Below are 44,150 nucleotides of genomic sequence, written 5' to 3'. Positions count from 1 at the left end.
TACCACAAGGGGAGCATATCAGATCGCTCTAAACTCTTTTATTTTACATATTTTCTCTTATTGTTCTAGAACTAAGAATTTAATTAAGTTGAACTCTTAGTATTAGAATATGTTTGTCCATAACTTATGTTTTTTGTAGCAGAACTCAAAGCATCAACTGCTTGACTGCTAAGTTCAATTGTATCAGTTCCATTTATGTGACAAAAATATTAGGAATACCACTTAATGGCTATTTCCTATATCACACAATTTAGCTTCTTCACTGTTAACTCTGATAATATCTCTAACTTACTAAGCAGGCAATACTCCAATATTATATGCGAGTTTATTTGATTTAGGTTGAAACATATAAAGCACTTAATTCAAAACCAGCTTATTTGCTTATCATAATATCCATTCTTATAAGCAGATACTATATCCTGCATTTTATAAAGTATCCCTAATCTCTCACATTCATTTTTAAATATTGTCCAGAGCCTTTTTGTATTAGGAGAAGAACATTCATACCTATTTCCAAACACTGTATTATATTTTTTAGCCAGGTCATCATTTTGAAATACTTCTGACAACTTATCATAAAAATAATCTCTTTGGTTTTGTCTAAGAGTTAATCCCATACCATAAGCCAAAATAAACTTTGCGCCACATTCAGAAGCTTTTCTTACTATATTTATGATATTCTCTTCATTATCGTTAATGAATGGTAAAATGGGCATAAGTAATATCCCGGTGAATATACCATTATCCGAGAGCTTTTTTATTGCTTTAAATCTTTCAGAGGATACACAAACATTTGGCTCAATTTTTTTACAAAGCTCATCATTATAGGTAGTAATAGTTATCTTAATAAGCACTGGGGAATGCTCCTTAATTTTTTTCAAAATATCAATATCTCTTGTAATAAGATTACTTTTAGTAGCTATTGCTATTCCAAAATTAAAAGCATTTATTTGTTCAAGTGCATTTCTTGTCAGCATTAAATCCTTCTCAAAAGGATTGTAGGGATCGCTCATTGCGCCTGTCCCAACGACTCCAGTTCTTCTCTTACCTTTCAATTCTTTTCTGATAATTTGTGTTGAATTTTCCTTTACCCTTACCTTATCAAAGTTCTCTATACCATAGCATTCGCTTCTGGAATCACAATAAATGCAGCCATGGCAACATCCCTTATAAATATTCATATTGTAATTAATGCCAAACCATGAGTTTTCCTTGGCATACTGTGAGATTATTGTTTTTGCAGGAATATAGTCCATTTATCCTCCTTGCCTACCTATTCTTCCATCTTTTTAGTGTAGGAAGAAATCTTTGTAGATTACTTCTAGCTTCTTGTTCACTCATATGAGGATTTGCGTTTACCATATGTGGTACACAAAACTCAATCATCTGCTCCATTGTCATATCACCTTTAAAGGTGCCATTTTCAAAACAATAAATACAGTACTCCGTGTTCTTGCTTCCATCCTCATTAGTTCCAATTTCCTTTTGATCAATAAGTGGCATTCCACAGCTTTGACAATAAATTCTTTCCATTATAGACACACTCCTTTTTGTTATTTGTATCCATAATATCAAATAATATATGACATCTATATGTCATATTATATATTTATTAAACATATTTTTAAGTCTTTTTTTAACTTCTTGTACTACATATTCAGGCTCAATAACTTCCACGCTATCCCCATAAGATAATATGTGAGAGTATACCCACTCATCATAGGGAAACTCTGCTGTTACTAAATAAGAGCCATCTGGTTCTTGTAAAATTTGATTTTCATTATAATAATCAATAATACGATAAAGCATATTAGAATTGAATCTAAGCTTAAGTATAACCGTATTAAATTTATAATCACTTTTAGTTTTCTTAAAATACTTACTAATTTCTTTTCTTTCAAAATTTTTATCTATAGTCTTTACTTCTCTCATACGTGTAATCTTAAATATTCTGAAACATTCTTTTTCGCAGCAAAAGCCTAATAGATACCAAGCTTGCCCTTTAAAGATAATCTTATACGGCTTTACTACTCGGTCACTTTTAATATTTTTAGAATTTACATATTTAAACTCTAAAATTTTTTGTTTTAATATGGCAGTCTTAATCTCATCAAATCTCCTATCAATGTCGCCATTACTTCCCCAATGTGTAAAATCAACATCTACCCAATCTATAGAGTTATTACTTCCAAATATACTTTTAAGTTTTTCTATAGTATTATCTATCTGCAGTTGCCTCGTTGCCCCTAAGGTCTTAAGTGCAAAAATTATATTTCCTCTTTCCTCCTCTGATAAAATAGTCTTATCTAGAGTATAATTCTCCAAAAGAGAAATCCCTCCACCTTTTCCTTTACTCATATACACTGGTATACCTGCACTAGATAGCTCATCTATATCTCTATAAATTGTACGCTGCGACACGCTAAATCTTTCTGAAAGTTCCTTTGCTGTTACTGTTCCTCTACCAAGAAGTATAATTATTATCTCTATTAATCTATTAATTTTCATATTTATCACCACTACTATTATATCATAGCTCCCCCATGAAATAACAAAAGACTGCACCAGTTCTACCAGTACAGTCATACCCATTCTTTATTTATATAGATACCCAAATTAAAATATCGATTAATACTATAATTTAATTTAGCAATTTTTATGAGGGGAGGACAAAAAAATTGACAATTGACAGAAAAGGAGGAAAACTCACCTTAATCTGTCCTCTGTCAATTGTCCTCTGTCCCCTGAAAATGTTACTAATACTTTTTAGTGTATAAGTCAACTGACCGCCTAGTAACTCTATACTTATTCTACAAATTCGATTAAACCCTCACCTAATTTAGCAATACGTGCTAGTGAATAAACCTCATATCCTTTATCCTCTAGAACCTTGCGTCCAGGTTGAAATGACTTTTCAATAACTATTCCTATTCCTGCAACTTGAGCTCCTGCTTCTTCAACTAAACGGGCCGCACCTAATGCAGCTTCACCATTTGCTAAGAAATCATCAATAATTAGTATTCGATCTTCTGCCGTTATATATTTTTTAGATAAAGTTAGCTCATAATCCATTGCTTTTGTAAATGAATGTACAGTTGTTTGATAAACATCACCATTTAATATTTTTGATGATTGCTTCTTTAATGTCACCATTGGCAAGTTCATTTGCATTGCAGTCATAACTGCTGGAGCAATTCCTGAGCTTTCGATTGTAAATATCTTGGTAATTTCATGCTCTTTAAAATAATTTTTGAAATAAGTGCCCATTTCATACATTAAATTTGGGTCTACTTGATGATTTAAAAAGGAATCAACCTTTAATACAGTTTCAGACAATGCATGTCCATCTTTTAAAATACGATTATGCAGTTCTTTCATTTATATCACCTACTTCATTAGACTTTTCATTTTTTTCTCTTAGTAATACATTTAATACTAATGCTGTAATTGTTCCAGTTGAAATTCCTGATGAAAAAATCATTTTTAAACCTTCTGGCAATTTTGCAATGACATCCGGACGGAATGTAACCCCTAACCCTAAGCCGATTGACGTAGCAATAATTAATAAATTACGATTGTTGAGCTTTACACGACTTAAAGTCTCAATTCCAGCTGCAGCTACCGTTCCAAACATAACAATTCCTACTCCACCAAGCACTGGCTGTGGCATTATGTTAATTAATGCTGCAAACTTAGGAAATAAACCTAAAATAATTAGTAATGCTCCCGCCATCATAGTCACATAACGACTAGCCACCTTTGTCAATGGTATAAGGCCGATATTTTGGCTAAATGACGTATTTGGCATAGCACCAAACACACCAGCTAACATACTTCCTATACCATCAGATAATACTCCAGCACCAATGCGTTTTTCATCAGACTCAATTCCTGAAACTCCATTTATAGCTTTCAAACATCCAACTGTTCCTATAACTGTAACAAAGTATGCAGGTATAAATGGCAACAAAACTTTTAAGTTAAAGTTTATTCCATATCCAAAGGCTTTAGGTAGTGATAGCCAGCTTGCTTGCCCTACAGATGAAAAGTCAATCATTCCAAGTGGAATGCAGAGAATATATCCAACAACCATTCCAATTAAAACTGATGCACTGCTAACTAATCCCTTCCCATAGTGGTTTAATAACAATGTAACTGTCATTATAGCTAAAGCAATGGCAATGTTTTTTAGACTACCATAACTAGCACTTCCTACACCGCCAGCTGCCCAATCTATTGAGACTGGTAGTAAAGTTAATCCAATTAAGGATACCACTGTTCCCGTTACGATTGGTGGAAACAGCTTCATTAAAGGTTTAACAAAAAAGCTTAATGAAATTACTATAAGTGCACCTAAAATTGTTGCTCCAAAAATACCTGGCAATCCAAACTTTGCTCCAACAGCAATAGCTGGTGCAACAAATGTAAAGTCAGTTCCCATAATACAGGCAACTCGTGCTCCAACTGGTCCAACTCCCTTTGATTGAATAAATGTAGCGACCCCTGCCATTAAGATTGCGCTGCTGATTAGTGCTGTTGATGTTTTAGCATCAAAACCTAGTGCTGCGGAAATAACGATTGGAACAACAATAATTCCACCAAAAGCAGCAAAAATATGCTGAAATCCTAATAAAATTTGTGTTAATAATCTTGGTTTGTCCTCAACTCCATAGATTAACTCAATGTCATTTTGATTCTTTTTCATATTTTCCATCTTAATCTCCCTCTATGTTTTTAAAAATACTTGCCTATCATACATAGAGCATCGTAGAACAAACTGCAGCACGGTTTAAAATAATAACATATTCATCCGAACTTATGCATTTTTAATTAAATGTGTAATAAAAAAACACCTCAATATAATTTGAGGTGTTGAGTTTAAAACCAATAGATATAAAATATATCTATGTGTTAAAACACATTACCTCGTAGTCTGCTAATTTACGGCTAGCAGGTAGAAACTTTCGGACCATATTACCGACGATATACGAGCTTTTTGTATGATATATCAGCATTATAACACATTTTTCGATATAAAAATATTTTTTTAATATTATTAATTATTAGTAATTTTCAGTTTGAGTAAAAATTTAATGTATAGCTTTCTTTTTATACTTCTTGCCTGACGCCTCAACACTTCCAATAGTAACTAAAGCATCATCATCAAATCCATTAACAATTGATTTCAGTTTGGCAATCTCAAGCCTTGATACAACAACATATATTACATTTGTCGAACACCCTTTATAGCCGCCTTTTCCTTGAAGTAAAGTGACTCCTCTACCAAGTCTGTCCACAAGCGCTTCGGATATATCTTTGTGCTTTTCTGATATAATAGTAACTGCTTTTGATTCATCTAAACCTTCTACAGTAATATCAATTACTTTAAAGGCAATAAAATATGCTATTAAAGAGTACATCGCTCTGTCCCATCCGAAAATGAATCCAGAAGTACCTAATATAAATAGATTAAAGAACATAACAATTTCTCCAATTGAAAAGCTCGTCCTTCTATCTAATATTATTGCCATAATTTCAGTCCCATCTAAGGACCCGCCGCTTCTAATTACTATTCCAATACCTGCGCCTAAAATAATGCCTCCAAAAACTGAGGCAAGAAAAGTATCATTTGTAATTCCTGAGACAGGGTGAAGAACACTTACCCCTATAGATAAACATATGACCCCAAATAGGGTTGCTAAGGTAAAAGTTTTTCCGATTTGCTTATACCCTATGACAAAAAATGGTATATTTAACAAGAAAATGAATACACCTAGAGGAAATTTCGTTATATGACTTGCCATTATAGATATTCCCGTTATTCCACCATCAATTACATTATTGGGAATTAGAAATATTTCAAGACCGATGGATGCTAGGGTAGCCCCTAACATTATTAATAAAACCCGAAAAATAAATACAAACTTGTTACGATGTTTTTTTATCATCTAACATCCTCCTTTTGATATAATTTAGTATGGTCATGATATTTCTATATTTCTATAAATATAGAAATATCATATAAATATTTAGCTATAAATAGCTTTACAAATTTTAATGAAAAGATATTTATAGCTAAGTTTACTTACAACTAATATAATTATTAATTTAATAGTCAATAACTGCTGGTGCATAGTGCTTTAAAACTTCTTTTTGTATTTGATATATGTGATATACGCCTACTTTTTTCAGCTTAAGCAGGCCGCATTCTGTAAGAAGCTTTAGATGATGCGAAAGTGTTGAGCCAGCAATTAAATTTAAACTTTTAGATATCTCAGCACAGCTAAGCTCATCTTGTTTTGCCATTAATCTTATTATTTTAATGCGCGTAGGCTCACCTAATGCTTTATAAACTTTTGCTATATGATCAATTTCATTATTATATGGCATCATGATACATTTTACCTCTTATATTTTAATATATTTCGATAACCATCGAATTAATTATATCATTAATTAATTATATAGTCAAATATATATAGATCAAGGTTTGTTACTAGTATAAAATTACCGACAAAATAGAGAATATATAATATATCTTTACATTAAAGAAAAGAGGTGGTTAAGCATGCGTAAAAAGTCAAACTTAGTAGTAATGAGCATTTTTTTAACAATACTATTATGCTTATTTAATTTAAATTCCCAACCTACTTTTAATCAAACTACAAGTGCCGATAGTGTACGTCTTGTTGCAGATACTAAAAACATAGAAGGACTGCCAAAACATTTTCGTAAAACTACAGACTCATTAAAAGTTGAGGATGGCAAACCCTTAAATCTAAAAGGACTATCTAACTTAAATGCATCCGGCAGCTCTCAATTCTCACCAAAGAATATTAAACTTCTTAAAGAATCTATAGGAACTAATCTACCTATAGTCGTAGTAGATTTGAGGCAGGAATCCCATGGCTTTATTAATGATACGCCAGTAAGTTGGTTAGGTCCTAAAAACAAAGCAAACTTAGGATTATCAAAGGATCAGGTTTTAAAAGATGAAAAAGTTAAGTTACAAGCTATACAGTTAGGTAAATCAGTAACTATTGGAGATGAATCTATAATCCCTACAAAAGTTCAAGACGAGAATGAATTAGTAAAGAGTGTAGGTATGTCCTATATGCGAATACCAGTTACTGATAATATGAGACCTACTGATGAAATGGTAGATTATTTTATAGAATTTTTTAACTCACTGCCTGATAATACATGGCTTCATTTCCACTGTAAAGCAGGTATTGGGAGAACAACTACTTTTATGACAATGTATGATATAATGAGAAATGCTAAACATGTTAGCCTTGAGGACATCATGAATAGACAGGTTCTATTAGGTGGTAAAAACCTGCTTTATGCTGAAAATAATCTAACAGGTGAATCTGCACAAAGGTCTGAATTTATCAAAAATTTTTATAATTATTCAGTACAAAACAACGATAATTTTAAAACTACTTGGTCAAAGTGGCTTAAAGTTCAGTGAAACTAATATATCTCTCATTTGGAGAAAAAATTTTGGGGTTATTAAATATAACCCCAAATTTACATATGCTTTATTACATCATAAAAAGTATTGAAATCATAGTAAGGTATATTTTGTTCCTCACAGTACTGCTTTAAAAATGACTTAGCAAATATCTTATCTGCATATACACAAGCGCACCTATCAGAATGTCCATCACCGATATAGTATACTTCATAACCTTCATCTTTTAACTTTTCAACTACCTTCTTTTTGCAGTTCCCACAAAGATTACATTCCTTATCTGTATTTAAGAAAGATAGCTTCCAGCCTTTGTTATAAACCGCACTATTACAGGATAGCTCTAAATCTTCTAAGCCATTTTGTTTAAGTATTTCTTTTATATAAATATCATAACCATCTGATGTTATTACTACTTTATACGAATTCTTCTTTATTATATCGATAAATTCTTTAAAACCAGGATTTATTTCAAACTTACTGGCAAAGTCTCTTATTTCTTCGTCATTATATTTGATTAAATCCCACTGTTTTTGGCCGCATTCAGATGTTCCTATTTCTTTCTTAATCCAGCGATCACCTATTTCCTTCCAGCCATCTCCAGCAAATTTTTGTATTATAGAGAAACCTACATCCTTTACTGTTATTGTTCCATCAAAGTCAACCACAAATGCTTTTTTCAAGTTTTTTACCCCCAAAAGTGTAATATTATACTTCTACTATTTTACCACTATAATATATAATTTATCCTATAAGCAGGCATACAAAATCTATGATTTTGATATGATCGGTTAAGTAGCGAACTCAAATCTGTGATTTGGAGTGAGTCACTTACTCAGTGAGTACTCATTCGACATTAGGAGAAGGAGTTTCATATAACAATTATCTTCTATACACTATTTTTCCGTCAATGATTGTATATAAAGTATCTGTATACACATCCATAGGATTTCCGTCATATATTGCTATATCTGCATCTTTTCCTTTTTCTATGCTTCCTACTCTATCACTTATACCAAGTATCTCTGCCGCATTTATAGTTATGGTTTTTAAAGCTTCTTCTATGCTTAATCCTGACTTTACAGCTAATCCAGCACATATTGGCAGATACTCGATTGGAATAACCGGATGGTCTGTCATTATTGCTAACTTAACTCCTGCATCATTTAATAATTTTGCAGTAGTATAATTTCTGTTTTTTGTTTCTACTTTACCTCTAAAGGTCATAATTGGCCCAAAGATTGTAGGAACACCTGAATTTTTAATTTGTTCTATAATAATATGGCCTTCAGTGCAGTGATCGAGAGTAAGTAAAACATTAAACTCTTTAGCTATTCTAACGGCAGTAAGCATATCATCTGTTCTATGAGCATGGGCCTTTAGCGGTATTTTTCTATCTAGGACTGGCATTAATGCTTCCATCCTTATATCTATATCAAAATTATCGCCTTTAGCTAGTGCTGCGTTTTTCCTATTTTTATAGTTTGCTGCTTTTGTTAAGGTTTCTCTAAGAAGTGCAGCGGTTCCCATTCTAGTCATAGGCATTTTATTTTTTCCTTTATAAATCCTTTTTGGATTCTCACCAAAGGCAATTTTTACTGCTGCTGGTTCTAATATTACCATTTCATCAATGGAAACTCCTTTAGTTTTTATAACTGCAAATTGTCCTCCTATTACATTAGCACTTCCTGGACCACTCATAACTGTTGTTATTCCAGCTTTCACAGCTTCATCAAAAGCTGGATCAAAAGGATTTATTCCGTCTATTGCCCTTAATTGTGGAGTTATAGGGTCTGTTGATTCATTTAAATCATTTCCCTCAAATCCTATATCCTCCTCAAGCATTCCTAAGTGGCAGTGTGCATCAATTAGCCCTGGTAAAACCCATTTGTTTTCTGCGTCTATTACCTCTGCGCCCTGCGGCTCATTAATATTTTCACTAATTTCAACAATTTTACCATCCTTAATAAGTATAGATCCCTTTTCATAGTTGACACCTGTCATAGTAACTATTTTACCATTTTTAATTAAAAGCATATTTTTCCTCCTATCTAACTACAATCTTAACTCCTATAAGTATAAGTATTATCCCAAATAGCCTAACAAAATCAATTGGCGATTTTGTAACACCAAATAGTCCAAAGTGACTTAGCACAGCACCAGTAATTACATGTAGAGAAACAAATATTGATAATGCAGATGCTGCTCCTAATATTGGTACAACCTTTATACTTAGAAACACAATTACTATACCAAAGGCTCCTCCTATCCAGTATAACGGAGACACATTTTTGATATTTGCATACTCCTTAAAATTGCCTGAAACTAAAATTATCGTAAGCATGATAATTGTACTTGTAAGAACGCTATGAAAAGCTGCTATCTTTGGTGTAATAGCCTTTCCAAGTACAGCATTGATAGCAGGCTGCGTTCCAAGACAAATCCCCACTATTATAGCCATAATAATACCGTAAGTCTTTTCCATTTTATCCCCCTCTTAAGTATACATGATTCCAATACTGAAAGGTCAATTTACCTTTTTAATTAAATCTTTTGTATTTGAATCACGCACAAAATAATAAAAAATTATCTATACATACAAGATTATACATTATGTACTCTAAAATGTTAAATGTATGCTATAATGTTATAATAATAAACTAGAGGAGGAATTAGAATGAACCGTCAAAGCACTGATGTTGCTAAAGCATCTGTAAAAATGGCAATATCCTCAAGATCTAATGAAGAGAAGCTGACATTAGCCTTTAAAGAAAAAGGCATTCTTACTACTGCTGTAGATATAGGCGGTGACTTTACAAATTCAACAGTTAAAATTATTGAACGAGCATTAGTTGCTTCCCATAGATGTAAAATAATTAAAGAATCCCATGTTCACGATGGAGCTGTAGCTGGTGCTACAAAAGAAGCTCTTGAGCAAATATCACGGAAAGCCACAGGCCTTAACGTTGGAGGGAAAATAGGAATAGCACGAGCTGGAGAACATATTAGCGTATGCATCTTCATGAGCATAGGACTTCTTCATTTAAATGAAGTCGTTATAGGGCTTGGTCATCGTTCAATACCTGACATTTACTAATTGCCAATTAGTAAATGTCATTTTTCTTTCTTCTTATCTTTATAACTGCAAATATTATTCTTTTTTAAATATATACTAGAAAATTAACCGTCAAAATATTGAATTTTACCAATTCTGACTGATATGTTGACTTTATTTGTAATCTATTATATCATTGTTCTCAATAACTTAATTTGGAATTTTAAATAATTGACAAATTTCGAACATCAAAATTAACAGTTTTTCTATAACTTACTGTTGATATTTATAACTTTTACATTATTATTTGACATTTGAGAGTCGTCCAAGCGTAGTATGGTAGATATTAAAAGTAAAAAAATTACTTTTAAATTTTATAACTTAATATTTTTAGGAGGATGGTAGTATGGTAGGAAAAAAATTATTATCTTGTCTATTGGGAGGTCTTGTTTTAGGCACATCTATTTTGACAGGCTGTTCTTCAGCTGCCTCAAGTAGTACTAGCAATTCCAAGAAGGTTTTAAATATTGGAATAAGCCAGCTAGTAGAGCATCCCGCTTTAGATTCAGCTCGTAAGGGATTTGTAGATGCATTGGCATCTAAAGGATTTAAAGATGGTGAAAAAATCAAAATAGATTTTCAAAATGCTCAAGGTGACATCCCAACTGCACAAACAATAGCAAGCAATTTTGTTTCAAACAAAAAGGACTTAATACTTGCTATAGCAACTCCTGCAGCACAGGCTGCATACAACAGCACTAAAGAAATACCTATTTTAATGACAGCAGTAACTGACCCTGTTAAATCTGGACTTGTAAAATCAATGAATAAGCCAGATACAAATGTCACAGGAACTAGTGATGCCCTTCCCTTAGATAAGCAATTTGAGCTTATCAAAAAAATAGTTCCTAACTGCAAAAAGATAGGTATACTTTACAACACTAGTGAAGCAAATTCAGAACTCCAAGTTAAAGCGGCTAAAGAAGAAGCTGCGAAGATGAATTTAGAAGTTATAGCTACAGGTGTTACTAGTTCCAATGATATGCCTCAGGGATTAAATGATCTACTTTCAAAGGTAGATGTTTTATACACACCTACAGATAATCTTGTAGCTTCATCAATGTCTTTAATCAGCTCTAAATGCTTAGAAAAGAAAATACCTGTTATAGGTGCCGAAAAGGCTCATGTTGATTCTGGCGCTTTAGCAACAGAGGGTATAGATTATTACAAACTTGGTTTTCAAACAGGTCTGATGGCAGCTGATATATTAGATGGCAAAAAACCTCAAGATATGCCAGTTCAGACTTTAAAAGAAACAAAACTCATAATAAACGAAGATACTGCTAAGAAACTGAATATCGCCATACCTGACGATTTAAAAGCAAAGGCAGAAATAGTTAAGGGTGGTGCTAAGTAGTGACTGGCTTTTTAATAAATATACTTGAACAGGGTTTAATATTTGGTATAGTATCCATAGGAGTTTATATAACTTATAAAATATTAGATTTTCCAGACTTATCAGTTGATGGTACCTTTGCTCTTGGAGCTGCTGTAACTGCTGCTGCCTTAGTAAAAGGAGTAAATCCATTTTTATCACTAATTATAGCTTTCATAGCTGGTCTTGCAGCTGGAGCAATAACAGGATTGCTGCATGTAAAGCTTAAAATAACTAATCTTCTTTCAGGCATTTTAGTTATGATAGGCCTTTACTCAATTAATCTTAGAATAATGGGAAAAGCAAATGTTCCACTATTCACACAGAAAACTATCTTTTCAAATAGTTTTTTGCCAGTGATCACAATTGCTTTAATAGCATTTTTAATAAAAATACTGCTTGATATGTTTTTAAAAACAAAGTTAGGATTCATACTAAAAACTACTGGAGATAATCCACAAATGGTTACTTCTCTTGGAGTTGATATGGATAAGATGAAAATACTAGGCTTAATGCTATCTAATGCCATTGTAGCTTTGGCTGGTTCAATAATGGCTCAATACCAAAAATTTTCCGATGCAAATATGGGCACAGGAATTATTATCGTTGGTCTTGCAGCGGTTATAATAGGAACCTCTATTTTGAAAAAATCAACATTTATATCAGCAACCACTACAGTAATTTTAGGATCAATACTATATAAAGCAAGCGTATCAGCAGCATTGAAGATGGGTTTCCCTCCTACAGATTTAAAACTTATCACCTGTCTCATAGTTATAATTGTATTAACTTTTAACGGGAATGGATTTAATTTAAATCTAAAAAGAACTAAAGGTTTTAGTCTAGGAGGTGTAAATATTGCTTCAAATAAAGAATCTGCAAAAGGTTTTTAATAAAGATACTGTTAATGAACAAGTTGTATTTAAAGATTTATCACTTAATATAAATAAAGGAGACTTTGTCACCATAATAGGCAGTAACGGCGCTGGAAAGTCAACGATTTTAAATCTAATAAGTGGTTCTTTACCAATAGACAATGGTTCTATAATTTTAGAAGGCAAGGAAATTTCTGCATTACCAGAGTATAAGAGAACAAAATTTATAGGTAGAGTATTTCAAAACCCTACATTAGGGACATCACCTTCTATGACTATATTGGAGAACTTATCTATGGCTTACAACAAAGGAAAAGCTTTTAATCTTACAGCCTGTGTTAATAAGAAAAATATAGGCTTCTTTAAGGAAATGTTATCTGAACTTTCCTTGGACCTTGAAAATGTAATAGATACTAAGGTAGGATTACTATCCGGTGGACAAAGACAGGCTTTATCCTTACTTATGTCAACAATGTCTAATCCTGAGCTGCTTTTACTTGATGAACATACTGCAGCATTAGACCCAAGAACATCTGAGAACATTATAGAAATGACTAAAAAAACTGTAACTGGGAAAAATATAACTACGCTTATGGTTACACACAATTTATCTCACGCAATAAACACAGGAAACAGATTGATAATGCTTCATCGAGGTGAGGCGATTGTAGATGTTTCAGATAAAGAAAAAGCAAATCTAACTATTCCTAAACTTTTAGATTTGTTTAAAAATAAAAATTGTGAAGATTTCATAAGTGATACATTAGCTCTTTCTTAAAACTTTTTATAAAATATTTTCTCTATATTTTAAGAACTACACAAAAGGGCCATAGGTTATGCTTACCTATGGTCCTTTTACTTTTATTATATTTCTCTACTCCAGCAATTCCTTTACATCCTTATATACCAAGCTATTAGATATACCACCATAATACCTTACAATATCGTCAATTACTGTAATAGGAGGTTCAAATCCTCTATTTATTATATCCTTTATTCTTTCAAATTCTCCTTCAAGTTTAGTTTTATCTAGATCTATAAATTCAACTATAGTTTGATTCTTTACATCGCTTTCTTCAATAAATTTTTTTAGTTCATTATATAAATCCCCTACAGTTTTTGAAGCACTTGTTTTGCATCCACCACCGCATCCACTGTGAGAATCTTTCCTACTTGAACAGCCACTGCATGAACTTTTTTTACTAGAGCATCCAGAACAACCATTACCTTTATTACTGCACCCACATCCACTTGCTATAGGCTGCTCCTTAACTCCAAATATTTGTACCTTTATTATATTATTCATTATGTTAAAATTCCTTTCTACATATATAACTACCTTATATTAAGGATTATATCATTTTTATTTGTTAATTCAACAACATACAAATAAAATTAAAGATAACTGATTTATAATATGTTTTATATATTAAAACAAAGTTTGCCTCCACACTTTTTACACTCTGCTTTGATTGTGCTTCCGCATTCTTTTAACTTACATATCAATGCTAAATTGTAATGTACTTCATTATTATAAGGGTTCAATTTTATAACTTTCATATAGTCTTTTATTGCCCTTTCATATTCTCCTTGATAATAAAATGCAACTCCTCTGCCATTATATGCATCTTCATATTCATTATTGACCTCTATAGCATCGCTATAGTCTTTGATTGCTCTATCATAATCTTTCATAATGTAATGTACAATTCCCATATTATAAAAGGCTTCTTCATCAAGAGGATTTAAATCTATTGCTTTACTAAAATCCTTTATCGCCATAGAAAAATTATCCTGCATTTTATAGGATAAAGCTCTGTTAAAATATGCATTTTGATTTAAGGGGTCCAATTTTATGACTTCACTATAGTCTTCTATCGCTTTTTCATAATCATTCATTTCATAATAAACAATGGCTCTGTTATTATATGAATTCTTATCTTCTATATTTAGTTCTATAGCTTTTGTAAGATCCTTTATTGCCATATCATATTGTTTTAAATCCGTATAAACACCTGCTCTGTTAAAATAAGCATCTTGATATTGAGGGTTTAATTTTATAGCCATTGTATAAAATTTAATTTTGTCAGATTGATATGCTTCATAATAGGCTCTATAGAAGAATTCTTCTGCTTTTTCTATTTTACTTTTACTATCAATATTTTTTCTTTTGATTTCATTTAATTTAATTATATTATTAATATTAATCCCCCCCTTATAACAACCTATTTTTTAATATATGATATAATCATGAAAATTGCTTTTAAAAATTTTGTGGAATTTTTGAAAACTTAGGCGAAACTCTATTTGAATATGCAATAATGGTTGTTGTAAATATAATATTTTAATATAGCTGTTTTAGCATTATATATCTAATATAAAAAAATAAAGGGTTCCACCCTTTTATTTGGAACCCTTACTTTTTAAATCTAATTCAATACATTTTTTATAATCTGAACATATGGTATTGCACATATTTTTCTGTTTGCATACAAGTGCCATATTATAATATACTTCTAGATTATTAGGATTTAGCTTAATGACCTTAATATAATCATCAATAGCTTTTTCGTATTTGCCTAGTTGATAAAATACAACTCCCCTATTATTATAGGCACTTTCATATTCATCATTTAATTCTATTGCTTTACTGTAATCTGCTATCGCTCTATCAAAATCATTTAAAGCATAGTATATAATTCCTCTATTATAATATGCTTCCTCATCTTCTGGCTCCAAATTAATTACTTTAGTAAAATCCTTTATTGTATTTTCGTAATCCTTCTGCATTTTATGTGCCAGGCCTCTGTTAAAATAAGCATTTTCATCAACAGGATCTAGCTCTATTATCTTATCATAATCCTGTATTGCCTTATCATATTCTTTTATCTCATAATAAACAACAGCTCTACCATTATGAGCATCTTTATTATTCGGATTTAACTCAATTGCTTTCGTAAAATCCTTTATTGCCATATTATATTGTTTCAATCCCTTAAAAACTATGGCACGATTATAGTAAGCATTTTCATGTTTAGGTTCATTACTTATAGCCATTGTATAGAACTTAATCTTTTCATCCGTATATATTGAATAAAATGCCCTATTGTAGAATTCTTCAGCTAATTCTTTTGTATTTTTTCTTTTATATGTCTTAAGTTCAATTACTTTGCTATTCATTATAATCCCCCCTCTAAATCGCTTACTAATTATTATATGAATATTGCAAAGACATGATTATTATTCATTTATTCCTAAAACATCTTTTACTGTGTATAGACCTGGACCTTTATCCTGTAAATATAAAGCTGCATTACAAGCACCATTTGCAAAGCAGTCCCAATTATGTGCGTGGTGAATGATTTCTAATCTTTCTCCCATAAGTCCAAACATAACGGTATGACTACTGGAAATATCCCCTGCCCTAAGGGAATGATATCCTATACTACCTTCTTTTCTAGCTCCCTTGCCTTCTCTTCCATGTACTGCAACTTCCTTAAGTTTTTTTCCTAAAGCTTCTGCTATTACTTCACCCATTTCTTTTGATGTTCCACTTGGAGCATCCATCTTATACCTGTCATGCATTTCAATTATTTCTATATCAGACATACTGCCTATAGCTTCTGCAGCAGTACTCAAAAGCTTATACATAAGGTTCACCACCATGGAAGTATTTGCTGCAAATAAGACAGGTATAGCCCTTGATATTTCTACAATTCTATTATATTGTTCTTCTGAAAAACCTGTGGTACCGCATACTACAGCTTTATTATGCTTTAATGCGGTTTCTAAAACTTCCATTGAACACTCAGTAGTTGTAAAATCGATTATTGCATCACATTTATCAATTATATCTTCTAAGTTATCTACAACCAATGCCCCAATTTCTTCACCGACTCCTGCAGCTAGTCCTGCATCTTTTCCTATATAATCTCGTCCCTGCGGAGCTACTGCACCAACAATAGTCATATTCTCCATCTCTTTAGCCAATTTAATTATTGTCTTTCCCATCTTACCTTTTGGCCCTATTACTATTATGTTCATATTCCCACTCTCCTAGCCATCAATAAATTAAATATTTAGATAATTATACCACAAATTATGAGAATAGGAGTGTTATAAATTATAGAAAAACTAACTAGAAAGTCAACTTTCTAGTTAGTTTCTCTATATAGATTTCTTAACTATAAAGTTGACTTATTCCTTCATTAGAAGCCTTGTATATCAATGTATTTAATTAAGAATAAGCCAACTTTTAAGCACATTTATCTATATAGATATCCAGCTTTGATAATTGACTTAATTAAGGTATTCATAGGGGTACATCTGACAGTACATTTAATGATTTTATGTTAGCTCTTGGCGAAGCTGCTTTAGAACGTCAATAATCTTAAATACTGTTTGAGCACAGCGAGTTTATTTAAGATTATTGAGGTTCTTAGCAGCAAGCCTTAGAGATAACTAAAATTATTAACAGTACAGAAGAGGTACCCCTATGAATACCGCTAATAAGTCAAGCACTTAGATTGGATATCAATACCAATTTTCATCTATCCAATGCTTTGAGCTATAGCTGCCCCTGGAGGTACAATAGGATATACTTTTTCATCTCTGTTTATTTCACATTCAACTATAACAGGTTCATTTAAGCTAAGTGCGTAACCTAACACCTCTTCAATCTCACTGTTATTTTCTATCTTCATAGTCTTAATCCCATAGGCATACCCTAATTTTATAAAATCAACATCTGGACCTAATTGTGTGTGGCAAAACCTTCCTTGATAGAACATATCCTGCCATTGATGCACCATACCTAAGGCATGATTGTTCAAAACTAACTGTACTACAGGCAGTCTATACTTTGCTATAGTAGCTAACTCCGTAGAATTCATCTTAAAACTACCATCTCCTGCTACATTAATTACTTTTTTATCGGGATTACCTACAGAGGCTCCTATGGCAGCACCAAGGCCGAAACCCATAGTTCCGAGTCCTCCTGAAGATATGAATGTTCTAGGTTTGGTAAATTTGAAATATTGAGCTGTCCAGATTTGATTTTGACCTACTTCTGTAGTTAAAATACAGTTTCCTTCTGTGAGATGAAATAATTTTTCCATGATGAGCTTTGGACTTACATGAAGAGTTGCATTTGATTTTCCAGCACTGAGTTTCTTCCAGCTATTAACTTGGTCAAGCCAATCTACATTATCTTTTTGACAAGCTTTCTCCGTTAAAACCTTTAAAACCTCTTTTACATCTCCTTTTAAAGCCACATCAATGTTTACATTTTTTCCAAACTCTTTAGGGTCAATATCAATATGAATTATCTTAGCATCTGGCGCAAAAGCTTCTACTTTACTAATTACACGATCACTAAAACGTGCACCTACTGCAATGAGCAGATCACATTCGGTAACAGCATAATTTGAACACTTACTTCCATGCATGCCTACCATTCCCATATAATTTTCATGAACTCCAGGAAAAGCTCCCATTCCCATTAGTGAACAAGTTACTGGTGCATTTATTTTTTCTGCAAAGGACATAAGTTCATCCTGTGCACCAGATATAACTATTCCCCCACCAGCATAAATTACAGGCCTCATGCTACCGCTTATAAGTTCTTCTGCTTTTTTAAGTTCTTCTTCATTATGCATTAAGCTCAGCCTTTTCCCTTTTGACCTTTCAACTTCCGCATATTCATAGTCAATTTCCGCTATTTGTATATCCTTTGGGATATCTACAACAACAGGGCCTGGCCTTCCTTCTCTTGCTATATTAAAAGCTTCTCTTATAGTACTAACAAACTTATCTGCCTCTGTAACAATATAGCTTTTCTTTGTTATAGATGTTGTTATATCTACAATGTTTACTTCTTGGAAAGAGTCCTTTCCAAGTAAACTCTGAGGTACCTGTCCTGTAAATACCACCATTGGAACTGAATCTCTATAAGCTGTTGCAATACCTGTAACTGTATTAGTAGCTCCTGGACCTGAAGTTGCAAGGACAACTCCTACTTTTCCTGTAGATCTTGAATATCCATCAGCAGCATGAGTAGCCCCCTGCTCATGGGCTGTTAGTATATGAGTTATTTCTTCAGTGTTATACAGGGCATCATAAATTGGTAATACTGCTCCACCTGGATAACCAAATATTGTGTCTATGCCCTGCTCTTTTAAACATTCTAATAGTACTTCTGCGCCTTTCAATTTCATAATGATACCCCCTTTTAAAGTTTAGAAAATCTATTTACTTTCAATCCATGACATCATAGCTCTAAGCTCTTTACCTACTTTTTCTATAGGATGATTTTGTTCTTTTCTTCTCTTTGCATAGAAGTATGGTCTATTAGCTTGATTTTCTAATATCCAATTTCTTGCAAAGGTTCCATCTTGAATTTCGCTAAGAACTTTTCTCATTTCCTTTCTTGTATCTTCAGTTACTATTCTACTTCCAACACTATAGTCTCCGTATTCTGCTGTATCACTTATAGAATATCTCATGTAGCTTAAACCACCTTGACTCATCAAATCTACAATAAGTTTCATTTCATGTAGACACTCAAAATATGCATTTTCTGGTGAGTAGCCAGCTTCTATTAATGTTTCAAATCCAGCTTTTATAAGCTCAGTTACACCACCGCAGAGAACTACTTGTTCACCGAACAAATCTGTTTCAGTTTCATCTTTAAAGGTTGTCTGTAGAACTCCAGCTCTAGTTCCTCCTATTCCCTTTGCGTATGCTAGTGCATAATCACAGGCTTTTCCACTATAATCCTGATATACTGCAAATAAGCAAGGAACTCCTTTTCCACCAACATACTCGCTTCTAACAGTATGGCCTGGTCCTTTTGGTGCTACCATAAATACATCCACATCAGAAGGTGGAACTATTTGATTAAAATGAATATTAAATCCATGAGCAAACATCAGCGCTTTTCCTGCAGATAAGTTTGGTTCCACACTTTCTTTATATACTTTACTTTGTTTTTCATCCGGTATTAAAAGTATTACTAAATCTGATTCCTTAACGGCATCTGCTACTTCTAAAACCTTAAATCCAGCTTCTTTCGCTAGTTCTGAGGATTTGCTTCCTTCATACAATCCTACTACTACATCTATACCACTTTCTTTTAAATTCAAGGCATGAGCATGTCCCTGGCTGCCATATCCAACAACTGCAACTTTTTTTCCTTCTAATAAACCTAAATCTGCATCCTTATCATAATAAACTTTTAATCTTTCCATTTTTATTCCTCCTAAAATTTTTAGTTATATTAATAAATTATTAAATATTATCGATCTCAATAGTGGGTTATTTTATTTATATAAATTTGAATTTATGTGATATTTTAACTGTAAAAAGTTAAAAAATTTTTTATTGGTAGCTTTTTAAAACCTCACCAAGTCTTTTTATTCCTTCTACAATCTGATCATCTTTCATGCTTGAGAAGTTCAATCTAAAATTATTTCTACAATTGCCATTTGGGTAGAAGGCTATTCCCGGAACAAAACCTACTCTCATTTCCATTGCTTTTTTCAAAACATCTGATGCATCTAAGTTTTCCGGAAGCGTTACCCATAGGAAAAGACCTCCATTAGGGTGAGTAAATGAACAGTTTGATGGAAACTCTTCTTGAATAGTCTTTAACATTAAGTCTCTTCTTCTCCTGTAAACAGCAGCTATTTTATTTACATTTTCTTTTAAATCATACATCTTCATATACAATGCTGTTTCTTTCTGAGACATAGTATTTGTCTGCAAATCTACAGATTGTTTAACAAGTAAATATTGATCTAAAAATTCCTTACTTGTACATACCCAGCCAATTCTTAATCCTGGACAGAATACCTTTGAAAATGTTCCATGATATATCACTCTGTCATCTGTATCAAAACTCTTAATTGCCGGAAGCCTGTCTCCTTCAAAAATTAAATTTCTATAAGGGTTATCTTCTAGGATAAGTACATCATACTTTTGTGCTAATTCAACCATCTTTTTTCTTCTTTCAACGGGCAGCGTTATACCTGTTGGATTTTGGAAATCTGGTACAGTATATATAAATTTAGCATTTGGATTATTCTTTAACGCTTCTTCAAGCTCTTCCATTACCATACCTTCATTATCCATTTTCACTTCAACAAATTTTGGGCCATAGGCTTGGAAGGCAGTTATTGCACCTAAATAACTAGGGCTTTCACATATAACTACATCTCCTTCATCTAAAAATATTCTTCCTGAGAATTCTAATGCTTGCTGTGATCCACAGGTTATCATTATGTTGTCTGCTGTAATATCTACACCAGCCTCTGCCATGATTTGTTCTGCAATAATTTCTCTTAGCTCCTTAATACCATGGGTTGAGCTGTATTGAAGAGCATTATGCCCATCTTCATCAAGTAGCTTTTGAGTAACCTTTTTCATCTCTTCGATTGGAAAAAGCTCTCCATCAGGGAGCCCACCAGCAAAGGATATTACCTCTGGCATTTCTGTAAGTTTCATGATCATTGCAATTACTTTATCTGCTTCACTGCATCCATCACTACTAAGTCTCTTTGCAAATTTATTTTTCATAACAACACCCCTTAACATAGTATTTAATATTATAAAATATAGTATTATTCACATATAAAAAAGAATAAAAAAAATCAAACCTCTGCCTGGGGCGAGAAGTTTGACCGCGGTACCACCCAAATTTTTTACTCTATTAGATAACGGCTTCTGCCGGCACAACTTACTTATAGTTCAGTCTGCAACTCTAGGGTGATTTTCAACAGTTTCCGATTTGTGAGCTTTCACCTGCCCTCACTCTCTTTAAAATCTTTCACCACTTACTCGTCCCTATCATAGTTTTTGGTTTATATAATTATTAAAGTCTATGGAACAAAATGTTTATTCATTCACCATTTGTGAAAATCATAATATTAATTCATTCACTTGTCAATATATTTTTTAATTTTTATTTTTATAATTCTTCTCCTTTTTTCTTTTACTACATTATAATGCATTTATGAATTTTATGTTTTATAGCTTGATATTATGCCATTTTAATAAAATTTAATATAATTTATTGATTATTTGTAATAAAACGTTTTCATACAGCTTTTAAACCTAATGACATACAACTTTCATTTTATGCAATATACAAATTTTATTTATTCATTTTTCTAAACAAGCTTTAATTAAAATTTTATATTTATTCATTGACACAAAATTCAAATTATAGTATATTAATTGACAATACTAAAAAACTGTGACAGGGAAGAGTAAACAAAACTATGCTTTTAAGAGAGTGGGGTAAGGTGAAAGCCCATAAGCTAACGTTGTTGAAAATCACCCTTGAGTTGTTAAGCTGAAATTTAGTAAGCCTAACCGGTGAAAAGCCGTTATTTAAATTAAGTTATAATTTGGGTGGTACCGCGACAGACCTCGCCCCATTGTGGGAAAGGTCTGTTTTTTATTTCATAAATTTTAGGGGGTTATATACATGACAAAGTTGAATTGGAGAAGTAAAGAGGTTACAGAAGGAGTTGCTCGTGCTCCCCATCGTTCATTATTTTACGCAATGGGATATTTACCAGAGGATTTAGAAAAACCTTTAGTTGGAATAGTAAATGCTCATAATGAGATAATACCAGGGCATTTTCATCTAAATGAAATAGTTCAAGCAGTTAAGCTTGGAGTAAGTGCTGGTGGTGGAACACCAATGGAATTTCCATCAATAGGCATTTGTGACGGAATTTCCATGAATCACAGCGGTATGAAATATCCTTTAGCAAGCAGAGAACTAATAGCAGATTCTATAGAAGTTATGACTATGGCTCATAAATTTGATGCCTTAGTACTAGTTGGAAACTGTGATAAAGTAGTACCTGGAATGCTTATGGCTGCAGCAAGACTTAATGTACCTGCCATTTATATAAGCGGTGGTCCAATGCTTACAGGTAATCATAAGGGAAAGACTCTAGACTTAGTAAGCACATTCGAAGGTGTTGGTGCATATGCGGAAGGAAAAATAAACTCTGATGAACTTGCACAAATTGAAAATTCTTCTTGCCCAACCTGTGGAAGCTGTTCCGGTCTTTTCACTGCAAACACCATGAACTGCTTGGCAGAAGCTTTAGGTATGGCTCTTCCAGGCAATGGTACTATACCTGCACCTTACGGCAGTAGAAAACAATTGGCTAAAAGAGCAGGTATGCAAATAGTTGAACTTATAAAAAGCAATATAAGACCAAGAGACATATTAACTTTGAAAGCTCTCAAAAATGCAATAGCGCTTGATATGGCTATTGGCGGGTCAAGCAATACTACTCTTCATCTTTTAGCCATTGCTGATGAAGCAAAAATAAATCTTAATTTAAATGAATTTGACACTATCAGCAGAGAAGTTCCTAACATAACAAAGCTCAGTCCTTCTGGAAAGCATAGTATAGAAGACTTAAACAATGCTGGTGGGATTTCTGCAGTGCTTAAATTGCTTAAGGATGCAGAATTGATTGAGGCAGATACTATCACAGTTACAGGAAAGACTTTAGGTGAAAATATCGCTGATGCTGAAGTTTTAGATTCAACTGTAATAAAACCGCTAGGCAACCCTTACTATAAAGAAGGAGGAATAGCAATACTTAAAGGGAACTTAGCACCAGATGGAGCTGTTATAAAACAATCTGCTGTTGAGCCAGAAATGCTTTGTCATCGTGGTCCTGCAAGAGTATTTAATTCTGAAGAAGATGCTTTTACCGCAATCATGGATAGACAGATAAAGTCTGGAGATGTTGTTGTAATTAGATATGAAGGTCCTAAAGGATGTCCTGGAATGAGAGAAATGCTTAGCCCTACCTCTGCAATAATTGGAATGGGACTCGAAAAATCTGTAGCTTTACTTACAGATGGCCGATTCTCGGGAGGCACTAGAGGGCCCTGTATAGGCCATATATCTCCAGAAGCCTATGAAGGAGGCCCAATTGCACTTATAGAAGATGGAGATATTATAGAAATAGATTTGCCTAATAGAATTATAAAGGTTGAACTGTCTGATGAAGAACTTAAACAAAGATTATATAATTGGACTGCACCTCCTATAAAAGCTGAAGAAGGAACTTATTTATATCGCTACAGCAAGTTAGTCACTTCTGCAAGCACTGGTGCAGTTCTTAAAAAAGATTTTTAAGATAATAAATTAGCTTCCCCGTAGTTGTGTACCCCTCTCATTTACATAACAAGCTGTTACTCTTTGACAGGGGTACATAAATACTTACTTTATTTTTCTTCTGCGTATTTTGCATCTCTCCATGCAACTATTCCACCTGGATATCTATACACATTTTTATATCCTGATTCTTTTGCTATTTTAGCTCCAACATCACTTCTCTCACATGCAACAAAACCACAATATATTACAACTGGTTTATTTTTATCAGCTGGAAGTAATTTAACAAAGGCTTCTTTTTGTTCTGGTTTAACATCTTTTATTCCTGTCTTAGGTAATTCTGCATTAACAGCACCTGGAATGTGTCCATCTTTAAAGTTACTCGCAGGCATTGTATCAACAATGACCATATCTTTTTTGCTGTCTATCCATGACTTTAATTCTTCTGAGCCTACAATTTGATACTTACCTTCTTCTGATGTTTTGACAAGTCTCATTGCGGCCTTTTCAATATTTATTTCATTTCCATCTACTGCTGTTCCAGCCTTCTTAGTAGTAGTTTGTGTTGACTGCGTTTGTTGTGTTGGTTGTTGTCCATTATTTGATGAACAACCAGCAAATAGTGAAACAGTCATTATACTACTTATAAGTATAACTAACCCCTTTTTTTTCATAATTAAACCTCCTATGTACAAATCAACTTAATTTTAGCAAAATTATACATTATTTTTAACAATTATTAAAATTTAAAATATTCTCATTCATATCTATAATTTATTTAAATTTGACTGTCTTTTTTTGCAATTTTATTATTAGTAAATCTCTTTTGCATTCTTATAACCAATAAAAATAAATTCACAACTTACTGCTTAATAATTAAAGGGTATGTATTCCGCTAAAGTAATACATACCCTTTAATTATTAAAACTATAGTTCCTTAGGCACTGTTCCAAAAGATTTAGCCAAGTCATCTGTTAATTTTGTCAAATTGTCTTTCAATATTATATCATCTAAACTTGATAATATTACTTGCTTATCTTTCTCCTCCAATTGAACCTTCTGTTCAATCATATCTATTAATTCTTTTATCTGATTATTTTTTTGTTCTATTATATTTTCGTATTTTTCTTCCATCTCAGTCCAATTCTTATTCAACAGGTTTATTAGTGAAGCCATTTCATCGGAGCTACCTGCTATACGGTTAAATAATAGAAGATTTAGCTCTAATACTTCTGGAATTTGGCTATGAGAGTATCTAAGCTGATGATCTATTTCACCATACCCCTCTTCAAATATTGTTCTCACTTGAATCTCTGCTATAACCTGCTGATTCGTTGGAAAAAATTCTATTAAATAGTGAACAGATCGATAACCAGATTTTCTAGATTTGATTTGAATATCTAGTTCTTCGAATCTTTTAGTATCGTCACCCTCTCTAACATTAGCAGTTATTTCAATAACCTTCCATGTTCTTAATATAAAATTATGAATATCTTCCCAATCATCTTTAAAAATGTGTATTGCCCTTATACCTATGAGGTCGGTTATTTCATTTTTATAATTATCTACAGTAAATTGAAAATCTTTACCATACTTTTCTTTTCTATCTGGAGTTTTTCTAATAATTTTTTCAATTAATCGTTCTCCATCCTTTACTCTAGCCTTTACTGAATGTATTTTCTTATGGGTTCTTAGAGTATTTGCAATAAAATTAGCCTGAGTTTCATAAATGTCCTTAAATTTATTAAAGTCAGCATATATTCTATCTAAAACATTCCAGTCAATTTTATTTTCTATAATAATATTCTCTGAAATATGATATCTCTTCGAAAACTTTTCCTTAATTAGTTCCATACTTTGTCCTCCTAATATAATGAAATCCTTATAATATAATATTATCATATATAGCATAATAAAGTGAAAAATTTCTGAGATGTAAATTACTTATTTACTATGGAACTAATTAAGGTAGATTATTCTAAAATTTTATTTCCACTCATCATATATTCATCTATAGCCTTTTTGCTAAAACGTATTTCACCATTCGCTTTTATACAAGGAAATTTTGAATCTGGATTATCAATAATAGATTTATAGATTAACATAATGTCTACTTTTAAATAATTCGCTAGTTCTGTAGGTGTCATTATATCCTTTTGTTGTTCCTTTAAAGCTAACATGTCATTTGAAATTTTGTTATTTATTGTATTAGTATTACTCATAATTAAATCCATTTTATGCTCAAGTGTATTGAGCCTGCTATATTGACTATATAAAAAATATACTGTAATTGAATTCAATCCTAGTAAAACTGCAAACAAAATTCCCAAACCGTATTTTAAATATTTACTCATTTATTATCCCCCTTTGCTGCAATTTCAGAGCTATAAATACTTTAAATAGGTCTCCCTCTTTTTCTATACGCATTTCACCACCGTGCAGCTCTACAATGCTTTTTGAAATTGCAAGGCCTAATCCAGAGCCTTCAACCTCTGAATTTCTTGATTCGTCTCCTCTTTTAAAACGTTCAAATATTTCTTCAACATCAAAATTCATTTCATAAGATGCTATATTTTTAAAGGATATAATTACTTCATTATCTCCATTCTCAATATCTATATATACTCTAGTGTTTTCCATTGAATATTTCAAAGCATTAGAAACAACATTTTCGATTACTCTCGATATTTGTTTCCCATCTAGATTTAATACAACTTCACTTGCAAAGCTCTTTAATTTGAAATCAATATGTTTTTCTTCATAAAAATTGGAGCACTCTCCCAGTACTTGATAAATTAAATCTACAATATCTACTTTTTCTTTAGCTAACTCCAATTTCCCGCTGTTAATTTTAGAAACTTCAAATAAATCCTCAATAAGAACTTTTAATTTTTTAGCCTTAGAATCTAGAATTTTAATATAGTCTTCTTTTTCCTCTTCTGTTGAATCCTCTCTTTTTAATAGATCTACATAAGTTATTATTGATGTCAAAGGTGTTTTTAAATCATGGGATACATTTGATATTAATTCTGACTTTAGACGTTCATTTTTCACATGTTCCTCTAATGCCTTTTTATAACCTATTTTTACTGAATTAATATTTCCCGCCAAATTAGAGAGATCTCTATTACCTTTCGTATCTATATATAAATTAAAATTGCCTTTAGCAATTTCTTCTGTACCCTTTGAGATTAATCTAAAATATTTTACATCTCTAATCAGTGTTAACAAACAACCTAAAATATAAGCTATATAGAGTATGATAAATCCAATGAAGGTATAATAGGGCATATTATCTGCCAAAAATGCAAATATAACCATTAGTATAATAGCTATAGAGGATAAGGTAATAGTCTTTTCACAAATTCCCCAGTTGTAGTACAACTCCTTGCTTTTGGGTATTATAAAATACAAACGTGATTTTTTAAGTTCTCTTTTTGCACTTTCTTTGCCAACAGTTTTTACCCATTCCATCTTTCTTATAATAAATACTGTAGTAACAATTAACCAAACAAAGACAAAGATAAGTTCTATTGCTGCTTTATAACTAGGACCAAGCACAGTAGCCCATGTATCTACTTTAGTATTAATTCCTGTTTTATCGTACCAGTAATATTCAGTAAAATTTTTTCCTGACTTCAGAAATTCTCTACGGTCTAAATCATTCTCGATAAGAGGCGCATAATTCACTTCATTATCAGCTTTATAGTAATAATATGAATTTTGTTTTATATATTCATTAAAGGGATCTTTTAAGTCTGCAACCTTATGAACGTTTGTATATACTTTTCCATTTTTATTATCTATTATTGCAAACTTCACTTTGAAATCTTTAAAATCCCTTTCTATATCAATTTGTTTAAATTCTCCATTTTTTAATTTTTCTAAATAATCTGTAGTGCAGTATAGCTTTTGACTTAATGGAAAGGAATCTTCCATTAAGTGCTGTTTTAATACAGTTTCATTGTTTGTTATTCTCACTAAACCATTATTTACAATCAAATCTATACTAAATATTCCTGCCAAAATTGTTAAAATCACCATTATAATTATCTGTCTTAACAAGCTTCCCATAAGAATACTTTTAAGGTTTTTCAATTTATTTGTCAATTTTGTATCCAATACCCCACACCACCTTTATGTATTTCGGTTCTTTAGGATTTATTTCCAGCTTTTCTCTAATTCTTCTTATATGCACTGTTACAGTGTTTTCACTCTTATAAAAAGATTCATTCCATACGTTTTCATATATTTGCTTAATAGATAAAACTCTACCAGCATTTTCTGCAAATAACAGTACTATCTTAAATTCTAAGGGAGTCAATTTGATTTCTTCTCCATCTACTTTTACAATATTAGAGGCTTTGTTTATGTTTAATCCCCTTATTTCTATTTCGTCCTCACTTGGAACTTGTGAGTTAATATTGGCATCTCCCAGCAGAAGAAATCTTCTAAGCTGTGATTTCACTCTAGCCACTAGCTCTAAGGGATTAAAAGGTTTAGTTATATAATCATCAGCACCAATATTTAATCCTAATATTTTATCTGCATCTTCACTTTTTGCTGACAGCATTATTACTGGTATATTTTTGTTTTCTCTTATCTTTAAACAGGTTCTTATACCATCGAGCTTAGGCATCATTATATCTAGTATTATTAGATGTATATTCTCTTTTTCTAATATATCTAGCGCTTCCAGTCCATCCCCTGCCTTAAGTACATCTATATCACTACCTTTTAAATAAATTTCGATAGCATCTCTTATTTCTTTTTCATCATCTACTATTAGTACCTTTTGCTTATCCATAATGTCCTCCATTTTGAAAATTTTTCTTTTTTCAGTATTCGTGTAAACATATACTTTTTCCTCCTTTTTAACTTATGGCATATTCAAAAAAATAACTAGTCAGTATGCTAATTTTCTTTCTGATGCCTAACCTTATAAAAATCCTTTAGAAATCTTGTCTATAGGTATAATTTTACAAGGTAAAAATTACGAAATAGTTTACAAAATTATTAAGAATTTCTTACAAATTAAAAGCCGCACTGTATTATCAGTACGGCATCTATCTATAGCTGGCTTATACGCTCTCACTATCTGAAGATGTAGAGTAACTATTTATTTTAAATTTTTTAAGAAAGTTCAACTTTGTTTCCTCTATAATAATTCCTATAAAAATAATTACACTACCTACTATCATTCGAAAAGTCATTGTTTCATTTAAGAAAAATATAGCAAAAATTCCTCCGAATGCAGATTCTAATGTGAATATAAGAGCAGTGCTGGTAGAGGATATATATTTCTGCGCAATGTTTTGCACTAAAAAAGGTATAACAGTGGTTGCAATAACAAGATATGCTATGGACTTTGACATTTTCGGCGTCATATTTATTGTATAGGATTCAAATATTCCTGTTAGTATAACAAACAATAAAGCTGTCACAGCAAACTGTATTATTGTTGAGATTATAGGGTCAGAATCTTTCTTAAAATATTCTATAGCTATCATATGACATGCAAAAGATATTGAGCAAAAAATGGATATTACGTCCCCTTTATTTATATTAAGTGATCCATTTAAGGTTAATAATCCAATACCTATTGTTGCTATAAAGGCCCCAATAATTTCATAGTTGTCTGGAACTCTTTTATTTATAGCCCAAGCTAAAAAAGGAACTACTATTACATATGCACCAACCAAAAAAGATTGTTTTGACGCAGTGGTATATATTATACCTGTTATCAAGGTAAAAAAGGCAATAAATAAAAACATTCCAATTATTAATCCTTGATATATATCTTTTTTTCTTATATTTTTTAACCTTTTACAAAATATAAGAGCTAAAATAATCGTTGACCATACAAACCTTAAAGTCATTAATTGAAATGGCTTTATACTATTTAGGCTATCCTTTACAATTGCATAGCTCGTACCCCAAAACATTGTCACAAAGGCTAGTGACAACGTAGAAACAACAGCTTTTTTATCATATTTTGACATTCACTTCACCCGCTTTATAATTTATAGTAAAAATTGCATGATAAAAATCTCCAATTAAATTATAACTGATATTTTCCAATGCGGGCATATTTTTAGTAATAATTATATTTAAGTTTAGCTGTGACTTAAAATATATTGTAATCTACACTCTTCAAATTAAGTGTTTACTTGTATAAAATATTTGCTTATAAGTATTATTGCGCTCTTTACCAAGGAAGTATACTGATACTGTTCCAAATAAAAAGTTTTCTATTAACAATTCAAAAAAATGACCAAATCTAACTGAGCTCGGCATAAAATCGTTTGGCAAAAGTAAAGGTGTGCATAGCCCAACACTTAAAATAAATCCAACTAATAGATACTTTTCTATACCTGTCTTTAAAGCTACACTTCTTACCGCTAAACATCCAATTAAAGCCCAAAGAACACCGCGAACTATTTGAAATAACACTAGCCAAGGATCTGTAGACAGTTGATTTTTCATATGAAGGATAAATGGAAGGATTTTTTGTGATCCTGTATAGTATTCTCTAAGAAGTGGAAATTGCCAAGCAATAAAATATCCAAATATAAAGTAAAATATTAGATATATTAATGCAAGAATAAAAATATTCAAAGGCAGTTTTTGAGATTCATATTTGAGAATTCTATTTTTAAATTTATTGCTTTGTTCTTTTATCTTTACTGCCACTATTGAAGCTACTATTGCTACAGCTGCACCAGTAAATAAAGTACTAAATATAAGCTGACCAGGCATCCTTATGGCATAATTAAAATATATAGTTTCTATTTGAGTCATGAAAAACATAACTCCAAACATAATTGTAAAAACTGATAATAAAAGCTTTTTACCTGAAAATATACTTCTTTTCGTATACCAAAGGATTATTATAGAATTTAGACAGCATAGGAGAAATAAGTATCCCAGTGCGATAACAGCTTCCTTATATCCTTCATTTTTACCGCTGCTCATCCCTAGTGCTCTTTGTAATATTCCTGATACAATAATCCATGTAATGACCATTGATACTGTTAGTAGCAATAATTGTTTTATATTTTTAAGCATATTGGTATTCAATTTTGTCCCCTCCTCGTTTCAATTTTTGGCAACCCATTTCCATTATAAACCATAATATCTATAAAAACACTATAAAATTATAAGTCTAAGCTTTAGAAAAATAAAAAACTAACTTAATATAAAAATATACTAAGCTAGTCTTATTTTGAGATGTATCTTTTCTATCTAATTACTCCATTAAATGTATAATCTATATAACTCTCACTACTTGCATTATACATTTAATTTGAAAAATCTATCATAGTGCGTAACCAAAATGTTTTGCAATTTTATAATAAACGGGAATTTCCACTCCCAAATTTTTTGCCAATCTTACTACATCAAAAATCTGCCCATCTATTTCTGCTTTTCTACCTGCTTTTATATCCTTTTGCATTGATGATGTGGAATCAGGATTCAATGAATCCAAAACTTTTAAACTAGCTTCTGTTATATCAACATCAAAATTTAACTCAAGTTTATTACCTATTTGTTTTATCTCTTCGCAAAGTTCTTTAAATGTCTCTCTGTACTCACCATCTTCTTGCATTGCTCCTACTGTTATATCATAATATGCTCCACAAGCAGCACATGGAGAAACAAAAGAAAACTTCTGGAAGGTATCAGCCTCAATTTTTTCTGACAAAATTGTATTTATACCACAGTCAACTAATGTATTTTTAATATCATTTAATATATTTGAGTCAATTTGTATGCCTTTTCTTGTACCGAAAACAATTTTAAACAAACTTCCAAGCTGAACAATTGATCCAGGTGCATCAATAAATGCTGATATATAAATGCATCCATCAATAACCTTTACACCATTTAGACTATTGCTCATTCTTTCTCCTACACCATAGCCGTTCATTAAAGGAATTACAAGACTATTCTCATGTGAAACTTTCTTTATAATAGGAATAATATCATTGATAGAATAGCTTTTGACACAAATAAAAATTACATCAGCTTTATCTACATACTCTTCACTTGAAAATGCCCTTATCTTGGGCAAATTTAATTCACCCTTAATTCCAGATTTAATCTTCAGTCCATATTTTTTTATATGCTCAAGATTTTCTCCTCTAGCAATAAAATCTACATCATTATTATTAGAAGCTAAAAAACCTCCAATTGAAGCACCTATACCACCTGTTCCAATAATTAAATATTTCATAATTATCCCCTTTCCTCTAGTATTAATGTTATTTAGGAGTACAAGCAGCATAAATAGCTGCCTACAATAAATATTTCTGTATTCAAGCAGCCCTAATCATAGCAATAGTTGCTATGATTAGGGCCATTAGATCAACATTTCCTATAAGGACATCTTCATTAGTTAAAGTTTTAAGCTCAAATATCATTGAGCGGGAAAGAAGAGTATTATTTGCTTTAAAACCAAATAAATTTATTTTTATATCATAACTCCAATCAGTTTTAAATGTTTAAATATTTAATTTTGTTTCCATTATGATCTATTACTTTTTTTAAATCCTCAAAGGATATCCAAACTGTTGCAGTATTGTCGTTAGGATGAACGCCTAACTTTGTTTTTCCTATTAAATCATTATCGAATACTACTTCTACAGAGCCTTCTTCATCATTTATTACTCCAAGTGGTGTTACTTCTCCTTTTTGAAGTTTCAAATATTTATCAAGTCTCTCTGCAGATGCAAAACTAAGTCTTGTGCTGCCAAGCTGCTTTTGAATATCTTTTAAATCAGCTTTCTTGTCTTTATCTAAAACTACAAGGAAATGTCTTTTACCCTTTTCATCTCTAAGAAATAAATTCTTGCATACATCTCCCTGTTCAGTAATGTTTAAAGCATCCATCTCCTCTATTGTAAAAACAGCTGGATGGTTCATCACCTCATATTTAATATTTAACTCATTTAACTTTTCAAAAACCTTTTCTTGTGCGCTCATTAATATTTACCTCCTAATTTAAGTTTTATTCTTTAGTTTTTCCACTATTATCTAAAGATAACAAATCCTCTTCAACAATTCAATAATTTTATCTAAAAATTCTTACTAAATGATATAGTAGCAAAGCTTTCCTTTAACAGAATCACAAAACTATATTAATAAAATATTCGACATTTCTGAAAAAAAACCTTCTTTATTATCCTTAATCGTAAAAAAAGACCGCCATTATTTTGACGATCTCTTTATTAATTTAACGAATAAAGTTTGTGAATACTTTACCTTCTTTTTCAGGTTCTTCAATTTTTCCTTTTCCAGATTCAACTAATTTCATAAGCCAAGCCATATTTTTGCCAAGGACTCTCATTATTTGAGTACCTTCTTCATCTTCTTTAGCTTCTCCTGGAGCTGTTCCATGTATTACATTCCAATAGTTTGAAGTTGGCATAAGCATTTCAGAATAATTAATGTAATTATTTAATTGCTCAAAAGTAGGAACACCACCTGAACGTCTCACAGCAACAACTGCAGCTCCCACCTTATGCCTTAGCATAGATTTGTTTACACTTGTAACATAAAAAGCTCTATCCAAAAATGATTTCATTGTTCCTCCTATAGCTGAATAATGAACTGGAGAGCCTAGTATTATACCATCTGCCTCTTTCATTTTTTGAATCCATTCATTCACTTCATCCTTAATCACGCATTTTTCGTCTTGATTTCTTACGCAGCCATTACAAGCAAGACAGCCTCTTATCACCTTATTACCTACATGAATAATCTCAACCTCTATGCCTTCTTTTTCTAGCTCCTCAGCAACCATTTTTATTCCATGGAACGTATTTCCTTTCTCTTTAGGACTTCCATTAAATGCAACTACTTTCATTTAGCTCATCTCTCCTTTATATATCTAGTGATAAGATTATAAAAATCCTTTCACTGACTCATTTTTACTTTAAATACCTTTATTGTTCGGCACTAAATATAGTATATTTAACACAACTCTTTGTAACAAGTAGGCACTTTAAAGTTAGATAACTTACTTTAAAGTAGGAATTGTGATTTATTCTATACTTTTAAAAATAAATCAATATAATATTTTTCTTCACTGCTTATAAATTCTATTTTTAATTTTTCTTTTTTATATTATAATCATGTATGAAATATATGTTAAAGTAGGTGATCTTATTTTGATAGAACATAAAGGAAAGTCATACATATGTGCTTTAGATTTGGGATTTGAAATAATAAGAGGTAAATGGAAAGCTGTAATACTTTGTCACTTATCTGATGGCCCAAAGAGATTCCTGGAGTTACAAAGAATTACTTATGGTGTAAGTCAAAAAGTATTAAGCGAATCTCTAAAGCAGCTTGAAGTTGATGGAATAATAATTAAACATATATACGCAGAAATACCTCCAAGAGTTGAATATTCATTGACTGAGAAAGGCCAGGAGTTAGTTCCTGCATTAAAAATAATTGAAGAATGGTCCAAAAATTACTTTTCTGATATATTGAATAAATAAGAAAATAGTTCTAGATAATTACATGATGTTTCCTAAAAATGATTTAAGGAAGCACTATATAAATGCTTCCCTCAATCATAGACATCTAAAAAATAACGAGTCAACTTCTGATCTTATGCTCTCTCATACTTTGGTGGCAGATTTCTCTTGTGCTCGTTATACTCATGCTTCAATCTAATTTTCTCATCTATTTCTTTATCCCCACAGCTCCCATTTTCTATAAATTCATTAATTTGTTTATAGGAAAAACCTAGCTTCTCCTCGTCGGATTTTCCGCTTAACCCGTCACTTGGAGTTTTATGAACCAATTCATAAGGTAAGCCTAAAAAGTCCCCCACTGCTACAACCTCTTCAGTAGTTAGGTCTCCTATAGGATTAAAATCGAAAGCATTATCTCCCCATTTTGTTGTATAACCCACAAAGCCTTCTGACTTATTTCCAGTACCACACACCCTATAATTCATGCTAGTTCCAATTGCATATAAGGTAGTCATTCTCAGCCTCGGAGAAATATTGATTTTAGCATCAATAGATAACTTTTCATCTGCAATGCCTTCTAATAATCCATTGTAGGCCTTTTCTATATTAACTATTTTATAATTAATTCCAAGAATATCTACAATCTTTAAGCTATCAGATATATCCTTCTGCTCCCCATTTGGCATCAAAACACCAAATACTCTTTCTTTTCCTAAAGCTTTAACTAATAATTGGGATGTTACAGAGCTATCCTTACCACCGCTAATTCCAATGATAGCTCCCTTAGCACTAGGTTGATTTTTAAAGTATTCTCTAATCCAATTTATGATATTTTCACATTCTTTTTCTGCATTAAAATCTTTTTTCATTTTTATACCTCCAATTAAAACAAAAAAATAATTTTCTATCTTATTCTAAAATATTACTAAAAGCTCCCGTGAAGCCTATTTCTTATTTCTGATAATGAGTAATCTTTTATCAGATCACCATTCTTAAATACAACTTCTAATAGATTATCCTTGCACTCTTCTTGCTCTTTTAAAGTTAATTCGTCTTTATATAAAATATCTTGTCCTTCTCTATATACGTAACACATTCCCTTTTGTGATTTTTTAAAGTTATCTTTATCTGTTTTAGGCGCCTTAAATATAAACTTTTCTTCACCATCTATTACTGCATGAGTAGCCTTTAATGCAAATCCAAAAGTATCCCTAGTATTGTATTGATAGGTGTATGAACCTATACCAAAGACACAATTATTTACTGCAAAGCCCTTTTCCTCTAATCCCATGCAAATCTGTTCACATCTTTCTACAGTTATACTGTCTCCGTAAATTGTCCCTATCTTACTGTTTAAAACCTTATATCCTTTTGAATTGATTTCTCCGCCAAATATATCCCACAGCAATTCAACAGTTCCCTTATATTCCTCGCTGTCTTTTGCTGCATCTTTATCGCCACAAATTATTTTTACAGGATCTCCACTGTCGCCTCTAATAACAATTTTGCCATCTCTATTTAATATATCTTCTTTCAATCTCGGAATTATATTCGTTATAACATTCCAATAGTCATAGGTGTCAGATACTATGCTTAAAACTCCGGTTGGGAATACCTCAGTGATCAATCTCTTATAGGCCGCAAATTCATCTTCACCATAGCTGCACATTACACTGTGTTCTGTAGAAGGCGTTCCTAGTCCAACTAGTTCCTCTTCTATATTGCAATTATAATATTCCTCTAAATAGCTAATGGCAGGTATTGTCGCCGTTCCTAGAAAGGAAAGTAAATGTGCTGCACCACTAAGTTCTGCACTTTCTATAGAGCTAAAACCTCTCATACTAAAATCTCCACAAGCTTTTCTTATATCCCAATTCTCTACAGTAAGATTAAAGTACTTTTCTATTATTTCTCTATACCTATATGCAATAGTAGCACTTGTCATTGGCTGCCATATATTACAACTCATAAAGGTTTCTAGGTAATTCACGAGCCACGCAAAATCCTCATGGGTATTTGTAATTTCAATCATTGGAGTTTTAATATTTACTCTTAAGCCCTCTGCCACAGCTTTAATTTGTATTGGTAAATATCCTAAATCGTGCAAAGCTTCAATATGCTTTGTATCTGCTGCTATATTTCCCATGGTCTTAGAAATGACTCTTTTATACTCAGAAATCACTTCTTCTTTATCCTTTTGGAAGAAGTTTTCATTAAAGTATTGAATCAAATACTTCTTTACAAAAGGTTGAAGTCCAAACATCACAACTTTATCCATATTTTCTTTTCGAGACATCCTAGGAGTCCAGTAACTCACTAACTTAGTCATTCCATTTGCATAGCACATATGATGAATTGTTTTATAAAAATCTGTTAATAAAAATGGGTTTATCATTATTAGTTCCCCCTATTGATTACTTTTACCTGCAGACCTTCCATTACATCTAATGCCTTTTCATGCAGTGAATCATCAAAGCTGGCGCAAAGACTTGCATCCACTATAATATCAGCATTTCTGTATTGTGATTGGAACATTACCACATTGCTAATTACACATATATTGGTGACAACTCCAACTAGCTCAATTTCATTAATATCCTCTCCTACTTCACTGGCTAGTCGAAGCATATCTTCGTTTGATATTCCAAAGCCTTCTTTTTCATAATGCAGTGTATTTTCTAAAGTTGAGAAATCCTTTATTTTCTCATACAGCTTATGACCATTGGTATTTTTGATACAATGGGAAACAGGCAAATTTTTACCTTCCCTAGTTTGTAAATAGTCTTCGTAATGAGTATCATAGGTAAATAATACCTTATCCCCATTTTCTAGATATTTATTAATCTTATCATATATACCTTGCTCTAATGTTTTTGCTTTTTCAAATCCAAGTGTTCCATCTACAAAGTCCTTTTGGTAATCAATAACTACTAACAGTTTTTTCATAATAAATCCCCCTTAAATTTCGTAGACCTTAATTTTTTCATGCCTTCTATTTAAAATACTATTGGTTGTATATATCCCTGTTATTAAATCATCCTTTAATAAATCCCCTTGAAAAACTGTATTTTCACAGTGAGTGACTGCCAGATATATTTCTGTTGCCCCCATATCCTTTAGCTTAGAAGCTGTCAGCATAAAAGTGCCACCCTTTGAACATAAATCATCCACTATAATAGCCTTAAAGTTTTTTCTTTCCATATGCCCATTAATCTGCAATTTCTTTATACGTCCTGTTCTAAAATCCCGCACTTTATTTGCAGTTAAAACTTTTTCATAGGCTATTTCTTTACCATATCTCTTTGCTGCACCTGCATCTGGATAAACTAAATACACCTCTTCTTCTCCATTATTTAGTTCTTTTAAAAGCTCTTGAGCTAAAATTTTAGACATATCTACTACCTTAACTCTATCTAATAATGCAGTAGATACTTCTGAATGTGGCTCATAAATAGTTACACTTTCGAAATCTAAATTATTAATCACCTTACACAAATGCTTTAGTGTAAAAATCATTATACCTTCTGTTCTGTCCATTCTGCTGTAAGGCATATAAGGGAAAATTAAATTACATTTTACTTTTAGTTCATCTAAATGACTTTTCAAAAATATCAAGTGAGTTATATCCTCATCATTTTCAAAATTAACTCTAATCTCATTATCATCATCTCTTAACTGTAAGCTTTTACTATCAATTAAGGATTCGCCATTAGGAAATTTCTTAAATTCTATTTTCTGACCATTAAAATAAATCATTTCATACCACCCAATCTAATTTTATTACTTAATAGAAAACATTATATTTTCTAAGGAAAATTATCAAATTTCTTTTAAAAATTATGCTCCCAGTTTTCATTGAACTTAAAGACCTTAGCTGGCCTAAAGGGTTTACCCTCTATCCTTTCATCAGTTTCTATAATCATTTCTCCCATTTTTCTTCTGAAGTTTAAAATTTCTCTCCCCATTATTGCTTCATAAACATTCTGCAGCTCCTTTACAGTAAATACTCTTGGTAAAAGGTTAAAAGCAATTGGCGTATACTCCACTTTATTTCTTAATCTATCTATTCCATAGTCCAATATCTTATAGTGATCAAAAGCCAGTTCCTCTGTAGAGTTATCTAATAACCTATAAGCTGTTTCTTTCCTTCTAAAAATGTCTCTTCCAATTTTCTCTGTTACTTCATAATTCATTATTATTTTTTCATCAGTGGATTTAAGAGATATAAGATGTTTGTTTTCTACGCACTGTTCATGCTTTTCAGAACTGATAAGAGTTTTATCTATCCAAAACCATTCACTTCTCTTTTGTAAATCTGCTTCATCAAATTTTATGCTGCTCTTTTCAACTAAAGCAATGTTTCCTACACTGATAATCCTTGTTCTTTTGTCCCTATCCACATCTCCAAAAGTGTATAGCTGTTCAGTATAAACATTGTCTATACCTGTCTTTTCCTTAAGCTTTCTCTTAGCACCCTCATCAAGGCTTTCTTCTATATCAACAAAGCCACCTGGAAGTGCCCACTTTTCTTTATATGGATAGTCGTCTCTTTTAACTAAAATAACTTGCAGCCCTTTTTTAGGAACCTTTCGAAGATTATCTTCATCCCTATCAGCAGTTGTAAATATTATTATATCGTTTGTAATACTCAGCTTTTTATAATCATTTTCATTATAATTTTTTAAAAATTCCTCTTCATTATCTATAAAATGTTTATTCAAAATACTTCGCCTCTACTTATTATAATTTAGATATTATCAATTTGATATTATGTATTTATAATACCTCTTATTCCACTATATGTCAATAGATATTAAAAATTTTCTTACAACTTTTAATATTTACGTATTATATGTATGTAATGTTTGTGGTTTACTTTTTATTAGTTTACATAATACTTAAATTGTAAACCTAAACTTAACGCTATGTAATAAAACTATTTTTATTGTCTATTTTTGTTATAATATATTTATTTTTTATATTTTCTTTTAAGTTACATAAATGTGTAGAATTAATTCTGTACCCTCCTTTTAAATTTATATATAGTATTACATGAAAAAAGGCCAGAAGATGCACTCCTAGCCTTGTAAATTGGGAATTTAAAAATTATAACTTATCCTTTTGAAATTCTTTCTGGAGATATAAAGAAATTTGATTTAAAGCTTTGTCGCCCTCCCCTGAAATCCGATCCATTGTAAGAAATCCATGTGTAGTACCTTTATACATAGCAACAACTACTTCATCACCCGCATGTTTTAACTTTTCAGCATAAGCTTCTCCTTCATCTCGCAGCGGATCAATTTCAGCTATTATTATAAGTGTATGAGGCAATCCCTTAAAATCTTTAGCTAGCAAAGGAGATGCATAAGGGTTTTTTCTATCTTCTTTCTTCGGTATATACAGTGATATATATTTCTCCATATCTTCTCTTGAAATATTAAAGTCATTGGACGACTGAGACCAAGACTTACTATTTAATTCAAATAGGTTTGTAGATGGGTATACTAATACCTGACAAGTTATGTGAGGTCCATTTTTATCCCGTACCATCTGGGATACTGCAGCTGCAATATTTCCACCTGCACTATCACCTGCGACAGCTATATGTTTTGCATCCCCATTAATACTTTCAGCATTTTTATAAACCCACTGAATCACATTATACGCGTCATTTACACCAGCAGGAAAAGGATTCTCTGGTGCAAGGCGGTAATCTACTGATACTACTATTGCTTTTGTATTTTTTGAAAGCTTCCTGCATACATTGTCAATCGTATCTAGATTCCCTGCAATCCAAAAACCACCGTGTAAATAAACAATTATAGGAAGATTACTGCCACCTTCAGGCGTATATATACGTACAGGTATCTTAGTGGAAGATATATCTATATTGACATTTCTTATATTAGAAAAAGGTATAGGTTTAGCACTCCAAATAGTAGAATCCTTATTCAAAATTTCACGTATTTCATTTATTGGTTTTCCCTTAATTGAATTGGGATTAAAGTATTTGTTGACCTTCAACATTACAGCCACCTTCATATTAACTTTGCCATAACTTGTTGTTGTTAACCTTTTAATAAGGAAGAAAGTCCCTATGATAAGAGCCAGGACTATGACTACAAATACCCAAATACCTTTCTTCTTTTTCATTTAGCCAACCTCCGATATTATGCTAAATTTAATTACTAAAAACATAAATTCTATTATGTATTTTATACCAATGCTATTTTATTATACCTTGATTTACCTAATAGCAATCTTTAAACATAACAAATATCTTATAGTTGTACTGCTTTAATATAAAATTCTCTTAATAGTAAGTGTATCCAAAATCATAGCTTTCATCTATAGTTTCATTTTCTTTTATATCAATTGTTCCAACAGTAAACTTGTAGAGATTCAAATTAAAATATTCAAAATCCTTCCAATCATTAACTAAAGGCATTAATAGATTTTTAGGATAATCATCTATTGGTTCATGTATGTTTCTAGTTGTTTTATTAGAAACTATTAATATTACGTATTTTCCAACTGGAATATCGTTGATTTCGTAGTTACCATATCCATTTGCTGTTTTAAAAAATAATATACCTTTTTTATCTTCAGATATAGAACCTAACATAGCAAAGGGCTTCGCTTCTTTATCTGTCATAGAACTTTTATTAAATTTCTCTGGTATTAAATAAATTTTAGCCCCAACATCTGGTTTAGTTCCGATAACTTTATTATATTGCCATGTAACAGTTCCTTTTAAATTACCTTTTTTATTTGACGAAGCTTTTACTTGTCCACTACTGTTGTTTTCACTGAGTTTTTCTTCATGACTTTTTATTAATTCTACATTGTATTTTTCAATTTCGTTAAGGTTCTCTCCATTATAGCTTGGGTCTGGTTTATACCATGCTTTTTTTTCAAAATAGTTTTTTGCCTCAGGTGTTGTAAAAACATATCCATGTCTTGCAAAAATCTCATTTCGTGCAAGAGAAAATGTTGATAAGTTAAATTTCGCAATTTCCTCCTCACTTATCTTTTCTTTATCACTGTTAGGCAAAATATAATCTTTTGAATTTGTTTCATTAGCTTTGGAGTCTTTTACATTTGAATCATCTTTTTTATCTGTATTTGATGTTGTATTATAAGCATTTACTTTTTTATCATTCTTTTGTGACAACATATTTACTCCTGCAGCTATACCAGTAGATGTCAATGATATTATTAATAAAATTGTTAGGGGTGCGTTTATCATTTTCTTCCCATTTAACGCCCTAAATATTAAACTTATAAAAAAAATCATTAGTCCTGCTAATCCAGCAAAAAACACGTATGCTAATTCACTAACCATAAACTATTGCAACCTCCATTGGTCTGCATAAATTTTCCAAAATTGTTGTATATGTTACCTTTCTTGATTATTTTTAACTACATATACTAATTATACATATATCATTAAAATCCTCTCTTTTTTTATTAAAAAACAATATAAATCCTATCGGTATAAATTTTGATATGAAATTTTTGACTCCTGAATTAAGAGAAAACTATAACAACTTTTTAAGAAAGGCAAAAGCAAGATTGTACTCGGAAGGTCTACTGATGTCTACAGCCCTGGCATCAAAAACAAGTGCTACTAAAGTAGGTACATGGTATGAAGTCCATGACTATAAAGCTCATGGTGAAATTTCAGATTTTGTTGCCTTAATGACTTATGAATGGGGATATAGTGGTTGCCCACCAATGGCTGTATCGCCAATAGGTCCTGTGAGACAATTAATTGAATATGCTTTAACGGAAATGCCTGCTTCTAAAATTATGATGGGCCAAAACGCAAATACTATTAAAGAATGGATAGCTTTGATTTAGCTATCCATTCTTTTAATAATTTAATCTTAAGATAAGTGCTAAAAGTTTTTCGCTTTTTCTTCAGCCTTTTCAATTGCATTTTTTACAATTGCTTCTACATCTTCACCAATAACATCTAGCTTATCTGCTGATATTGTAGTAAAGTCAGTTATACCAAAGAAACCAAAGATTGTTCTTAAATATCTATCCCCCATTTCATATGCTGCAGCTGGTCCCTCTGAATATCCGCCACCTCTTGTAACAATATGAACTGCTTTTTTCCCTTGACATAGACCAACTGGTCCCTCTGCAGTATATTTAAATGTGATTCCTGTAACACATACATAATCAATGTATGCCTTAAGTATTGCAGGAATACTTAAGTTCCACATTGGTGCTGCAATTATATACTTATCTGCTTCAGCAAATTGATATGCATATTTTAAAATTGGATGCTTTCTACTCTCATCAGTCTTAGGTCCAAAAACGCTATTCAAATCTTCTCCTTTTAGAAATCCTATACCCTCTTTGTATAGATCTAAAGTTATAATTTCATCGTTAGGATTTTGTTCTCTGTACTGTTCAACAAATTTGTCTGAAATTTTAAAAGTTCTTGATACTCCTGCTGGTTTTACATTTGCTTTAATATATAATACTTTACTCACAGTAATTTACCTCACTTTAAATTTAATTTAATATCTAATATTTTTCGTGATTATTATTTTTCTATACATACAAATAGAAGACCTTGAAAAATAAAATAAGGATATGACAAAATAGCCATATCCCTAACCAAAAAGCTTTTCTACAACGACTTTCCCAATTCTTCTGCTTTCATAAGTGCATCCGTCGCTTCAATAGCACCTTTTTCACTAACTTTCGGAACTGCCAGCACTCCTCTGTCTTCCCACTTCATATAGTGAGCAATCTCTCTATATGTTGTTATTATCCCATCGAATACGTTCGTCCCCTCATCAGCCCCGCATACAATCAGAAGACTTTCTTTGATTTTCAGAGGTCGTTTACAACTTTTCCCTAGATAAGCATACATTTTATCAATGACTGCTTTGATTTGTGCAGAAAAGTTAAACCAATATAATGGTGTAGAAAATACAATGACATCTGCTGCTTCTAATAAAGGTGCAAGTTCATCAAAGTCATCTTGGAAAGAGCATGGTTTTCCTTTGCTCCAGCATGTTTCACAGGCTTTGCAGCCGCCAATTTCTTTCCTTGCAGTTTCAAATTTTATTACTTCATGTCCAATTGATTCTGCTCCTTTTATAAAAGAATCTGCCATTTTATCACTATTACCATTTTTTCTCGCACTGCCAGTCAATACCAATATATTTTTCTTTTCCAACCTATCTCACCTCTAATATCGTTAAATCTTTTTTTCTATTATATCATACATACCTGCTAAAGAATTTATTTCTAAGGTTAATTATAGATGCCGATATTTCATTATTTCCTACTATTTTGACTTAGCTAATTAATAATTATATTATAAATTTAATTTACAAAGCTTACTTAATAAGAATAAACAGTTGAAAAATTTAGGTAATTATTTGATTTTATTATCTACTATTCATATAATGTAATTATCTTCCTATGGAAAATGATTAATTGTAAACAATATAAGGGGTCTAAAAATATGGAGAGAGAAAAGATATTAGAGGATATAAAAATACAAACAAAGAATGGAAATCATATTATTGGTGTAGCAACAGGTACAGGCATGACAGCAAAGTATGCTGAAAAAGGTGGGGCTGATTTTCTTTTAGTGCTAAATTCCGGTAGATTTCGACAAATGGGAAGAAGTTCGTTAGCAGG

At 31.6% G+C, this 44,150-nt stretch carries 45 protein-coding genes, 1 riboswitch and 2 other annotated features (1 of these 48 only partly in view); of the genes, 9 read left to right on the top strand and 36 right to left on the bottom strand.

The features are described 5' to 3' along the window. Positions 1-362 precede the first annotated feature (362 nt). The 7 genes from I6U51_RS01175 to I6U51_RS01145 form a co-directional block, all read right to left on the bottom strand. Positions 363-1,256 (bottom strand): SPL family radical SAM protein, encoded by an 894-nt coding sequence (locus tag I6U51_RS01175; protein ID WP_211140779.1) that lies wholly within the window; start codon positions 1,254-1,256, stop codon positions 363-365. Positions 1,257-1,269: 13 nt separating this feature from the next. Beyond that, entirely contained in the window at positions 1,270-1,533 is a 264-nt protein-coding gene (locus I6U51_RS01170) for a zinc ribbon domain-containing protein (protein ID WP_211140778.1), read from the bottom strand. Positions 1,534-1,596: 63 nt separating this feature from the next. Then, positions 1,597-2,592: a helix-turn-helix transcriptional regulator gene (locus I6U51_RS01165; RefSeq protein ID WP_246517022.1), complete on the bottom strand. Its 996-nt coding sequence runs from the start codon at positions 2,590-2,592 to the stop codon at positions 1,597-1,599. 213 nt (positions 2,593-2,805) lie between these two features. Continuing rightward, entirely contained in the window at positions 2,806-3,378 is a 573-nt protein-coding gene (locus tag I6U51_RS01160; protein WP_211140777.1) for a xanthine phosphoribosyltransferase, read from the bottom strand. Continuing rightward, positions 3,362-4,705: a nucleobase:cation symporter-2 family protein gene (locus I6U51_RS01155; protein WP_211140782.1), complete on the bottom strand. Its 1,344-nt coding sequence runs from the start codon at positions 4,703-4,705 to the stop codon at positions 3,362-3,364. The genes I6U51_RS01160 and I6U51_RS01155 overlap by 17 nt, the downstream gene beginning before the upstream one ends. Positions 4,706-4,909: 204 nt before the next feature. Further along, a riboswitch (purine riboswitch) is annotated at positions 4,910-5,011 on the bottom strand. Between the two features lie 79 nt (positions 5,012-5,090). Then, positions 5,091-5,948, bottom strand: coding sequence for a YitT family protein (locus I6U51_RS01150; RefSeq protein WP_211140776.1), 858 nt, complete (start codon positions 5,946-5,948; stop codon positions 5,091-5,093). A gap of 160 nt (positions 5,949-6,108) precedes the next feature. Next, on the bottom strand, positions 6,109-6,393 hold the full coding sequence (locus I6U51_RS01145) for an ArsR/SmtB family transcription factor (protein WP_211140775.1): 285 nt from the start codon (positions 6,391-6,393) through the stop codon (positions 6,109-6,111). 175 nt (positions 6,394-6,568) lie between these two features. On the opposite strand from I6U51_RS01145, the gene I6U51_RS01140 reads away from it, so the two are divergent. Continuing rightward, a complete protein-coding gene (locus I6U51_RS01140) occupies positions 6,569-7,474 on the top strand; it encodes a phosphatase domain-containing putative toxin (protein WP_211140774.1) in 906 nt (301 codons plus the stop codon). 59 nt (positions 7,475-7,533) lie between these two features. Here the strand turns inward: I6U51_RS01140 and I6U51_RS01135 are convergent, their stop codons facing one another. The 3 genes from I6U51_RS01135 to I6U51_RS01125 form a co-directional block, all read right to left on the bottom strand. Further along, positions 7,534-8,157 carry an MtnX-like HAD-IB family phosphatase gene (locus I6U51_RS01135; protein WP_211140773.1) on the bottom strand — a complete coding sequence of 208 codons (624 nt, stop codon included), beginning with the start codon at positions 8,155-8,157 and terminating at the stop codon, positions 7,534-7,536. 199 nt (positions 8,158-8,356) lie between these two features. Further along, positions 8,357-9,511, bottom strand: a complete 1,155-nt coding sequence (locus I6U51_RS01130) for an amidohydrolase (RefSeq protein ID WP_211140772.1) — start codon at positions 9,509-9,511, stop codon at positions 8,357-8,359. A gap of 10 nt (positions 9,512-9,521) precedes the next feature. Continuing rightward, positions 9,522-9,959: a DMT family transporter gene (locus I6U51_RS01125; RefSeq protein WP_211140771.1), complete on the bottom strand. Its 438-nt coding sequence runs from the start codon at positions 9,957-9,959 to the stop codon at positions 9,522-9,524. 192 nt (positions 9,960-10,151) lie between these two features. On the opposite strand from I6U51_RS01125, the gene I6U51_RS01120 reads away from it, so the two are divergent. The 4 genes from I6U51_RS01120 to I6U51_RS01105 all read left to right on the top strand — a co-directional run bounded on the left by I6U51_RS01120 (position 10,152) and on the right by I6U51_RS01105 (position 13,617). After that, positions 10,152-10,571, top strand: a complete 420-nt coding sequence (locus tag I6U51_RS01120; RefSeq protein WP_211140770.1) for a HutP family protein — start codon at positions 10,152-10,154, stop codon at positions 10,569-10,571. Between the two features lie 364 nt (positions 10,572-10,935). Further along, entirely contained in the window at positions 10,936-11,946 is a 1,011-nt protein-coding gene (locus I6U51_RS01115) for an ABC transporter substrate-binding protein (protein WP_211140769.1), read from the top strand. After that, positions 11,946-12,857 carry an ABC transporter permease subunit gene (locus I6U51_RS01110; protein WP_211140768.1) on the top strand — a complete coding sequence of 304 codons (912 nt, stop codon included), beginning with the start codon at positions 11,946-11,948 and terminating at the stop codon, positions 12,855-12,857. The genes I6U51_RS01115 and I6U51_RS01110 overlap by 1 nt, the downstream gene beginning before the upstream one ends. Continuing rightward, positions 12,823-13,617 (top strand): ABC transporter ATP-binding protein, encoded by a 795-nt coding sequence (locus I6U51_RS01105; protein ID WP_211140767.1) that lies wholly within the window; start codon positions 12,823-12,825, stop codon positions 13,615-13,617. The genes I6U51_RS01110 and I6U51_RS01105 overlap by 35 nt, the downstream gene beginning before the upstream one ends. Before the next feature lie 96 nt (positions 13,618-13,713). On the opposite strand, the gene I6U51_RS01100 is transcribed toward I6U51_RS01105, so the two are convergent. From I6U51_RS01100 to I6U51_RS01070, 7 genes are all read right to left on the bottom strand, one after another. Continuing rightward, positions 13,714-14,145, bottom strand: coding sequence for a hypothetical protein (locus I6U51_RS01100; RefSeq protein ID WP_211140766.1), 432 nt, complete (start codon positions 14,143-14,145; stop codon positions 13,714-13,716). A 116-nt stretch (positions 14,146-14,261) separates the two neighbouring features. Further along, positions 14,262-14,906 carry a tetratricopeptide repeat protein gene (locus I6U51_RS01095; protein WP_211140765.1) on the bottom strand — a complete coding sequence of 215 codons (645 nt, stop codon included), beginning with the start codon at positions 14,904-14,906 and terminating at the stop codon, positions 14,262-14,264. Between the two features lie 336 nt (positions 14,907-15,242). Next, positions 15,243-16,019 (bottom strand): tetratricopeptide repeat protein, encoded by a 777-nt coding sequence (locus I6U51_RS01090; RefSeq protein ID WP_211140764.1) that lies wholly within the window; start codon positions 16,017-16,019, stop codon positions 15,243-15,245. A 60-nt stretch (positions 16,020-16,079) separates the two neighbouring features. Next, positions 16,080-16,883, bottom strand: a complete 804-nt coding sequence (gene dapB / locus I6U51_RS01085; protein WP_211140763.1) for a 4-hydroxy-tetrahydrodipicolinate reductase — start codon at positions 16,881-16,883, stop codon at positions 16,080-16,082. A gap of 506 nt (positions 16,884-17,389) precedes the next feature. Next, positions 17,390-19,054, bottom strand: coding sequence for a biosynthetic-type acetolactate synthase large subunit (gene ilvB, locus I6U51_RS01080; protein ID WP_211140762.1), 1,665 nt, complete (start codon positions 19,052-19,054; stop codon positions 17,390-17,392). Positions 19,055-19,084: 30 nt separating this feature from the next. Further along, complete coding sequence (gene ilvC, locus I6U51_RS01075; RefSeq protein WP_211140761.1) at positions 19,085-20,086, bottom strand: ketol-acid reductoisomerase; 1,002 nt, start codon at positions 20,084-20,086, stop codon at positions 19,085-19,087. Positions 20,087-20,216: 130 nt separating this feature from the next. Next, positions 20,217-21,413, bottom strand: a complete 1,197-nt coding sequence (locus I6U51_RS01070) for an aminotransferase-like domain-containing protein (RefSeq protein ID WP_211140760.1) — start codon at positions 21,411-21,413, stop codon at positions 20,217-20,219. 84 nt (positions 21,414-21,497) lie between these two features. Then, positions 21,498-21,696, bottom strand: a binding site (T-box leader). Between the two features lie 387 nt (positions 21,697-22,083). Then, positions 22,084-22,279: a binding site (T-box leader), on the top strand. Positions 22,280-22,326: 47 nt separating this feature from the next. On the opposite strand from I6U51_RS01070, the gene ilvD reads away from it, so the two are divergent. Beyond that, complete coding sequence (ilvD, locus tag I6U51_RS01065; protein ID WP_211140759.1) at positions 22,327-24,012, top strand: dihydroxy-acid dehydratase; 1,686 nt, start codon at positions 22,327-22,329, stop codon at positions 24,010-24,012. A gap of 89 nt (positions 24,013-24,101) precedes the next feature. Here the strand turns inward: ilvD and I6U51_RS01060 are convergent, their stop codons facing one another. The 10 genes from I6U51_RS01060 to I6U51_RS01015 all read right to left on the bottom strand — a co-directional run bounded on the left by I6U51_RS01060 (position 24,102) and on the right by I6U51_RS01015 (position 33,859). After that, a complete protein-coding gene (locus I6U51_RS01060) occupies positions 24,102-24,665 on the bottom strand; it encodes a rhodanese-like domain-containing protein (protein ID WP_211140758.1) in 564 nt (187 codons plus the stop codon). Between the two features lie 253 nt (positions 24,666-24,918). Beyond that, positions 24,919-25,845, bottom strand: a complete 927-nt coding sequence (locus I6U51_RS01055) for a RelA/SpoT domain-containing protein (RefSeq protein WP_211140757.1) — start codon at positions 25,843-25,845, stop codon at positions 24,919-24,921. A 119-nt stretch (positions 25,846-25,964) separates the two neighbouring features. Continuing rightward, positions 25,965-26,345, bottom strand: a complete 381-nt coding sequence (locus I6U51_RS01050; RefSeq protein WP_211140756.1) for a hypothetical protein — start codon at positions 26,343-26,345, stop codon at positions 25,965-25,967. Further along, on the bottom strand, positions 26,338-28,113 hold the full coding sequence (locus tag I6U51_RS24600) for a sensor histidine kinase (protein WP_246517021.1): 1,776 nt from the start codon (positions 28,111-28,113) through the stop codon (positions 26,338-26,340). Before I6U51_RS24600 ends, I6U51_RS01050 begins: the two co-directional genes overlap by 8 nt. Further along, entirely contained in the window at positions 28,091-28,798 is a 708-nt protein-coding gene (locus tag I6U51_RS01040) for a response regulator transcription factor (RefSeq protein ID WP_211140755.1), read from the bottom strand. The genes I6U51_RS24600 and I6U51_RS01040 overlap by 23 nt, the downstream gene beginning before the upstream one ends. A 274-nt stretch (positions 28,799-29,072) precedes the next feature. Continuing rightward, positions 29,073-29,993, bottom strand: a complete 921-nt coding sequence (locus I6U51_RS01035; RefSeq protein WP_211140754.1) for a DMT family transporter — start codon at positions 29,991-29,993, stop codon at positions 29,073-29,075. Between the two features lie 151 nt (positions 29,994-30,144). After that, complete coding sequence (locus tag I6U51_RS01030) at positions 30,145-31,071, bottom strand: hypothetical protein (protein ID WP_211140753.1); 927 nt, start codon at positions 31,069-31,071, stop codon at positions 30,145-30,147. Positions 31,072-31,309: 238 nt separating this feature from the next. After that, positions 31,310-32,227 carry a ketopantoate reductase family protein gene (locus I6U51_RS01025; protein ID WP_211140752.1) on the bottom strand — a complete coding sequence of 306 codons (918 nt, stop codon included), beginning with the start codon at positions 32,225-32,227 and terminating at the stop codon, positions 31,310-31,312. 260 nt (positions 32,228-32,487) lie between these two features. Beyond that, positions 32,488-32,976, bottom strand: a complete 489-nt coding sequence (locus I6U51_RS01020; RefSeq protein ID WP_211140751.1) for a prolyl-tRNA synthetase associated domain-containing protein — start codon at positions 32,974-32,976, stop codon at positions 32,488-32,490. Positions 32,977-33,226: 250 nt separating this feature from the next. Then, the gene (locus I6U51_RS01015) at positions 33,227-33,859 is read right to left on the bottom strand and encodes a flavodoxin family protein (protein WP_211140750.1); all 633 of its coding nucleotides are present in this window, start codon (positions 33,857-33,859) and stop codon (positions 33,227-33,229) included. Positions 33,860-34,163: 304 nt separating this feature from the next. Here I6U51_RS01015 and I6U51_RS01010 point away from each other — a divergent pair, with 304 nt between their 5' ends. Further along, complete coding sequence (locus I6U51_RS01010; protein WP_211140749.1) at positions 34,164-34,499, top strand: winged helix-turn-helix transcriptional regulator; 336 nt, start codon at positions 34,164-34,166, stop codon at positions 34,497-34,499. 113 nt (positions 34,500-34,612) lie between these two features. On the opposite strand, the gene nadE is transcribed toward I6U51_RS01010, so the two are convergent. The 7 genes from nadE to I6U51_RS00975 all read right to left on the bottom strand — a co-directional run bounded on the left by nadE (position 34,613) and on the right by I6U51_RS00975 (position 41,823). After that, positions 34,613-35,347 (bottom strand): NAD(+) synthase, encoded by a 735-nt coding sequence (nadE, locus tag I6U51_RS01005; RefSeq protein WP_211140748.1) that lies wholly within the window; start codon positions 35,345-35,347, stop codon positions 34,613-34,615. Positions 35,348-35,403: 56 nt separating this feature from the next. After that, complete coding sequence (locus tag I6U51_RS01000) at positions 35,404-36,873, bottom strand: nicotinate phosphoribosyltransferase (RefSeq protein WP_211140747.1); 1,470 nt, start codon at positions 36,871-36,873, stop codon at positions 35,404-35,406. 2 nt (positions 36,874-36,875) lie between these two features. Further along, on the bottom strand, positions 36,876-37,424 hold the full coding sequence (locus I6U51_RS00995) for a cysteine hydrolase family protein (protein WP_211140746.1): 549 nt from the start codon (positions 37,422-37,424) through the stop codon (positions 36,876-36,878). 12 nt (positions 37,425-37,436) lie between these two features. After that, the gene (locus tag I6U51_RS00990; protein WP_211140745.1) at positions 37,437-38,234 is read right to left on the bottom strand and encodes a ribose-phosphate pyrophosphokinase; all 798 of its coding nucleotides are present in this window, start codon (positions 38,232-38,234) and stop codon (positions 37,437-37,439) included. Positions 38,235-38,308: 74 nt separating this feature from the next. Continuing rightward, the gene (locus tag I6U51_RS00985) at positions 38,309-39,199 is read right to left on the bottom strand and encodes an NUDIX hydrolase (protein ID WP_211140744.1); all 891 of its coding nucleotides are present in this window, start codon (positions 39,197-39,199) and stop codon (positions 38,309-38,311) included. 385 nt (positions 39,200-39,584) lie between these two features. Then, positions 39,585-40,631, bottom strand: coding sequence for an alpha/beta hydrolase (locus I6U51_RS00980; protein WP_211140743.1), 1,047 nt, complete (start codon positions 40,629-40,631; stop codon positions 39,585-39,587). A 160-nt stretch (positions 40,632-40,791) separates the two neighbouring features. After that, entirely contained in the window at positions 40,792-41,823 is a 1,032-nt protein-coding gene (locus I6U51_RS00975; protein ID WP_211140742.1) for a YARHG domain-containing protein, read from the bottom strand. A gap of 164 nt (positions 41,824-41,987) precedes the next feature. Here I6U51_RS00975 and I6U51_RS00970 point away from each other — a divergent pair, with 164 nt between their 5' ends. Beyond that, a complete protein-coding gene (locus I6U51_RS00970) occupies positions 41,988-42,341 on the top strand; it encodes a glycoside hydrolase family 18 protein (RefSeq protein ID WP_246517020.1) in 354 nt (117 codons plus the stop codon). Positions 42,342-42,379: 38 nt separating this feature from the next. Here I6U51_RS00970 and I6U51_RS00965 read toward each other — a convergent pair whose 3' ends face one another. After that, positions 42,380-42,985, bottom strand: coding sequence for an FMN-dependent NADH-azoreductase (locus tag I6U51_RS00965; RefSeq protein ID WP_211140741.1), 606 nt, complete (start codon positions 42,983-42,985; stop codon positions 42,380-42,382). A gap of 140 nt (positions 42,986-43,125) precedes the next feature. Beyond that, positions 43,126-43,680 carry a flavodoxin family protein gene (locus tag I6U51_RS00960; protein WP_211140740.1) on the bottom strand — a complete coding sequence of 185 codons (555 nt, stop codon included), beginning with the start codon at positions 43,678-43,680 and terminating at the stop codon, positions 43,126-43,128. Positions 43,681-43,971: 291 nt separating this feature from the next. Between I6U51_RS00960 and I6U51_RS00955 the strand changes: the two genes are divergently transcribed. Beyond that, positions 43,972-44,150, top strand: partial view of a phosphoenolpyruvate hydrolase family protein gene (locus tag I6U51_RS00955; protein WP_211140739.1) — the 5' portion only. It continues 1,015 nt past the right edge of the window; the window shows 179 of its 1,194 coding nt (coding positions 1-179); the start codon lies at positions 43,972-43,974; the stop codon falls past the right edge of the window.

The organism is Clostridium aciditolerans (genome assembly GCF_016316925.1).
Classification (GTDB): Bacteria; Bacillota; Clostridia; order Clostridiales; family Clostridiaceae; genus Clostridium_AM; species Clostridium_AM aciditolerans.
The sequence above is the reverse complement of the archived record's forward strand: the minus strand, read 5'-3'. Positions and strand labels throughout refer to the sequence as shown.

What these genes read in the sequence shown, in the direction of transcription:
- I6U51_RS01090 (WP_211140764.1), bottom strand. Translation starts at nt 16,019, where the DNA reads ATGAATAGCAAAGTAATTGAACTTAAGACATATAAAAGAAAAAATACA.
- ilvC (WP_211140761.1), bottom strand. Translation starts at nt 20,086, where the DNA reads ATGGAAAGATTAAAAGTTTATTATGATAAGGATGCAGATTTAGGTTTA.
- I6U51_RS01000 (WP_211140747.1), bottom strand. Translation starts at nt 36,873, where the DNA reads ATGATAAACCCATTTTTATTAACAGATTTTTATAAAACAATTCATCAT.
- I6U51_RS01125 (WP_211140771.1), bottom strand. Translation starts at nt 9,959, where the DNA reads ATGGAAAAGACTTACGGTATTATTATGGCTATAATAGTGGGGATTTGT.
- I6U51_RS00980 (WP_211140743.1), bottom strand. Translation starts at nt 40,631, where the DNA reads ATGAAAAAGAAGAAAGGTATTTGGGTATTTGTAGTCATAGTCCTGGCT.
- I6U51_RS01070 (WP_211140760.1), bottom strand. Translation starts at nt 21,413, where the DNA reads ATGAAAAATAAATTTGCAAAGAGACTTAGTAGTGATGGATGCAGTGAA.
- I6U51_RS01115 (WP_211140769.1), top strand. Translation starts at nt 10,936, where the DNA reads ATGGTAGGAAAAAAATTATTATCTTGTCTATTGGGAGGTCTTGTTTTA.
- I6U51_RS01050 (WP_211140756.1), bottom strand. Translation starts at nt 26,345, where the DNA reads ATGAGTAAATATTTAAAATACGGTTTGGGAATTTTGTTTGCAGTTTTA.
- I6U51_RS01035 (WP_211140754.1), bottom strand. Translation starts at nt 29,993, where the DNA reads ATGTCAAAATATGATAAAAAAGCTGTTGTTTCTACGTTGTCACTAGCC.
- I6U51_RS01140 (WP_211140774.1), top strand. Translation starts at nt 6,569, where the DNA reads ATGCGTAAAAAGTCAAACTTAGTAGTAATGAGCATTTTTTTAACAATA.
- I6U51_RS01100 (WP_211140766.1), bottom strand. Translation starts at nt 14,145, where the DNA reads ATGAATAATATAATAAAGGTACAAATATTTGGAGTTAAGGAGCAGCCT.
- I6U51_RS01055 (WP_211140757.1), bottom strand. Translation starts at nt 25,845, where the DNA reads ATGGAACTAATTAAGGAAAAGTTTTCGAAGAGATATCATATTTCAGAG.
- I6U51_RS01025 (WP_211140752.1), bottom strand. Translation starts at nt 32,227, where the DNA reads ATGAAATATTTAATTATTGGAACAGGTGGTATAGGTGCTTCAATTGGA.
- nadE (WP_211140748.1), bottom strand. Translation starts at nt 35,347, where the DNA reads ATGAAAAAAGATTTTAATGCAGAAAAAGAATGTGAAAATATCATAAAT.
- I6U51_RS01060 (WP_211140758.1), bottom strand. Translation starts at nt 24,665, where the DNA reads ATGAAAAAAAAGGGGTTAGTTATACTTATAAGTAGTATAATGACTGTT.
- I6U51_RS01155 (WP_211140782.1), bottom strand. Translation starts at nt 4,705, where the DNA reads ATGAAAAAGAATCAAAATGACATTGAGTTAATCTATGGAGTTGAGGAC.
- I6U51_RS01130 (WP_211140772.1), bottom strand. Translation starts at nt 9,511, where the DNA reads ATGCTTTTAATTAAAAATGGTAAAATAGTTACTATGACAGGTGTCAAC.
- I6U51_RS00995 (WP_211140746.1), bottom strand. Translation starts at nt 37,424, where the DNA reads ATGAAAAAACTGTTAGTAGTTATTGATTACCAAAAGGACTTTGTAGAT.
- I6U51_RS01120 (WP_211140770.1), top strand. Translation starts at nt 10,152, where the DNA reads ATGAACCGTCAAAGCACTGATGTTGCTAAAGCATCTGTAAAAATGGCA.
- dapB (WP_211140763.1), bottom strand. Translation starts at nt 16,883, where the DNA reads ATGAACATAATAGTAATAGGGCCAAAAGGTAAGATGGGAAAGACAATA.
- I6U51_RS01145 (WP_211140775.1), bottom strand. Translation starts at nt 6,393, where the DNA reads ATGATGCCATATAATAATGAAATTGATCATATAGCAAAAGTTTATAAA.
- I6U51_RS01040 (WP_211140755.1), bottom strand. Translation starts at nt 28,798, where the DNA reads ATGGATAAGCAAAAGGTACTAATAGTAGATGATGAAAAAGAAATAAGA.
- I6U51_RS00975 (WP_211140742.1), bottom strand. Translation starts at nt 41,823, where the DNA reads ATGGTTAGTGAATTAGCATACGTGTTTTTTGCTGGATTAGCAGGACTA.
- I6U51_RS01015 (WP_211140750.1), bottom strand. Translation starts at nt 33,859, where the DNA reads ATGAAAGTAGTTGCATTTAATGGAAGTCCTAAAGAGAAAGGAAATACG.
- I6U51_RS01150 (WP_211140776.1), bottom strand. Translation starts at nt 5,948, where the DNA reads ATGATAAAAAAACATCGTAACAAGTTTGTATTTATTTTTCGGGTTTTA.
- I6U51_RS00990 (WP_211140745.1), bottom strand. Translation starts at nt 38,234, where the DNA reads ATGATTTATTTTAATGGTCAGAAAATAGAATTTAAGAAATTTCCTAAT.
- I6U51_RS01160 (WP_211140777.1), bottom strand. Translation starts at nt 3,378, where the DNA reads ATGAAAGAACTGCATAATCGTATTTTAAAAGATGGACATGCATTGTCT.
- I6U51_RS01020 (WP_211140751.1), bottom strand. Translation starts at nt 32,976, where the DNA reads ATGAGCGCACAAGAAAAGGTTTTTGAAAAGTTAAATGAGTTAAATATT.
- I6U51_RS01165 (WP_246517022.1), bottom strand. Translation starts at nt 2,592, where the DNA reads ATGGGTATGACTGTACTGGTAGAACTGGTGCAGTCTTTTGTTATTTCA.
- ilvD (WP_211140759.1), top strand. Translation starts at nt 22,327, where the DNA reads ATGACAAAGTTGAATTGGAGAAGTAAAGAGGTTACAGAAGGAGTTGCT.
- I6U51_RS01095 (WP_211140765.1), bottom strand. Translation starts at nt 14,906, where the DNA reads ATGGCTATAAAATTAAACCCTCAATATCAAGATGCTTATTTTAACAGA.
- I6U51_RS01170 (WP_211140778.1), bottom strand. Translation starts at nt 1,533, where the DNA reads ATGGAAAGAATTTATTGTCAAAGCTGTGGAATGCCACTTATTGATCAA.
- ilvB (WP_211140762.1), bottom strand. Translation starts at nt 19,054, where the DNA reads ATGAAATTGAAAGGCGCAGAAGTACTATTAGAATGTTTAAAAGAGCAG.
- I6U51_RS00970 (WP_246517020.1), top strand. Translation starts at nt 41,988, where the DNA reads ATGAAATTTTTGACTCCTGAATTAAGAGAAAACTATAACAACTTTTTA.
- I6U51_RS01175 (WP_211140779.1), bottom strand. Translation starts at nt 1,256, where the DNA reads ATGGACTATATTCCTGCAAAAACAATAATCTCACAGTATGCCAAGGAA.